This is a genomic window from Saccharothrix sp. ALI-22-I (assembly GCF_001984175.1).
Classification (GTDB): domain Bacteria; phylum Actinomycetota; class Actinomycetes; order Mycobacteriales; family Pseudonocardiaceae; genus Actinosynnema.
This window is the reverse complement of the sequence record NZ_MTQP01000034.1, coordinates 1-57,671: the sequence shown is the minus strand read 5'-3', so window position 1 is coordinate 57,671 and position 57,671 is coordinate 1. Positions and strand designations below refer to the sequence as shown.

The 57,671-nt window shown below is 71.5% G+C and carries 36 protein-coding genes and 4 pseudogenes (1 of these 40 running past the window's edge); 17 read left to right on the top strand and 23 right to left on the bottom strand.

Annotated features, from left to right (window positions below; all coding sequences use genetic code 11):
* Together ALI22I_RS48550 and ALI22I_RS03410 are read left to right on the top strand one after the other, a co-directional pair.
* On the top strand, positions 1-40 hold the end of the coding sequence (locus ALI22I_RS48550) for a hypothetical protein (protein ID WP_179118079.1). 104 nt of this gene lie to the left of the window's left edge; 40 of the gene's 144 nt are visible here — the last part of the coding sequence; its start codon lies beyond the left edge, outside the window; its stop codon occupies positions 38-40.
* Positions 41-257: 217 nt separating this feature from the next.
* Positions 258-1,985, top strand: a complete 1,728-nt coding sequence (locus ALI22I_RS03410; RefSeq protein WP_238598063.1) for a S8 family serine peptidase — start codon at positions 258-260, stop codon at positions 1,983-1,985.
* Positions 1,986-2,056: 71 nt separating this feature from the next.
* Here the strand turns inward: ALI22I_RS03410 and ALI22I_RS03405 are convergent, their stop codons facing one another.
* On the bottom strand, positions 2,057-4,942 hold the full coding sequence (locus ALI22I_RS03405; protein ID WP_143531934.1) for an ATP-binding protein: 2,886 nt from the start codon (positions 4,940-4,942) through the stop codon (positions 2,057-2,059).
* 78 nt (positions 4,943-5,020) lie between these two features.
* Complete coding sequence (locus tag ALI22I_RS55010; protein ID WP_338013460.1) at positions 5,021-5,491, bottom strand: enolase C-terminal domain-like protein; 471 nt, start codon at positions 5,489-5,491, stop codon at positions 5,021-5,023.
* 126 nt (positions 5,492-5,617) lie between these two features.
* Between ALI22I_RS55010 and ALI22I_RS03395 the strand changes: the two are divergent.
* Positions 5,618-5,830, top strand: a pseudogene (locus ALI22I_RS03395) (2Fe-2S iron-sulfur cluster-binding protein); the annotation flags it as partial.
* Between the two features lie 254 nt (positions 5,831-6,084).
* Here ALI22I_RS03395 and ALI22I_RS52935 read toward each other — a convergent pair.
* The 3 genes and pseudogenes from ALI22I_RS52935 to ALI22I_RS03385 all read right to left on the bottom strand — a co-directional run bounded on the left by ALI22I_RS52935 (position 6,085) and on the right by ALI22I_RS03385 (position 7,372).
* Positions 6,085-6,303 (bottom strand): hypothetical protein, encoded by a 219-nt coding sequence (locus tag ALI22I_RS52935; RefSeq protein ID WP_238598060.1) that lies wholly within the window; start codon positions 6,301-6,303, stop codon positions 6,085-6,087.
* A gap of 65 nt (positions 6,304-6,368) precedes the next feature.
* A pseudogene (locus ALI22I_RS52930) lies at positions 6,369-6,737 on the bottom strand (hypothetical protein); the annotation flags it as partial.
* 167 nt (positions 6,738-6,904) lie between these two features.
* A complete protein-coding gene (locus ALI22I_RS03385; RefSeq protein ID WP_077004081.1) occupies positions 6,905-7,372 on the bottom strand; it encodes a winged helix-turn-helix transcriptional regulator in 468 nt (155 codons plus the stop codon).
* A gap of 145 nt (positions 7,373-7,517) precedes the next feature.
* On the opposite strand from ALI22I_RS03385, the gene ALI22I_RS03380 reads away from it, so the two are divergent.
* On the top strand, positions 7,518-7,976 hold the full coding sequence (locus tag ALI22I_RS03380; RefSeq protein ID WP_238598059.1) for a PaaI family thioesterase: 459 nt from the start codon (positions 7,518-7,520) through the stop codon (positions 7,974-7,976).
* 206 nt (positions 7,977-8,182) lie between these two features.
* Complete coding sequence (locus tag ALI22I_RS03375) at positions 8,183-9,376, top strand: thiolase family protein (RefSeq protein WP_077004079.1); 1,194 nt, start codon at positions 8,183-8,185, stop codon at positions 9,374-9,376.
* A gap of 106 nt (positions 9,377-9,482) precedes the next feature.
* Here ALI22I_RS03375 and ALI22I_RS03370 read toward each other — a convergent pair whose 3' ends face one another.
* The 3 genes from ALI22I_RS03370 to ALI22I_RS03360 form a co-directional block, all read right to left on the bottom strand.
* Entirely contained in the window at positions 9,483-10,412 is a 930-nt protein-coding gene (locus tag ALI22I_RS03370; protein ID WP_077004078.1) for a hydroxymethylglutaryl-CoA lyase, read from the bottom strand.
* A 1-nt stretch (position 10,413) separates the two neighbouring features.
* Entirely contained in the window at positions 10,414-12,090 is a 1,677-nt protein-coding gene (locus tag ALI22I_RS03365; protein WP_077004077.1) for an AMP-binding protein, read from the bottom strand.
* Between the two features lie 66 nt (positions 12,091-12,156).
* Entirely contained in the window at positions 12,157-13,854 is a 1,698-nt protein-coding gene (locus tag ALI22I_RS03360) for a CocE/NonD family hydrolase (RefSeq protein ID WP_238598058.1), read from the bottom strand.
* Between the two features lie 107 nt (positions 13,855-13,961).
* On the opposite strand from ALI22I_RS03360, the gene ALI22I_RS03355 reads away from it, so the two are divergent.
* Positions 13,962-14,561, top strand: a complete 600-nt coding sequence (locus ALI22I_RS03355) for a helix-turn-helix domain-containing protein (RefSeq protein WP_083751392.1) — start codon at positions 13,962-13,964, stop codon at positions 14,559-14,561.
* A 151-nt stretch (positions 14,562-14,712) separates the two neighbouring features.
* Here ALI22I_RS03355 and ALI22I_RS03350 read toward each other — a convergent pair whose 3' ends face one another.
* Complete coding sequence (locus ALI22I_RS03350; RefSeq protein WP_077004075.1) at positions 14,713-15,474, bottom strand: MmyB family transcriptional regulator; 762 nt, start codon at positions 15,472-15,474, stop codon at positions 14,713-14,715.
* A complete protein-coding gene (locus ALI22I_RS03345; RefSeq protein ID WP_143531933.1) occupies positions 15,471-16,397 on the bottom strand; it encodes a nuclear transport factor 2 family protein in 927 nt (308 codons plus the stop codon). Before ALI22I_RS03345 ends, ALI22I_RS03350 begins: the two co-directional genes overlap by 4 nt.
* 535 nt (positions 16,398-16,932) lie before the next feature.
* Between ALI22I_RS03345 and ALI22I_RS52925 the strand changes: the two genes are divergently transcribed.
* A complete protein-coding gene (locus ALI22I_RS52925) occupies positions 16,933-17,832 on the top strand; it encodes a hypothetical protein (protein ID WP_238598064.1) in 900 nt (299 codons plus the stop codon).
* Positions 17,833-17,968: 136 nt separating this feature from the next.
* Here the strand turns inward: ALI22I_RS52925 and ALI22I_RS52920 are convergent.
* Positions 17,969-18,211, bottom strand: a pseudogene (locus ALI22I_RS52920) (transposase); the annotation flags it as partial.
* A 291-nt stretch (positions 18,212-18,502) separates the two neighbouring features.
* On the opposite strand from ALI22I_RS52920, the gene ALI22I_RS03335 reads away from it, so the two are divergent.
* Positions 18,503-19,936: an MFS transporter gene (locus ALI22I_RS03335; protein ID WP_077004073.1), complete on the top strand. Its 1,434-nt coding sequence runs from the start codon at positions 18,503-18,505 to the stop codon at positions 19,934-19,936.
* Positions 19,937-20,007: 71 nt separating this feature from the next.
* The gene (locus tag ALI22I_RS03330; protein ID WP_077004072.1) at positions 20,008-20,475 is read left to right on the top strand and encodes a peroxiredoxin; all 468 of its coding nucleotides are present in this window, start codon (positions 20,008-20,010) and stop codon (positions 20,473-20,475) included.
* 54 nt (positions 20,476-20,529) lie between these two features.
* On the opposite strand, the gene ALI22I_RS03325 is transcribed toward ALI22I_RS03330, so the two are convergent.
* From ALI22I_RS03325 to ALI22I_RS03305, 5 genes are all read right to left on the bottom strand, one after another.
* Positions 20,530-21,603, bottom strand: coding sequence for an MDR family NADP-dependent oxidoreductase (locus ALI22I_RS03325; protein ID WP_077004071.1), 1,074 nt, complete (start codon positions 21,601-21,603; stop codon positions 20,530-20,532).
* The gene (locus ALI22I_RS03320; RefSeq protein ID WP_202970637.1) at positions 21,600-23,315 is read right to left on the bottom strand and encodes a phytoene desaturase family protein; all 1,716 of its coding nucleotides are present in this window, start codon (positions 23,313-23,315) and stop codon (positions 21,600-21,602) included. Before ALI22I_RS03320 ends, ALI22I_RS03325 begins: the two co-directional genes overlap by 4 nt.
* The gene (locus ALI22I_RS03315) at positions 23,312-25,015 is read right to left on the bottom strand and encodes a phytoene desaturase family protein (protein WP_077004070.1); all 1,704 of its coding nucleotides are present in this window, start codon (positions 25,013-25,015) and stop codon (positions 23,312-23,314) included. Before ALI22I_RS03315 ends, ALI22I_RS03320 begins: the two co-directional genes overlap by 4 nt.
* Positions 25,005-34,319: a non-ribosomal peptide synthetase/type I polyketide synthase gene (locus ALI22I_RS03310; RefSeq protein ID WP_238598057.1), complete on the bottom strand. Its 9,315-nt coding sequence runs from the start codon at positions 34,317-34,319 to the stop codon at positions 25,005-25,007. Before ALI22I_RS03310 ends, ALI22I_RS03315 begins: the two co-directional genes overlap by 11 nt.
* A gap of 130 nt (positions 34,320-34,449) precedes the next feature.
* Positions 34,450-35,325: a sterol desaturase family protein gene (locus tag ALI22I_RS03305; RefSeq protein WP_202970627.1), complete on the bottom strand. Its 876-nt coding sequence runs from the start codon at positions 35,323-35,325 to the stop codon at positions 34,450-34,452.
* An 843-nt stretch (positions 35,326-36,168) separates the two neighbouring features.
* On the opposite strand from ALI22I_RS03305, the gene ALI22I_RS03300 reads away from it, so the two are divergent.
* Positions 36,169-36,765 carry a cadmium resistance transporter gene (locus ALI22I_RS03300; protein ID WP_077004067.1) on the top strand — a complete coding sequence of 199 codons (597 nt, stop codon included), beginning with the start codon at positions 36,169-36,171 and terminating at the stop codon, positions 36,763-36,765.
* A gap of 379 nt (positions 36,766-37,144) precedes the next feature.
* Positions 37,145-37,300: pseudogene (locus ALI22I_RS03295) on the top strand (Rho termination factor N-terminal domain-containing protein); the annotation flags it as partial.
* An 85-nt stretch (positions 37,301-37,385) separates the two neighbouring features.
* Here ALI22I_RS03295 and ALI22I_RS03290 read toward each other — a convergent pair.
* The 3 genes from ALI22I_RS03290 to ALI22I_RS03280 form a co-directional block, all read right to left on the bottom strand.
* Positions 37,386-38,726 carry a sensor histidine kinase gene (locus ALI22I_RS03290; protein WP_077004066.1) on the bottom strand — a complete coding sequence of 447 codons (1,341 nt, stop codon included), beginning with the start codon at positions 38,724-38,726 and terminating at the stop codon, positions 37,386-37,388.
* The gene (locus tag ALI22I_RS03285) at positions 38,723-39,394 is read right to left on the bottom strand and encodes a response regulator transcription factor (protein ID WP_077004087.1); all 672 of its coding nucleotides are present in this window, start codon (positions 39,392-39,394) and stop codon (positions 38,723-38,725) included. Before ALI22I_RS03285 ends, ALI22I_RS03290 begins: the two co-directional genes overlap by 4 nt.
* Positions 39,395-39,483: 89 nt before the next feature.
* The gene (locus ALI22I_RS03280; RefSeq protein WP_143531931.1) at positions 39,484-39,999 is read right to left on the bottom strand and encodes a hypothetical protein; all 516 of its coding nucleotides are present in this window, start codon (positions 39,997-39,999) and stop codon (positions 39,484-39,486) included.
* A 125-nt stretch (positions 40,000-40,124) separates the two neighbouring features.
* Between ALI22I_RS03280 and ALI22I_RS03275 the strand changes: the two genes are divergently transcribed.
* On the top strand, positions 40,125-40,610 hold the full coding sequence (locus ALI22I_RS03275) for a DUF1772 domain-containing protein (RefSeq protein WP_077004064.1): 486 nt from the start codon (positions 40,125-40,127) through the stop codon (positions 40,608-40,610).
* Between the two features lie 118 nt (positions 40,611-40,728).
* On the opposite strand, the gene ALI22I_RS03270 is transcribed toward ALI22I_RS03275, so the two are convergent.
* On the bottom strand, positions 40,729-43,983 hold the full coding sequence (locus ALI22I_RS03270; protein WP_077004063.1) for a BTAD domain-containing putative transcriptional regulator: 3,255 nt from the start codon (positions 43,981-43,983) through the stop codon (positions 40,729-40,731).
* A 171-nt stretch (positions 43,984-44,154) separates the two neighbouring features.
* Between ALI22I_RS03270 and ALI22I_RS03265 the strand changes: the two genes are divergently transcribed.
* The 5 genes from ALI22I_RS03265 to ALI22I_RS03245 all read left to right on the top strand — a co-directional run bounded on the left by ALI22I_RS03265 (position 44,155) and on the right by ALI22I_RS03245 (position 51,569).
* Positions 44,155-44,712 carry an NADPH-dependent FMN reductase gene (locus ALI22I_RS03265; protein WP_077004062.1) on the top strand — a complete coding sequence of 186 codons (558 nt, stop codon included), beginning with the start codon at positions 44,155-44,157 and terminating at the stop codon, positions 44,710-44,712.
* 35 nt (positions 44,713-44,747) lie between these two features.
* A complete protein-coding gene (locus ALI22I_RS03260; protein WP_077004061.1) occupies positions 44,748-46,370 on the top strand; it encodes an MFS transporter in 1,623 nt (540 codons plus the stop codon).
* A gap of 216 nt (positions 46,371-46,586) precedes the next feature.
* A complete protein-coding gene (locus tag ALI22I_RS03255; RefSeq protein ID WP_077004060.1) occupies positions 46,587-48,779 on the top strand; it encodes a BTAD domain-containing putative transcriptional regulator in 2,193 nt (730 codons plus the stop codon).
* A gap of 95 nt (positions 48,780-48,874) precedes the next feature.
* On the top strand, positions 48,875-49,711 hold the full coding sequence (locus ALI22I_RS03250; RefSeq protein WP_077004059.1) for an NAD(P)H-binding protein: 837 nt from the start codon (positions 48,875-48,877) through the stop codon (positions 49,709-49,711).
* A gap of 244 nt (positions 49,712-49,955) precedes the next feature.
* Complete coding sequence (locus tag ALI22I_RS03245) at positions 49,956-51,569, top strand: FAD-binding oxidoreductase (RefSeq protein WP_077004058.1); 1,614 nt, start codon at positions 49,956-49,958, stop codon at positions 51,567-51,569.
* Between the two features lie 74 nt (positions 51,570-51,643).
* Here ALI22I_RS03245 and ALI22I_RS03240 read toward each other — a convergent pair whose 3' ends face one another.
* Genes ALI22I_RS03240 through ALI22I_RS03230 form a run of 3 tightly spaced genes read right to left on the bottom strand, consistent with a single transcriptional unit; the run spans position 51,644 to position 57,659 of the window.
* Positions 51,644-51,832, bottom strand: coding sequence for an acyl-CoA carboxylase subunit epsilon (locus tag ALI22I_RS03240; RefSeq protein WP_077004057.1), 189 nt, complete (start codon positions 51,830-51,832; stop codon positions 51,644-51,646).
* The gene (locus tag ALI22I_RS03235) at positions 51,829-53,418 is read right to left on the bottom strand and encodes an acyl-CoA carboxylase subunit beta (RefSeq protein ID WP_077004056.1); all 1,590 of its coding nucleotides are present in this window, start codon (positions 53,416-53,418) and stop codon (positions 51,829-51,831) included. Before ALI22I_RS03235 ends, ALI22I_RS03240 begins: the two co-directional genes overlap by 4 nt.
* Positions 53,415-57,659 carry a thioester reductase domain-containing protein gene (locus tag ALI22I_RS03230; protein WP_238598056.1) on the bottom strand — a complete coding sequence of 1,415 codons (4,245 nt, stop codon included), beginning with the start codon at positions 57,657-57,659 and terminating at the stop codon, positions 53,415-53,417. The genes ALI22I_RS03235 and ALI22I_RS03230 overlap by 4 nt, the downstream gene beginning before the upstream one ends.
* Positions 57,660-57,671: the final 12 nt, after the last annotated feature.

Sequence of the window (57,671 nt, the reverse complement as noted above, 5' to 3'; positions counted from 1 at the left end):
ACTGGGCGGCACCATCAACGAGTACCACCACGCCGCCTGACCTGCACGGACGACATTCGGCAAGCACAACTCCTCGGTCCGGCATCTCGCCCCGGAAAGAGCCGATAAATACGTATACGCAAGAACTCCTGCACCGATTGCCCGCTTCGCGTTCGCTGTCGACGCTTGGTCCGTCGACCTGAAGTCCCGAGTCGTTCCCTGCCAACGCTGAAGGAGTCTGGTTACGCATGTCCGCTTCACACCCAAGAGGCAAGCGAATGACCGGTCTGTGTGCCGGCGTCGCCTCGATCATGGCGCTGAGCGTCGTCGGCGTCGCGCAGGCGGCCGAGGGCCAGATCCTGGGCGCAGGCGCCCGAGGTGCCGTCGACGGCAGTTACATCGTGGTCCTGGACGGTGTGCCGTCGATGGCTGCGAGCGCCCAGGCCGCGGTCTCGGCGCAGGCTACCGACCTGGCCGGCGAGTACGGTGGCGAGGTCTCGCACGTCTACTCCGCCGCGTTACGCGGCTTCTCGGTGCGGATGAGCGAGCGGCAGGCCAAGCGGCTCGCGGCCGACCCCGCGGTGAGCTTCGTGGAGCAGAACGGGATCGCGCACGCGACCGAGACGTGGGGCCTGGACCGCGTTGACCAGCGGGACCTGCCGCTGGACGACGCCTTCGGCGCGCCGAACGACGGCTCCGGCGTCACGGCCTACGTCCTCGACACCGGCATGGACTTCCGCCACCCCGACCTGGAGGGCCGGGCGCACAGCGGTTACGACTTCATCGACAACGACAGCGACGCGAGCGACTGCCACGGTCACGGCACCCACGTCGGCGGCACGATCGGCAGCAAGACCTACGGCGTCGCCAAGAACGTCGACCTGGTCGCGGTCCGGGTGCTGGACTGCAACTCGAGCGGACCGTGGGACAAGATCATCGCGGGCATCGACTGGGTGACCGACAACGCACCGCAAGCCGCCGTGGGCAACATGAGCCTCGGCGGCAGCCGGGCCACCGCCGTGGACCAGGCCGTGACCAACTCGGTCAAGGCCGGCGTCGCGTGGGCCATCGCGGCCGGCAACAACGGGCAGAACGCCTGCAACTTCAGCCCGGCCGCCGCTGAGGGCGTGCTCACGGTCGCCGCGACGGACAGCGGAGATCGCCGCAGTGTGTGGAGCAGCTCATCGTCGTCCAACTACGGCAGCTGCGTCGAGCTGTTCGCGCCGGGCAGCAGCATCACCTCCACAACCAAGGGCGGCGGCACCGCCGCGTGGAACGGCACGTCGATGGCCACCCCGCACGTGGCCGGCGCTCTGGCGCTGGTGACGAGCGCCAACCCGGGCATCTCGGTGGCCGACGCCAACGCCCGGGTCCTCGACACGGCGACCACCAACAAGGTCTCCGACCCGAAGGACTCGCCGAACCGGCTGCTGTACGTCAAGGACCTCGGTGCCCGTGACCCCGGTGCGCCGACGGCCTCCTTCACCGCGAACTGCTCGTCGACGACCCCCTCCTGCACGTTCGACGCGTCGGCGTCTTCGGACCCCGACGGCACGATCTCCTCGTACGCCTGGGACTTCGGCGACGGCAAGACCGGCAGTGGCATCAAGCCGTCGCACGCCTACAGCCCGGCGGGCGCCTACACGGTGAAGCTCACGGTCACCGACAACAGCGGCAAGACCGCCACCACGTCGCGCAGGGCCGCCGCCGGCCCGCAGCCGCCGACGGCGTCGTTCACCGTGTTCTGCCAGCAGACCGTCTGCTCCTTCGACGGCACCGCGTCCAGCGACCCCGACAGCGACATCGCCTCGCACACGTGGAACTTCGGTGACGGGCAGACCGGCAGCGGGGTCAAGATCAGTCACACCTACCCGAGCCGGACTGCTGCCTACACCCCTGAGCTCACCGTAACCGACCGTGCCGGCAATAGGAACACCACCGTCGGCAAGCGGATCCAGTGCAACACCTACGGCACCTTGACGTTCTGCCAACCGCTGTACTACTGACAGCACATCGCACAGGTGTCGAGCGGCGCTCCCGGACGGCTCCGGGAGCGCCGCTCGCTCCCGAGGGGAGCTCAGCCGAGGCGGTCGGCGCGCAAGTGGGCGCGCGAGTTGATCCCCAGCTTGCGGAACAGCCGAGCCACGTGCTGCTCGACCGTCCGGGACGACAGGAACAGCTCCTCGGCGATCTCGCGGTTGGTCTGCCCGGCTGCGACCATGCGTGCGATCTCGGCCTCGCGGGGGGAGAGGTCGTTGCCGTACCCCCGGCGGCCCCGCCGAGCCGGTTTCGCCCGGTCGAGCGTGTGCAGGGTGCGGCGGCAGCGGGCGGCGTCCTTCGACGCGCCGAGCCCGTCGAAGGTCTGCACCAGGTCTGTGAGCAGCTCGGCGGCCTTCTCCGGATCGGACGGTGCCAAGACCGTCGCCTCGCGTTCGCCGGCGATGGCGGCGAAGTACGGCGCGGGCATCGCCTCGTAACGCGCCACGGCCTCTCTGAAATGCTCGATGGCGGCAGAGGGTTCGCCTCGGGCCTCGGCCAGTGCGCCCCGGCACTGCGCGAGCGCGGCGAGGACGGCGGGCGCGTCGCGGTCGGCGATGCCTTCGGTGACCTCGTCCACCAGGCGTTCGGCTTCCGCGATCCGGCCAGCGGCCGCATAGGCGACGACGGCGACCGGGGCCAGCAAGCCGACCCAGGGCCAGCCTCCCGTCCGCCGCACGGCGGCCAGCCCTCGATCGACCTCCGTCGCCGCGTCGACTACCGCTTTCCGTCGCAGCAGGATCGAGGCGATGCCCGCGGTCCCGCTGATCGCCACCGGAGCGATGGCGTCGCGCGGGTCGTGCGCGCCGGTCCTCCCGAAGTGCTCACCCGCCACCGCCCAGTCCCCACGCGCCGCGGCGAGCCAGCCGAGCACCAGCTCCAGCTCGCCGGTCATGGCGGTCACGTCGCGGTACTCCTCGATCAACCCGCTCGCCCGCTCGGCCAGACCGTCCCACCGGCCGGTGATCCAGTCCAGCCGCGCCTCGGTGGTGCGGCCGGTGCTGATCACGAACGGCGCGCCGCTCTCTGTCGCGAGCCGCAGCCCGTCACGCAGGAAACGGGCCCCCAGGTCGAGGTGGCCGAGCCACACGCAGGCGTCGGCGACGTTGCACCGCAGCCGCGCCAGGTGCTGCTGCCCGCCGAGGGTGTCCGCGCGCTCGGGCACCTCGTCCAGCCCCGTGAGGTACCCGCGGTGCAAGCGGAACCCCAACTCGTTGGCCAGCAGGGAGACGCGCAACTCGCCCGTCGCTGTCGCCAAGTGGGTCGCAGCACGCCGTCGCCACCTCTCCAGGTCCTCCGGCGCAGCCGTGCCGAGATACGGCATGGAGAGCACGGCGGCGGCGCGGGCGACGAGGTGGGGCCTGTCCGCGAACTCGTCGATCGCGCGTTCGAGCTCCGCCCGCCCCTCCCGGATGCGGCCGATCTGGCGGACCAGCAGCAAGGCGCGGTACAGGCGCACCTCGCCGCGCACCGATGCCGTCGGCCGCGGGTCGGCCAGCAGGCGCTCCAGCGTCTCCGTCGGGTCGCGCTGGTCCAGCCCGGTGTTAGCGATGCGCCCGAGCTTGATCGCCAGCCGGTCGACCGCGTCGGCGGGCAAGACCGGCACGGCGAGCAACCGCTGCAACAACGTGGTCGCGGTGGTCGCGTCACCGGAGTCGATGGCCCGGTCCGCCGCCGCCTCCCCGTAGGTCAACCAGTCCGCCGTCCGGCCCGCCCGCTCGCTGTGCCCGGCCAACTGGACCAGCGGCCTCGGTTCGACGTGCTCCAGCGCGTCGACGGCACGGTCGTGCAGGCCGGCGCGCTCCGGGGCGCTGATCGTGTCGTACACCGCCTGACGGGCCAGCATGTGCCGGAACCCGTACCTCAACCCGTCCACCTCGTGCAGGACGTGCCCGTCCACGGCGTGTGCGAGCGCCGACCTCACCCGGTCCTCCGAAACGCCGCCCACCTCGGCGAGCAGTTCGGCGGGCGCGGGCGTGCCGAGCACCGCGGCCGCCTCGACCAGGCGGACCGTGCCGGCGGGCAGGGTGGCCAGGCGATCGGCCATCGCATCGCGCAGCAGCACGGGGACCCTCAGGGCGTCGAGCAGCCGTTCGGCCCGCGCGCCGCCCGCGTGCACCGCTCCCGCCGTGTCACGAAGGGCGCTCAACATCTCCTCGACGACGAACGGGATGCCCGCGGTCCGCTCGTGCAGCCGTGCCGCGAACTCGACCGAAACCCCCTCCGCGCCGAGGATCGCCTTGGTCAACCCGCGCACACCGTCGACGTCCAGCGGCTCGATCTCCAGCACCGCGACCAGGCCGCCGGCGGCGGACCGGAACTCCGCGCCCAGCGGGCTGCCGCCGGGCAGGTCCTCCCGCCGGTAGGTGAGGACCATGCTGAGGTTGGCCGGCGGACCACCCGCCAGGAAGCGCAGCAGTTGACGCGTGCCGTCATCGGCCCAGTGCAGGTCTTCGACCACGAGCAGCACCGGGCCGAGCGTGCCGAGGAGTTCCCGCACCGCCCGGAACAGCCGGTGCCGCTCGGCCCGCGGGTCACCGATCGGCGGCAACGGGGCGGGCAGCTCGGCGGCGATCTCCGGCAGCAGTGGAGCCAGCGCGCCGATCAACGGGTTCAAGTCCCACCGCCGAGCCAGTCTCGGCCCCGCGTCCCGCAGCGCCTCCAACAGCGCACCGTAGGAGAACGGCTCGCCGACCTGCCGGCAGTAACCGACCAGCGGCAGCACGGCACCCAGGTCCCCGGCGAGCAGCTCGGACACCAACCTGCTCTTGCCCACCCCCGCCTCGCCTTCGAGCAGGGCGACCGCCGGGTGGTGCGCGGCAACCTCCCGCAGCGCGGCCAAGTGCTCGCCGCGCCCGATGAGGATGGGTGAGCTGGTCCGGAACCAACCACCGCGGCCCGTCCCCGAACCGCCATCCCGTCGCATCACCACACCTCCGAGGCGCACCGACCGACGTCACCGGGTGCCGAGCTTAAACGAGCGCCGGCACGGTGACGCTCCGGTCTACGGGCCGGGCTGGGGCGTTTGGGGTCGGACTGCCGGCTTGGGACCAGTCGGCGCATGGCGGTGGCGTCGTCCCTGGCACCGAGTCCGTGTTCCAGGTACAGCTCGTGTGCGGCGGCGAGGGCGTCCCGGTCGAGTTCGACGCCGAGGCCGGGCGTGGTCGGGACGCTGATGCCGCCGTCGCGGATCTGCAGCGGCGTCCGGGTCAGCGCCTGCCTCGTCCTGCCGGATCCAGTGGGTGTCCAGGGCGGTGATCGGTCCCGGTGCGGCCGCGCCGACGTGGGTGAACATCGCCAGTGAGATGTCGAAGTGGTTGTTGGAGTGCGAGCCCCGGGTGAGGCCGAAGTCGGCGCACAGCCGGGCGACGCGGACCGAGCCGCGCATGGTCCAGAAGTACGGGTCGGCCAGGGGGATGTCGACCGCAGCGGTGCGGACGGCGTGCGCCGGCTGGCGCCAGTCGGTGGCGACCATGTAAGGACATCTGACCACCTCGGGGAGCGTTGTGACTTCACCGACCCCAGAAGCCTCGCTGTTACCTATCGGTCACCTTCCGCGACACGCCGGCTGTTCCAAGATCCCCGACAGAGTCAAGCTGAGGACATGTCCATTCTTGAGGCCGTCGGGAATGCCGGTGTGTCGGTGATGACGTCGTGCGAGGAAGGAATCTGCGGGACCTGCGAGACGACCGTGTTGTCCGGGGAGATCGACCACCGCGACTCGGTCCTGAACGACCAGGAGCGCGCCGCAGGCAGCACCATGATGATCTGCGTCTCCCGAGCCCAAGGCGACCGTCTGGTCCTCGACCTCTGATCCACTGTGGAACCATTCCGGATGCTGCGTCAGCCGCCCCGGTCCGATCGTTGCAGACCGCTACGCCAGGGCGTCAGGCCCCTCGGGTGGCTGTCGCCACAGGAGGGCAGGAACGGGCGTGAGCTCGGTCCCCGTGGACTGATCCGCCGTGTCGAGCAGGCACTGATCGACGCACTGGACACCCTCGGCTTCCCGGCGGTCCGCCGCGAAACACAGCCGCGGTCGGAGAGCCCGGTGGGCGTGTGGACCCCCGATCATCGCAACTCGCCCCAATCGGCATGCGCATCAGCCAGAGGCGGCGCAGACAACACGCCTGGACTTGACACAGAGTCCATCTGGAACACGCCCACGGTGGCTGCGGCGCAGAGCATGTCGTAGACGGCGGGGTCGACGAGGTCGAGGCGGGCCGGGTCGACGTGCACGCCCTCGTGTTCGGCGACCAGGTCGCGGGCGTAGCGAATCGCCGAGAGCATCCGAGGCCGAGCAGGTCGAACTTGACCAGCCCGGCGGTGGCGCAGTCGTCCTTGTCCCACTGCAGTACCGTCCTGCCGGGCATCCGGGCACGCTCTACGGGCACGACCTCGGCCACGGGCCGGTCGCAGATGACCATGCCGTCGGAGTGGATGCCCAGGTGCCGCAGCGCGCCCCTCCAGCTCGGCGGCCAGCAGCAGCACGTCACGCGGGATCGGCCCGACCTGCCCGCCGCCTGTCGGCGATGACCGGTCGTGCCCGCGGTCGGCGGCGCGCCGCCGGTCCCCTCCGCGCGGCCGGCGGTGTTGCCGGCGGCGGCGGCGCGCACGGTGCCCCAGCCGTCGACCCGCTTGCTCCGGGCGTCCTGACTGCCCGGCGGGTGGCCCAGGGCGTGCGCCGCGTCGCGGATCGCCGACTGCGGTTCCTGCGGGCCCACGCCGCGACAGTATGAGCATGCCGTTCGCCAGGTGTGGATCGGGGCCCTGCTGGGCGATCCTTGAGCGGAACTGTTGACCTTCCTGCACGGTATCGGGTGACGACTCGTCCGCGTCGTGCGGTCCCAGGCGCTCCGTGTGGTGAGCGTGCGGTCTCGGCGCGTGGAGGTCACGCCTGGGGTCGGGCCGCCGGACCGGGCCGGGCGGTGACCTCGGAAGGCGGCAGGGCCACGTGACCGGCGGTGCACTCGACCACGACGCGCACCGGGGCTCCGCACTCGTCATGGCGGATGTCCATGACCGGCCCCTCCGGCTCGCCGGCGTACGTCTCGCCCCATTGTCTCAACGCCGTCACCACGGGCCACAGGTCCCAACCCTTGCGGGTCAGGCGGTATTCGTTGCGGGAGCGGCTGCCCGGTTCCCGGTACGGGACGGTCCGCATGATGCCCGCCGCGGTCAACTTCCGGAGCCGGTCACTGAGCACCGCCTCCGACAGGCCGATGTGGCGGCGGAAGTCGTCGAAGCGACGAACGCCGTTGACGGCGTCACGCAGGATCAACAGCGTCCACTTCTCCCCCACCACGTCGAGTGTGCGCTGGACCGGGCAGTTCTCCATGCTCATCTCAAGCCACTCCACCCCTCGATCCTACGTCTGACTCCGCATTTGACAGCCAGCTAGGCTGAGGCTAGCTTCACCAAACGAAGCCAGACGGAGGGGCACCGACCCAATGGGACACACACGCACGTACGAGTGGGGGGATCCAGCCGTCACGGCAGCCGCCGTGGGGCGCACTTCCGGCCTGGACTTCCTGCACGACATGCTCGCGGGTCACCTACCCGCGCCGCCCGTCCTGTCCGCCTTGGACCTCGTCCTCGAAGAAGCGGAAGAGGGGCGCGTGGTGTTCTCACTGGTACCCGGCGAGGAGCACTACAACCCCATCGGCAGCGTGCACGGCGGCGTCTACGCCACCCTGCTCGACTCGGCGACCGGCTGCGCCGTCCAGTCGACGCTGCCGCCGGGCGTCGGATACACCTCGCTCGACCTCAACGTCAAGTTCCTGCGGCGCATCACGGTCGACACGGGCAAGATCCGCGCCATCGGAACGATCATCAGCAGCGGCCGACAGACCGCACTCGCGCAGGCCCGGTTGGTCGACGGCACGGACCGCCTGCTCGCCCACGCCACCAGCAGCTGCATGCTGTTCCCGCTGCCGCCGGCGGACTCTGACGCCCAGGCCTGACGCCCCGTCACTTCACGTGCCGTGCCTGCCCGACCTCGCCACAGGACAGGCAGGACGAAGCCGAGCCCATCCGGCCGCGCCGCCACCGCGGCCGGCTCGCCGACCCCGGCCGTCGTGATCACATGCCCGGCGTCGATCACCACGAACTCAGTCGCGGAATGCACGTACCCGGTAGCGATACCGGTGAATCGAGGAGGTAACGGGTCATGCGAGACGCGGTCATCGTCGATGCGGTGCGCACACCAATCGGCAAGGGCAAGCCGGGCGGTGCGCTGTCGGGCGTGCACCCGGTCGACCTGCACGCCCACGCCATCAGGTCGCTCGTCGAGCGAACCGGAATCGATCCGTCCCTTGTGGACGACGTGATCAGCGGCGCGGTCGGGCAGATCGGCGAACAGAGCTCCAACACCGCGCGCTGGGCGGCCCTCGCGGCCGGGCTTCCGGAATCGGTGCCAGGCGTGACCGTCGACCGGCAGTGCGGCAGCAGCCAGCAGGCCATCCACTTCGCCGCCCAGGGCGTCATCGCCGGAGCCTACGACGTGGTGATCGCCTCGGGGGTCGAGTCGATGAGCCGGGTGCCGATCGGCAGCCAGACGGCCGGCAAGGACTTCCTCGGCCCCGGCGTCGCGACCCGCTACCCCGAAGGGCTCGTACCGCAGGGCATCAGCGCCGAACTCATCGCGCGGCGCTGGAACCTCTCGCGTGCCCAGTTGGACACCTTCGCCGCGGAAAGCCACCGTCGCGCCGCGACGGCGTGGGAGGAGGGGCGGTTCACCGGCGAGGTCGCCCCGGTGAAGGCCACGGCCGCCGACGGTGTGCCGGTCCACGTCGGCCGCGACGAGTCGCTCCGGTCTGCGACGTCGGTCGACGTCCTGGCCAGCCTGAAGCCCGCCTTCCGGTCCGACACCTGGGAGCAGCGGTTCCCGCAACTGGACTGGAAGGTCACCGCGGGCAACTCCTCCCCCGTCAACGACGGGGCCGCCGCGTTGCTGATCACCAGCAGCGAGACCGCGGCACGGCTGGGCCTGCGGCCCCGCGCCCGCCTGCACAGCTTCGCCGTCGCCGGCGACGACCCCCTGTACATGCTGACCGGCATCATGCCCGCGACCCGGAAAGTCCTCGACCGGGCCGGACTGGCCCTCGCGGACATCGACGCGTTCGAGGTGAACGAGGCGTTCGCCGCCGTGGTGCTGGCATGGCAGGCCGAGACCGGCGCGGACCTCGCCAAGGTCAACGTCCACGGCGGCGCCACCGCGATCGGCCACCCGCTCGGCGCGAGCGGAGCACGCCTCATGACAACCCTGCTGTCCGTCCTCGAACAGCACGGCGGCCGGTTCGGCTTGCAGACCATGTGCGAGGCCGGCGGACTGGCCAACGCCACGATCATCGAGCGCCTCTGACCGCCACCCCGCAACAAGCAGAAAAGAACGAGTACCGGGACAAGCGGGCAGCCGGGACACCCCGGAGTCATCGGGAAGCCCCGGCGGCGGGTCGCGCGGGCTGTCGTCAACCGGCGAGGGCGGTAACGGTGCGGGACGGGCTGGGACGACCGAGCTTCTCGGCGAGCCAGACACTGGTGTCGACCATCTTCCGCAGGTCGACGCCGGTGTCGATGCCGAGGCCGTGCAACTGCCAGAGCAGGTCCTCGGTGGCGAGGTTCCCCGTGGCACTGCCCGCGTAGGGGCAGCCGCCCAAGCCGCCGGCGCTGGCGTCGATCGTGGTGACGCCGCGGCAGAGCGCGGCGAAGGTGTTGGCCAGGGCCTGGCCATAGGTGTCGTGGAAGTGCACGGCGATCGAGTCGACCGGGATTCCCGCGGCGATCAGGGCGTCGAGCACGGCGACGACCTGGCCCGGTGTCGCGACCCCGATGGTGTCGCCCAGGCTGAGTTCGGTGCAGCCCAGCGCCATCATCCGGGTGGCGACGTCGAGCACCCGCGGGACGGGAACGTCGCCTTCCCAAGGATCGCCGAAGCACATCGACAGATAGCCGCGCACCCGCAGGTCCGCCTCGCGGGCACGGGCCACCACCGGCGTGAACATCTCCAGCGACTCGTCCACCGTGCGGTTGAGGTTCCGCTTGGCGAAGGTCTCGGTAATGCTGCCGAACACCGCGATGTCGCGCACGCCCAGACCAAGAGCACGATCCAGGCCCCGCTCGTTGGGCACCAGTACCGGATACCGCACCCCCGGTGCCTGGGTGATCGCGGCGAGCAGGTCTTCGGCGTCGGCCAGCTGCGGCACCCACTCCGGGTGCACGAAGCCGGTCGTCTCGACCACGGTGTGCCCGGCGTCGACCAGCCGAGCGACGAACTCGGCCTTGACCTCGACCGGGAGCACGCCCGACTCGTTCTGCAACCCGTCGCGCGGTCCGACCTCGCAGATCGTCACCCGGGAGGGCAGCGGGAGCCCGCCGAGCGGAGTGATACCGAAGTCCATGTCAGGCGTTCCTGATCGCGGCGGCCTCGCCCAGGTCGAGGATCTGGACGGATTTGGCACGCATCTCGACCTTGCGGACCTTGCCGGTGACTGTCATCGGGAACTCGTCGACGACCAGGACGTAGCGCGGGATCTTGTAGTGCGCGAGCTTCCCGGCGGCGAAGGCCTTGAGGCTCCCGGCCGTCATCTCGCCGGCCCCGTCGCGCAGCTTGACCCAGGCGCAGAGCTCCTCGCCGTACTTGACGTCCGGGACGCCGACGACCTGGGCGTCAAGGATGTCGGGGTGGGTGTAGAGGAACTCCTCGATCTCCCGTGGGTAGATGTTCTCCCCGCCCCGGATGACCATGTCCTTGATCCGGCCGGTGATGTTGACGTACCCGTCGTCGTCCATCACCGCCAGGTCGCCGGTGTGCATCCACCGCGCGGCGTCGATCGCCTCGGCGGTCTTCTCCGGCTCGTTCCAGTACCCGAGCATCACCGAGTACCCGCGGGTGCACAGCTCCCCCGGCGTGCCGCGCGGCACGGTCAGCCCCGTGTCCGGGTCGACCAGCTTGATCTCCAGGTGTGGGTGCACCCGCCCGACGGTCGAGACGCGCAGTTCGAGGGAGTCGTCGGCGCGCGTCTGGGTGGAGACGGGGCTGGTCTCGGTCATGCCGTAGCAGATCGTGACCTCCTCCATACCCATCCGGGACACGACCTGCTTCATCACCTCGACCGGGCACGGCGACCCGGCCATGATCCCCGTCCGCAGGCTCGACAGGTCGTAGGACTCGAAGTCCGGGTGGTTGAGCTCGGCGATGAACATCGTCGGCACCCCGTACAGCGAGGTGCACCGCTCTTGCGCCACCGCCTCCAGGGTCGACTTCGGGTCGAAGCCCTCCGCCGGGATGACCATGGTGCAGCCGTGGGAGGTGCAGGCCAGGTTGCCCATCACCATGCCGAAGCAGTGGTAGAACGGCACCGTGATGCACACCCGGTCCTCCGGTGTGTAACCGCAGATGGCGCCGACGAAGTAGCCGTTGTTGAGGATGTTGTGGTGCGACAGGGTCGCACCTTTCGGGAAGCCCGTCGTCCCGGAGGTGTACTGGATGTTGATCGGGTCGTCCGGCGACAGCGCGGCCTGCGCCTGCGCCAGCCGCGCCGCGTCCCCGCCCCGACCGGCCTCCAGCAGCCCGTCCCACTCACCCGACCCGATCAGCACCACCGAGCGCAGCCGCGAGCAGTTCCCGCGGACCTCCTCGATCATCGCGGCGTAGTCCGACGTCTTGAACTCCCGTGCCGACACCAGCAGCGAGATCGCGGCCTGCTTGAGCACGTACTCCAGCTCGTGCGTCCGGTAGCTCGGGTTGATGTTGACCAGGATCGCGCCGATCTTCGCCGTCGCGTACTGCAACAGTGTCCACTCGGCCACGTTCGGCGCCCAGATACCGACCCGGTCGCCCTTGTCCACGCCGGCGTCGAGCAGACCCAGGGCGAGGATGTCGACGTCGGCGCGCAACTGCGCGTAGGTCCACCGCCGGCCCGTCGCGACTTCCACCAGGGCTTCACGTTCCGGGTCCGCGGCGACCGTGCGGTCGAAGTCGTCCCCTATGGTGTCTCCGAGCAACGGCACGTCGGAAGGGCCGGAGGCGTAGGACGGCCTCGCCGGCGCTGCAAGGGTGCGGTGGCTACTCGTCACGTCAGCTCCTCATCGCATCGGTGCCATTAAACGGTTGCAGACGGGCCGGGAGTGGTGCCACTCACGCTATTGGCCGCTCGTGAGGGCCGGGATCACCGGAAGCACGATGCGGGAGGGCCGGGTCGCGTCGTGGGCGATCTCCTGCCGGGCCGGCCGCGAGCGCGTTCCCTGGTCGATGGGCTCGCCGGTGTTCAAGTTCCGGTCCCATCGCGGGAAGTTGCTGGACGTGACGTGCACCCGGATGCGGTGACCGGCAAGGAACACGTAGCTGGTGGACCACAGATCGACGACCTGCTCGGTGAACTCCCCCGGCGCAGCCGTCGCACGCACGATCCCGTCGACGACGTTCCGCGAAACGCCCCGGGTGTCGACGTCACAGAGGCGGACGACCCAGTCGGTCGTCGGCGCGTCGGTCGCCGCGTGGATGAAGGCCTGGACGCGCCCGGTGACCTCCAGCTCCTCGACGAGTGGGTCGGTCGTGTAGACCAGCACGTCCGGTCGTGCTTCGACCGCTGCTTGGTTGAGCGGGCCGGGCGGGAACTCGTTCGACATCAGCAAGGCTCCGCCGGTAGTCGGCACCGGGTCGGCGGGGTCGTAGGTGTAGGTGTCGGTTCCTTCTTCGGACTCCGGGGCCTGGAAGGCGAGCCGGTCACCTGCGCGCAGGAACAGGTCCGTGTCGACGGCACGGGCGAGAGGCCACTCTTGCTCCTCTCGCCATTGGTTGACACCCATGACGAACAGCAGGACCGGCGGCAACCCCGACCGCGGTGCATCCGCGACGGCGGTGTCCTCGGCGTCCGGCGTGAGCCACCGGCTGAACCAGCCGAGTTCGAGGTCGGCGAGCCTGCCGCGAAAGCCCAGCAGCTCCGCGCTCGCGGCCATCCCGAAGTTGACCTCGCCGAGGTATCCCATTTGGCCGGTGTGGGACCACGGTCCCATGACCAGCGTCGCCGGGCGGCCGGCCGCCCGCATCGCGGTGAAGTTGTCGAGCGTGCCCTGGCAGAAGATGTCGTACCAGCCCCCGGTGTGCAAGCTCGGCAGATCAACCTCCGATTGCCGCCCGGCGACCCGGCAGGACGCGCTCCACTCCGGCTCGCGTCGCGACCGCTCGAAACCCAGCTCCCGGATGCCGTGCCGCTCGAAGACAGGGTGGCGACCGGCGGGCAGCTCCCAGTACGTGGTGTCCGCGACCGCGTCGAGGTCACCGACCAGCGCCATGAGCGACTGCCCCAGGGCCATCGGATCGCCGGCGTGCCGGCGCAGCAGGGTGTCGGCTCCCTGCATGAGCGACCACGGCACCGTGATGCCCAGCTCGCTCGCCCCACCGCGGGCGAAGAGCCCGTCGTCCGGCTCCGACCAGGTGACCATCGGCGCGATCGCCTTCAACTCCGGCGGCTTCGCGAGCGCGGCCATCCACTGGGTGTTGCCGAAGTAGCTGGCCCCGAACATCCCGACGGACCCGTTCGCCCCCGGGAGCGCGGCGGCCCAGCGGACCGTGTCGTAGCCGTCGTCCATCTCGAACGTCCACGGCTCCCACTCGCCGTCCGAGGCGAACCGGCCCCTCGTGTCCTGGACGATGACGATGAACCCGCGCCGTGCCTTGCCGACCGGATCCATCAGGCCGGCGAGCATCGGCATGTTCTTGCCGTAGGGAGGCCGGGCCAGCAGCACGGGCCACGGACCGCCCGTCGTGGGCCGGTACACATCCGCCCGCAGCACGACGCCGTCACGCATCGTGGCTGGCGCGTCGTGTTCGATCGTCACGTCAAGCACTGGTGGCCTCGTTCCTCACACCGATGGGAGCGACCGGACCCTGGCAGACCGGCGACACCCCGCGGCACACCCGAACGGGTGTACCGGCGCAAGCGCAGATGCGCTGTCGTCAGCCGCGACGACGAGGAGGTACCGGTGGACGACGTGGTTTCACCCGGAGGCGTCATGCGCCACGCGGCGGAGCGACCCTCGCCACCCTGTCGGAGACCACCGGCATCCCGATCAGCACGCTGTCGCGGTTGGAGTCCGGTCACCGCAAACCGGGCCTGGAGCTGCTGCTGCCATTGGCCAGGGCCTACCAAGTGCCGCTCGACCAACTCGTGGGCGCCCCAGCGAGTGGTGACCCGCGCGTGTACCCACGTCCGTTCGGCCACAACGGCATGACCGTCATCCCGTTGACCCGCAACCCGGGCGGGCTGCAGGTGCACAAGCAGATCCTCCCGGCCGGTTTGACCGACCACATGGAACCGGAGCCCCGCTCACACGAGGGTTACCACTGGCTGTACGTCCTCAATGGACGACTGCGAATAATCCTCGGCGAAGAGGACTTCGTGCTCACCGCCGGCGAGGTCGCCGAATTCGACACCCATCTCCCACACTGGTTCGGCAACGCCGACGCGCACTCCGTGGAGTTCCTGAGCATCCTCGGCCCCCAGGGCGAACGCTTCCACATCAAGGCCCACTACCGACGCGACTGACACACCGCCACACTCGAACAACGGTCGAGCGCACGGCGAACCGCCGGCCGATGCCCGCCCGCATCGCTCAGTTCGGGCAACGGTCGTCGCCCCGGCTCTGCCGCGTCTGCTCGTGGCTGCATCAAATCCAACATCCGAGTCCGAGAAGGACTCACCTCCGCAGAAGGGCATCGGCCGTCCGCGGGTCAGCCGGGTAGAACGCCTCGATAGTCAGCTCTGCCAGGACGACGTCCAGGGCGGTGCCGAACGTCGTGATGGTGCTGAGGAAGTTGAGCACCTGCTCGCCGTCGCGGATGCGGATGGGTAGGGCGATCTCGTGAACCGGGTCCGGCGACGTGCGGGTGGGACCGTACCCGGACAGTTCCTCGTGCAAGGCCGCCAGTTCGGGATCTCCCGTGAAGGCTGCCTCCCTTGCCAGGCGGTGGAGCAGGTGGTCGCGCACCTCGTCCAGGTTGGCCAGCCTTCTGGCCAGTCCGTCGGGGTGCAGGGTCAGGCGCAGGACGTTGATCGGCGGTTCGATCAGCTCCGGTGCGGCGCCTTCCAGGAACAGACCTGCCGCCTGGTTGGCCAGCAACAGGTTCCACTGTCGGTCCACGACCAGCGCCGGGTTCGGCTCGTGGCCGGCGAGAAACGCGTCCAGCACCGCTCGGGCCGGGCTCATCTGTGGATCGTCCAGTGAGCGCTCCGGGTGGACCGGGGCGTAACCCGCCGCCAGCAGCAGGTGGTTGCGTTCACGTAGTGGGACATCCAGGCGGTCGGCCAAGAGCAGGGTCATGGCGCGGCTCGGTTGGGCGCGGCCCGTCTCCAGGAAGCTCAGGTGCCGTGCCGAGATCTCCGCGTCGATGGCCAAGTCCAGCTGGCTCAACCGCCGCCGCTGCCGCCACTGGCGCAGCAGGTCCCCGAACGAGTTCACAGCATTCCGTACAGCTCCGCCACCTTGGCGGGGCCGGCTATCAGCGGCAACGTGTCGAACGACAGTGTCCAGCCGTTTCGGCGGTCGAACCGTTCGATGATGCCGAAGGTCGTCGGGGTTGGGCGCTCCGACGTCGTCACCGTGCCGTACCACTCCTGGTAGGTGGCCTCTCTGGTGCGAACGGTCTGGCCCGGTTTCATCTGCATGCTCTCGATCTTGCCGAACAGCCGTCGCAGGTACTCGGCCTTGCCGCCTGGGGTGCGCAGTTGGCCGTCGCCCAGGCCGGTGCCGGTCAGTGGGCCGGTGGAGGCGGCCAGCGCCGCGACGTCCCTGGTGTTCCAGGCCGCGGTCCTGGCCGCCAGGTCCCCCGGCCGGGGGACCTGGCCGGGGATCTGTTCGGCCGTGTCCCGTACTCCGGAGAACAAGTTCGGCAGCGTCGGGTCCAGTGGGCTGAACCAGGTGTGACGATCGTAGTAACGCCGGCCCTGGATCACCCGGCCGTCGTCGCCCAGCACCACTCGGTAGATCGCCGGGTAGCTGATGGTGGTGCCGCGGATCTCCACCTCGTTGTGCGCGCCGTACAGGACCACGTTGCCGTCCACCGAGATCCGCGTCGGGCGCATGCGGAACGACGGCAGCTTGGTCAGCGACGCCGCGATCGCGGTGCGGATTGCCTCCCTGCCCTGGATCACCGTGCCCGCGGCCTCCCAGAGGGTGGCGTGCTCGTCGAAGATCTCCTCCGCGTAGAAGTCGATCCGCTCCTGGCTGGTCGGCATCGTGCCGAACCTGGTCTGCCGGTCGATGAACGCCTGGGCGTTCGGCGAGTCGGCGCCCTCGACCACGGGTTCGGTCGGGGTGCCGGCGCCCAGCATCGCGGTGGCGCCGGCCAGCACACCCAGCACTGTCATAATTCGTTTCCGCACGCTTGCCACTCCTCGTCGGGGTCGGATGACGTGATCACCTTTCCCGGCTGGAGTAGTGCTGTCGATTACCTCTCAGGTAAGAGGTCACGCGGATCGGGGTGTTTGATCACCCGAGACGGAGCGCATGCACGGGCTTGGCGATCATGAAGTTGCCGAGGCTTCGCGATCACCAGGAGTACCCGTGCCTGCCCCTGCCACCATGGCTGACCAACTCCTTGTGGAACTGATTCGCCGCGTTGTCGCCCATGACGAACGGCGTTCTGGTCGTGCGTGCAGGACGACATCAAACCTGCTCTCGGGACACCCGAGCCTCCGGCGGGGGGCTCTGCCGGCCGACCTCGTGCACATGCTGATCTCCCGTGGCGGCCTCGACGAATCCGAGATAGCCGGGATGAGTACCCGTAGCCATCCAACGGGAACCCACGGCACCGTCACGGCTGTCGCCTGGTGTCGAGGAGGCCACAACCGTCCCGCATCACCCGATCGGGAACCCACGGCGATGGGAACAGCGCCGCGACCGGGTGGTGTCGAGCAGATGCTCGAACCGGTGGACCTGGAGGTGCGGGCCAGGCCCGACGCACCGGACGCGCTCGTCGCCTTCGGCCGCGCCTACTGGAACCTTGACGGCACGATGTTGTTCGGCGGTCCGCACTGGGCGGAGCAGGCCAAGGTTATCGCCGCCCGGTGCCGTGAGCGCCGCATCACCTCGCCGGCGCCGGCGTCGAGACCACGGCTCCCGCCCGGTACCGGTGCACCGCCTGCGACGGGCCGCTGGTGCTTGCCCCCGCAGCGCCCTGGCCGACGCGCTGGCCGGGCGGGCGGTGCGCTGCCGCATCTGCACTCTCGCGTTCGAACTCTCGGCCCGCCTGGTACTCGAAGCGGCCCGCACGGAGGGCGTCGCGCCACCCTGCTGCGGTGGTTCCCGATCAAGTGCACACCGCAGGACCCCGTTCCGGCCGCCGGCATCCGGCAGGAACTGCTCGTGCTGGGCATTCTGCGGCACGGTGCGAGTGACCGCGGCAGGCTGCTGCCGCTGGGACGCCAACCCGTCCCGGCGGCGCCGACGGGCCTGCTGCCCTCGTGGCTGTCACTGGCGCGGGAGAGCGGGCTGCTGCACGTGCACTCCGCAAGCACCCCCGACGCGTTCACCTGGCCATCCCATCGGACCGGGGTAGCCGGGCACTCCGCCGACGACCGGGGTCGTCCGCAGGTCGTCGACCCGCTGCTCATCGAGCATTACCTGCCCTATGGCCAGGACCCCGAACACGGCGCCGCGGTGGTGGAGCAGCACCTGACCCGCCGACTTTGCGACGCAGCCGCCGACGTGGACACCGGCTCCGACGACGAGCACCACCGCCGCGCCGGCGAGCTGCGCGCCGCCACGGTTCGACTGCTCGCCCACGAAAGGCCGCGAAAAGTTCCGGCGAACCCGTAGGGTCGCCGCCCCGCGCCGACCTACGAGGAGTCGTGTCCTGTTCGTTGCGGACGTGCATGCTGTCCACCGACGCACGCGACCAGTCGATCGCCCCGGCCGAAACGAGCAGATCCAGCAGCGTCCGGTGCAACCGGATGACGACGTCCGCTTGGACCCACTCGGTGAACCGGCGGTGCGCGGTCGGAGCGCTGACCCCGAACGACGTGGGCAGTGCAGACCAGGCGCACCCGGTCTGCAGCACGTACAGGATCGATGCCAGTACCGCGCGGTCGTCCAGGCGACGCCGGCCTCCGCCCTGGTGGCGTTGCGGCGCGTCGGGCAGCAACGGACGTACCAGCAGCCACAACGGCTCCGGGCACCACTTCTCCACATCGCTCATCGTTGATCAACGATATCGCCCGCCCGAGAACACCCAAATGAGATGCGGTCTTAGGAGCGGCAGACGGTCGACCGGGCACCGCGACGGGTGCGGTGGTGCCGAAGCGGTGCGGGGTGATGGTGTTGTCGTACTCGCCGGCACCGGCAACGATCGGAGGGTCGACCACCGCCCTCATCGCACCCTGAACCCCTAGCGGCACAACGGCTCTCCAGGTGTCGACGGGGCGGGACCAATCCGGATCGGGCGACCTTATGGACCGGCTGCCCTCCCAGGCCCCACGGAGACCTCCGCATGCCCAGCGCCCTGCGCGCCACCGGCCCGTCCACACCTCCCACCCCGGGTGCCGTCGTCGCGGTGCTCGCGCTGGGCGGCATCGTGGTCGCGCTGACGCAGACGATCGCGATTCCCCTGATTCCCCAACTGCCCCGACTGCTGCACGCCTCGCCATCGGATGCCACCTGGGTGGTCACCGCGACACTGCTCGCCGCCGCGGTCGCCACGCCTACGGTCGGGCGGCTCGGGGACATGTACGGCAAGCGCCGGATGCTGCTCGCCAGTCTGGTGCTGCTGGCGGCCGGGTCGGTGGTCGCCGCGCTCAGCGACAGCCTGGCCCCGATGGTGGTGGGAAGGGTGTTGCAGGGCTTGGCGGCGGGCGTCGTCCCGCTCGGGATCAGCATCATGCGGGACGTGCTGCCGGCCGAACGCCTCGGCCCGGCCATCGCCATGATGAGCGCGTCGCTGGGGGTGGGCGGCGCGCTGGGACTGCCCGCGGCGACCGTGCTGGCCGACCGCGCGGACTGGCGGCTGGTGTTCTGGATCTCCGGCGGTCTGGCCGTGCTCACGGTGGTGCTCGTGGTCTCGCTGGTGCCTGCGTCCGGCACCAGCGGCGGCGGGTTCTTCGACGTGGTCGGCGCGATCGGGCTGTCCACCGCGCTGGTCTGCCTGCTGTTGGCGGTGTCCGAAGGAGCCGAGTGGGGGTGGACGAGCGGCCTCACCACCGGCCTGTCCGGCGTCGCCGTCGTGATCCTCGTGGCATGGGGTTGGTGGGAGCTGCGCGTCGCGCGGCCGTTGGTCGACCTGCGCGTCGCGGCACGCCGCCAGGTCCTGCTGACCAACCTGGCCTCGGCCGTGCTGGGCTTCTCGATGTTCGCGATATCGCTGGCACTGCCCCAATTGCTGCAACTGCCCACCTCCACCGGCTACGGCCTGGGGCAGTCGATGACGGTCGTCGGCCTCGTCCTCGCACCGGCCGGGCTGCTCATGATGGCCGTGGCCCCGCTGTCCGCCCGCGTCTCGGCCGCCAAAGGCCCCGCGACGACCCTGGTGCTGGGTTCAGTCGTGGTCGCCGCCGGCTACCTCCTCGGCACGGTCCTGATGTCGGCCGTCTGGCACCTGTTGCTGGCCTCCAGCGTCATCGGCGCCGGTGTCGGACTGGCCTACGGCGCGATGCCCTCGCTGGTCATGGCCGCCGTGCCGCTGTCCGAGACGGCCGCCGGGAACAGCCTCAACTCGCTCGTGCGAGCCATCGGGACGTCCCTGTCCAGCGCGGTGACCGGCGTCGTTCTGTCGCGGATGAGCACGGTGTCCGGTTCGGTGGAACTCCTGTCGCAGGCCGGTTTCCGCGCGGTCATGGTGATGGGCGCGTGCGCCGCCCTGGCCGCCGCGGGCATCGCCTTGTTCCTGCGGACCTCGGCCCCGGTCCGCACTGGGTCAACGTCACGCTGAGTCCACTCAGGACTCTCGATGTCACTGCAATGGCGGGACTCGTTCCGTTTGCAGCGCAATAAGATCGAACCATGGACAAGGGTGATCTGGTTCCCGATTTCACGTTGCTGGACCACAAGGGGCAGGAGCGGTCGCTGGCGGAGTTCACCGCCACCGGCCCCGTGGTGGTCTTCTTCTACCCCGCCGCCATGACACCGGGCTGCACGATGGAGAGCTGCCACTTCCGCGACCTCGCGGCGGAGTTCGCCGAGCTGGGCGCCCAGCGGGTCGGCATCAGCGCCGACGCGGTCGACCGGCAGCGGGAGTTCGCCGAGGCCAACGGGTTCGACTACCCGCTGCTGTCCGATCCGGACGGTGTCGTGGCCGCGGTGTTCGGTGTGCGGCGGAAGGTGCCGCTGCCGGGCCCGCTCTCGGCCCTGCGGACCCGGCGCTGGACGTTCGTCATCGGCGCGGACCGGCGGGTGCTGGAGGTCGTCAAGAGCGAGACCCGGATGGAGGTGCACGCCGATCTGGCCCTGGAGGCGCTGCGCTCCGCATGAGCCGAGGTGCCCGGTGGCGTCGGCCACCGGGCACCTCGCCCGACCTCGGGTCCGCTACAGCTCGACCAGCACCTTGCCCCGCTTCGCCGTGCGGTTGACGAACAGGCTGCGATAGGCGTCCGGGATCGTGTCGATCCCGTGGTGGACGGTGTGGTCGTAGACCACCTCACCCGACGCCACCAGCGCGCCGAACCGGTGCTCCAGATCCTTCACGCAGGCCGGGTCCTCCAGCCACTCCAACGAGAAAATGCCGCGGACGGTGGCCCTGGGCCGCATGAGCATCGGCAGCAGCCGCGGCCCCTCCTGCGGGCCGCCCGCTTGGCTCTCGAACTGGGCGCACACCGCGATCTCGCAGCCCACCGCCAGCAGGCCGAACACCTCGTCGGTGAGGACGCCGCCCAGGGTGTCGAGGTAGCGGTCCACGCCGTTCGGGAACGCCTCGGACAGCCGGGCGCGCACCTTCTCGGCCGGGTCACCGGGCCGATACACGATCACCTCGTCGAAACCGAGGTCCCGCAGATGGTCCGCCTTCTCCGGGTAGCCGGTAGTGCCGACCACCCGGCCGCCCGCGCGCCGCGCCAACTGCCCGGCCACCGAGCCGATCGCCCCGCTCGCACCGCTGATCAGCACGTTGTCACCGGGCCGCACGTGCAGCACCTTGGTCATCGCGCCCCACGCGGTCATACCCGGACCGCCGAGCGCGCTGATCGCGGTGTACAGCGGCAGGGTGTTGCCGTACAGCTCCGGGTCGAGCGCGCGGAATCCCGGGAACACCAGCGGCGCCGCGCTGCCGACGTGCCAGGTGGACGCCCACGGCTGCGGGCCGCCCGAGCTGACCACGTGGCTGCGCCACCCGCCGAACCCCTGCACGAGGTCGCCGGGGCGGTGCGCGGCGTCGGGACCGGCTTCCAGCACCCGCATCACCGAGTCGGCGCCCATGTGCTCGCCGAGGGGCGTGTCCAGCGCCAGCCCCTGCTGGTACGGGTCGACCGACACGTACAGGGTCTCCAGCAGCATCTCGTCCGGCGCGAGGCGGACATCGACGTCCTCGACGACCTTCTCGTAGATGCGGTCCACGTCGGGCAGGCCCGGCAGGTGTTCCCGGACAACCCACTTCTCGATCTTCATACCCGGCTCCCCGACTGCGGTTCCAGTGTTCGACTCGCCACCCCGGCCGGCGACGGACCCACCGGGATGACGACGTGGGTCGGCGGCGGTGCGGTCTCGTCGACGTGCGCGGTGAACGGGATGCCGTCGTCCCGGCAGACGAACTGCATGACCTGGCGGCCCGCCGCGGCGGCGCGGATGAGGCCGCCGGTAGTCGCCCACACGCCCGACTGGTAGAAGTCGCGCAGCCCCGGCAGACCGGGCCCGTACTTCTTCACCAGCACCTCCAACGTCTCGCCGCTGTCGACGAACGGCTGCCACCCCAGCACCGTGCCGTCGTAGTTGCCGGTGTACCTGACCTGGGTGAGCGGGGTCGACAGGTCCCGCGCCACCACCGAGTCCGTGATGCCGGGGTAGCGCTTCTCCAGGTAGCGCATCAGGGCCAGCCTGGTCTTGCGCTTGGTCGCGTAGTAGTCGCGGCCGTGCCGGACCGGCAGCGTGTGCAACACCTCGCCGCCCCGCCTGCGGGTCACCTGCTCGGGGAAGTCGTCCACCGCGCGCCACGGTGCGATGTCGGCGAAGTAGGTCATGTAGACCACGGTGGTGCCCTCGGGCGACAGCTCGGGGTAGTGCCTGCTGCGGAACTGGATGTTGATGCTGGCGTCGCGGATGCCGACGAGGTCGGCCTTCTCCTCGTCCGTCAGCAGGTGCGTCGTGCACGGGTCACCTTCGGGCACCGGCCGGTTCAGACCGAGGAACAGGCACACGTAGCCGGGGAACACCATGCCCGGCTTCTCGATGGTCTCGGTGTAGAGCTGCCGGTACTCGTCGGTGAGGTATTCACCCTTCAGGAACTTCATCATCGTGGTGTGACCGTCGGCCGCCGACACCACGATGTCGGCGCGGAACTCCTGGCCGTCGTCCAGCCGCACGCCCGCCGCCCGGCCGTCCTCGACGATGATCTCCTCGACCTTGGCGTTGTAGCTGACCTTCCCGCCCAACCTCAGATAGCGCTGCTCGATGGACTTGGCCAACCCGAGCGACCCGCCCTCCGGGACGCCGGCGGACTGGTTGGCGTGCGAGGCGAGCTGGAAGTAGAACGGCAGCACCGGGAACGCGGAGTGCTTCTCGTACAGCACGTAGTTGAACGCCTCGCGCAGCAGCGGGTCGCGGAACCGCGCCGAGTAGTCCGTCATCAGGGTGCTGATCGACTTGCGGACGACGTTGAAGTACGGGATGAAGGAGGCGAGCATCTTCATCCGCTCCACGGTGCCCATCAGGCCCACCGGCTTGAGGAACGGGTACACCGCGAGGGCGCGGCGGAACTTGCGCAGTCCGCCGCAGAAGTCGCGGATCAGCTTGGCGTCGGCCGGCGAGATGTCGAGCAGGTGCGCTTCGAGCCGGTCGGGATCGGAGTAGAAGTACACCGAGCGCCCGTCCCTGCCGCGCACGATGTTGAACACGTCGAAGTGGCGCATCTGCTTGCCCTGCAACGCGCCCAGCTCCAGCCAGATCTGGTGCATCTCGTTGCCGGGGCCGTTGCCGAGCAGCCAGCTGACGCAGCAGTCGAAGGTGAACTCGCCGCGGTCCCAGGCGGTGCAGCACCCGCCGGGGATCTCGTGCATCTCGAAGATCCGGCTCTCGTACCCGTTCATCTGGGCGTAGCACCCGGCGGAGAGCCCGCCGAGGCCGGCACCGATGACGATCATCGCCTTGCGTCGCTCGCCGGTCATGTCCGTGACGTCCTCGCTGTCGGTCGGGCGGCCCGGGGGCGCTCGGTCCAGTTGTCCAGTTGGGGCATTTCGCCGAGCTTTCCGGCGTGCCACGGCTCGGTCCCGCCGCTCTCCTGCGCGCGGAACGGCACGCCGAGCTCGCGGCACAGGTACTGCACGGCGAACCGGCCCGACGCCGCCGCCTTGATCAGGCTGCCGCCGCCGACCCAGTGCCCGGCCAGGTGGAAGCCCGCCAGACCGGGCAGCGCCAACCGGTCCTTGGCGATCAGGTCGTCGAGCAGGTCGTCCGCCTTGGGCGACTTCCAGGCCAGGATCGCGCCCCGGTGGTTGCCGGTGTAGCGCTCGGTGGTCGCCGGCGTGGCCACCTGGACCAGCTCGATCCGCTCGTCGATGCCGGGGAAGCGGCGTTCCAGGAACTCCCTGATGAACGCGACCGGCTCCCGCTTGAGGTCCCAGTAGGCCCTCCGGTCGGCCTTGCGCAGCCCCTTCCAGGTGTCGAAGTCGCTGAAGTAGTTGCAGTGGATCAGCGACCGGCCCTCGGGCGCGAGCCCCGCCATCACCCGCGACCGCAGGTGCACCACCAGGCTCTTCTGGAGGGCGCCGGGCAGCCGCGCGGCGTCCTCGTCGGACAGCAGGTAGGTGGTGCTGGCCGGTTCGTCCGCGCCGACGTCGCCGCGGAAGCCGACGAACACCGACACCAGCGCCGGGTACAGCTGCTCCGGGTCCGGCAGCACCTCGTTGAGCAGGGTGTCCAGCCTCGGGTTGGTGTACTCGCCGCCCAGCAGCTTGGACACGGTGGTCAACCCGTCGCAGGCGGCCACCACGTGGTCGGCGTAGTGCCGTTCGCCGTTGCGCAGCTCCACGCCGACCGCGCGCCCGTCCTCGACGAGCACGCGGGCGACCTTGGCCCGGAAGTCGATGCGCCCGCCCAGGCCCGCGTAGCGCTCCTCGATCGAGCGGGCCAGTCCGAGCGACCCGCCCTGCGGCACACCCACGTTGCCCTTGTGCGCCTGGGACATCGTGTAGTGGTACGGCAGCATGGCGAAGTTCTTCGGGTCCTGGAAGAACATGTTGCGGAACGCCGTGGCCAGGAACGGGTCGCTCAGGCTGTCGGCGAAGTCGGCCATCTGGGTGCCGCCGGTGCGCCAGAAAAGCCGGAACGCGGGCAGCACCTTGCCGAGCATCCTCAGCTTGTCCCGCCACGGCATCAGCGGCGGCGGGGTGAGGAACGGGTGGATGTCCACCCGGCCGAAGCGGCGCAGGTCCGCGCAGAACGCCCGGATCTTCGCCGAGTCGGCGGGCGAGCACGCCTCCAGTTCCGCCTGCAACAGGTCGGGATCGGTGTGGAAGGTGACCGAGCGGCCGTCCTCGGCGACGACCCGGTTGAACTCGGTGAACGTGGTGACCGTCTTGCCGTCCAGCGCGCCGAGTTCCCGCCAGACCTGGTTGGCCTCGTTGTCGGGCGCGGTGCCGTTGAGCCAGTCGATGCAGTAGTCGAGCAGGTAGCCCTCGCGGGCCCACGCCGTGCAGCAACCGCCGGGCAGCACGTGCGACTCGAAGATCCGCGTCTCCAGGCCGCTCATCTGGCCGTAGCAGCCGACCGCCATGCCGGCCACGCCGGCGCCGATCACGATGACCCTGGGTTTGACGTCGGGTGTGCGGGTGCGCCGCTCCCAGACGACCCTGGCGTTACGCGACATCGCGGACGCCTCCCGCCTGGAGGACCGCGCGCAGCAGGTCGGCGTTGCGGGTCAGGTGCTCCCCGTCCAGCATCTCCGCGTGCGCGCCGGATCCGGCCAGCACGGTGGTGCCCGCACCGGAGGCGCCGTGCCACGTGCCGTGCGCGGACGCGGCGTAGAACTCGGCCTTGTGCTCGTCGGAGATCACCGTGACCGGCCCGGACACCGTGCCCAGGTTCGGGGTGGCGCTGGAGTAGTGCAAGTACTCGCGGGCCTGCCGCATGGTCTCCTCGGCCACGGTGGCCGAGCCGGTGTGCCGGCCCAGGTGCTCGGCCAGTTCGTGCTCGAACTCCGCCACGTGCTCCTCGGCCAAGGTGAACCGCTCCGGAATCCGGTACGAGTCCATGATCACCACGTGCGCCGCGACGTGCCCGCGCCGTTCCAGCTCCTTGGCCACCTCGAAGGCGAGGTTGCCGCCGAGCGAGTAGCCGAACAGGCGGTACGGGCCCTGCGGTTGCAACGACTCCACGAGGTCGGCGTACTCGGCCACCTTGCCGTCGCCGGAGACGTAGTTGAACGCGGCGAGGCGGTACTCGGTCAGGTGCGCGGCCAGCAGCCGGTAGACCAGGCCGTGCCCGCCCGCCGGCGGGAAGCAGAACAGCGTCGGCTCCCGGTCGGGGTTGAACACCAGGTACGGCTTGGCCCCGGCGATCTGCCCGGTGACGATGTGCTCGACCGTCTTGGCCATGCCGCGCAGGGTGGTCACCCGGAACAGCAGGCTCACCGGGATGGTGATGGCGAACTCGGTCTGGAGGTGGTGGATCAGCTCGATCAGCGTGATCGAGCTGCCGCCGGACTCGAAGAAGTCCTGTTCCAGGCCGACCCGGTCCACCGCCAGCAGGGACTGCCAGTGCTTCGCGGTACGCACCTCGTACAGCGTGACCGGGGGCTCGTACCCGATGTCGTCCACCGCGGTGGGCAGCGGCAGCGCGTCCACGTCGACCTTGCCGTTGGGGGTCAGCGGCAGTTCCGGCACCGCGACGAGGTGGGCCGGGATCATGAACGTGGGCAGGTACTCGCCCAGGTGGGCGCGCAACGCCCGGCCGTCGAAATCGGCGCCCGCGGTCGGGACGCAGTAGGCGAACAGTGTGTCCTCGCCGCGCGCGTCGGGGCGCACCAGCACCACCGCCTGCGCCACGCCGGGCCACCGGGTCAGCTGTGTCTCCACCTCGCCGACCTCGACGCGGTGGCCGCGCACCTTCACCTGGCCGTCCGCCCGGCCCAGCAGTTCGACCACGCCGTTCGCGGTCCAGCGGGCGAGGTCGCCGGTCCGGTACAGCCGGACCTCCCTGCCGTCCAGGTCACGGGTGGCGAAGCGGTGCGCCGTCTGCTCGGGGTCACCGATGTAGCCACTGGCGACGCCGTCGCCGCCGATCCAGAGTTCGCCGACGACGCCCTGCGGCACCGGCTCGCCCCGCTCGTCGAGCAGGTACAGCGCGGAGTTGGGCAACGGCCGCCCGATCGGCACCACCCGGCCGGGTTCCAGGTCGTCGACCGGTCCTTCGAAGTAGGCGCTGTCGATGGTGGCCTCGGTGAGGCCGTAGGAGTTGACCACCCTGGTGTCCGGGCCGCACAGGCCCTTGAGCCGCCGGTACTCCTCGACCTTCCACACGTCGGAGCCGACGACCAGCAGCCGCATGAAGTCGAGCCTCGCCCCGGTGCGCTCGCAGTGGCTCATCAGGCCGCGCACGATCGCGGGGACGAACTCGGCGCTGTCGACGCCCTCGGCCACCATCGTGTCGTACAGGCGTGCGGTGTTGAACAGGAGGTCGCGCGTCACCAGCACGAGCGTGCCGCCCGAGCACAGCGCCCGGACCAGGTCGCCGGTGAACACGTCGAAGGCGAAGCCCGCCATCTGGAGGTGCACCCGCGCGTCGGTGTCGAGCCGGTACTCCTGCCGCCAGGCGGCGAAGGCGGACGCGAGGTTGCGGTGCCCGACGCGGACGGCCTTCGGCGTGCCGGTGGAACCGGAGGTGTAGATGACGTAGGCGGGGCTGTCCGGGTCGACAGGCCCCAGGTCCTCGTCACCTACGGTCGCGTCGGACGCCAGGTCGGCCACGTCGGTGACCGGCGCGGAGAGCCCGGCCAGCCGGTCGCGGGTGCGCGCGTCGGCCACCAGGAGGGTGGTGCCCGCCGTGCGGACCATGTGCTCCAGGCGCTCGGTCGGGTAGTCGGGGTCCAAGGGCAGGTAGGCGCCGCCCGCCTTGAGCACGGCGAGGAGGGTGACCACCAGTTCGGCCGACTTCTCCAGGCACAACGCCACCACGGCGCCGTCCCGCACGCCACGCGCACGCAGCACGTGGGCCATGATCGTGGCACGCCGCTCCAGGTCGGCGTAGGTGAGCCGGTCGGCGCCCGAGTCCGCGGGCGTGACGACGGCGACGGCGTCCGGGGTGGCCTCCGCAGCCGAGGCGATCAGGGTCGTCACCGGCACGTCGGCGGGTGCGGTGCGCGCCGCGCCGCTCCACTCGTCCAGGATCTCGGCGCGCTCGGCCGGCCGGAGCAGGGCAAGCCCGCCGGTGGACGTGTCGGCGGACGCGCTGGTGAGGCTGTCGAGCAAGGTCACGTAGTGGCCGGCCATCCGGCTCACCGTCTCGGCGAAGAACAGGTCGGTGTTGTACTTGAACGCGCAGTGGAAGCGCTGGTCCGCCTCGTCCTCGTAGACCGAGAGCGTCAGGTCGAACTGGCCCTCCTCCTCGGGCAGCTCGATGTACTCCAGGCGGTAGCCGTACTTCTCGGTGGACACCTTGTGCGCCAGCAGGATGAACATCGCCTGGAACACCGCCGACCGGCTCGGGTCGTGGCGCAGCCCCAGTTCCTCCACCAGCAGGACGAACGGGTACTCCTGGTTGTCCAGTCCGTTGAGGACGGTCGAGCGGACCTGGGCGAGCAGGCTGCCGATGTCGGGCGCACCGGACAGGTCGGCCCGCAGCGGCAGCGGGTTGACGAAGTAGCCGTAGACCGAGCCGAAGTCCTTCTCGGTGCGGCCGGTCACCGGGCTGCCGACGATGATGTCGTCCTGCCCGGAGTAGCGGTTGAGCAGCAGGTAGTACGCGGCCAGCAGCACCACGAACACGGTGACGTCGTGCTCGCGGGCCAGCTGGTGCACCCGTGCGCTGAGGTGGGTGTCCAGGACGAAGAACTCCGACGCGCCGTTGTCGGTCTGCACGACCGGCCGCGGCTTGTCGGTCGGCAGGTTCAGCACCGGGGTGTGCTCGGGCAGGTGCCCGCGCCAGTACTCCAGCATCCGGCCGGCATCGGGACTGGCCAGGAACCTGTTCTGCCAGTTGAGGAAGTCCAGGTACTGCGCGGTCGGCTCGGGCAGCTCCACCGCCTCACCGCGGCGCAGGCCCTCGTAGACCGACAGCAGCTCCTCGATGAAGGTGAACGTGGAGATGGCGTCGGAGACGATGTGGTGCACCGCCTTCATGATCACCCAGCGGTCGGGTCCCCGGCGGAAGAGCCGGAAGCGCACCAGCGGGTCGTGTTCCAGGTCGTACGGCTTGCGGTACTCGGCGATGATCATCCGGTAGATCTCGTCCCAGTCGCGGTCCGCCACGTCGAACAGGGCGACGTCGGCCTCCACCGACGCCGAGATCTGCTGGACCGCCTGCCCCTTCTCCATGGTGAAGTTCGCGCGCAGCAACGGGTGGCGGGCGATGAGCGTGCGCACCGCGTCGAACATCAGCTCGGGGTCCAGCTCGGCGGCCACCTCGACCGCGCCGCCGATGTTGTAGGCGAAGCCGTCGGGGTTGAGCTGCTTGAGGAACCACAGGGCCTTCTGGTTCTGCGTCAACGGGAACCGGTGCGCGTCGGTGAACACCTCCACCGCGGTCTCCTCGCGGTCGCCGGTGGCGGCGTGCGCGATCAGACCGGCGTGCACCTGGTCGACGAGTTCGGCCACCGGCGTGCCGCTGAGCAGGGCGACCACCGGCAGGCTGACCCGCAGTTCGGTGGTGATCCTGGCCCGCAGCTCCATCGCCAGCAGGGAGTCCAGGCCGGCCGCGGTCAGCCCGGAGGACGGCTCGACCTGCTCGGCGGGCACCCTCAGGACGCCGGCCACGATGCCGGTGAACCGCTCGGCCACCAGTGCCCGCCGGGTCGCGGCGTCGGCGGCGCGGAACGTGTCCAGGAAACTGCCCGACTCGGCCGGAGCGGCATCCGCTGCGGCTGTGGCGAGCGCGCTGACCAGCGGCGGCGTTGTGCCGTACCAGGAGAGGAAGACCGACCAGTCGGCGACCGTCGCCACCAGCAGCTGGGCATCGTCCTGGCCGATCACCCGCTCCAGCGCGGCCATCCCCGCTTCCGGTGACAGCGAGCTCATCCCCCGGCTGACCCGGTAGTGCTCCACCAGGCCCAGCTCCTCGATCATGCCGGTGGCCCACGGCCCCCAGTCGACGCTGAGCGCGGGCAACCCCCGTGCCCGACGGTGGTGCGCCAGCGCGTCCAGGAACGCGTTGCCGGCGGCGTAGTTGGTCTGCCCGGCGGTGGTCAGCAGCGACGCGATCGAGGCGAACAGCACGAAGTGGTCGAGGGGTTCGTCGCGCAGGTGGTGGTGCAGCAGGTAGGCGCCGACGACCTTGGGGTCGTGCACGGCGTCGAAGCCCGCGCGGTCCATCGCCGGGACGAGGGTGTCCCGGACGTGGCCGGCGAGGTGGAACACGCCGCGGATCGGCTGGGCGTGGTCGCGGCGGTAGTCCGCCAACCACGTGACGAGCGACCGTTCGTCGGTGATGTCCACTGGCGCGAGGATCACCTGCGCGCCCAGGGCCTCCAGGTCCCGGACGAACCGCACCGCCTGGCCGACCGGGGTGTCCCGGTCGATCATGCTCCACCAGGCCCGTTCGGGCAGCCTGGTGCGGCCGACCAGGATCAGCCTGCGCGCCCCTCGCGCGGCCAGCGTCCGGCAGAGCAGCCGGCCGAGCGCGCCGAACGCGCCGGTGACCAGGTAGCTGCCGTCCGGGCGCAGGCGCAGCGGCAGCGGCTGGGTCAGCTCGGGTGAGGCCGGGACCAGCCTGCTGGTGTGCCGGTCGGCGCCGCGCAGGGCGATCTCGTCGACCACGCCGACGCCCTCGACCTCCGCGTCGAACGGCGCCAGCACCTCGCGCAGCAACGCGTCGACCTCGGCGCGGCGGGCGTCGGGTCCGACCGGGCCGGTGGGGTCCAGGTCGATCAGCTTGCCTCGGTGCGCGGTCAGCTCCTGGTGCCACAGCACCCGGCCGATCCCCCACGCCCGTGCGCCCAACGGTCGCACCGGGTCGTTCTCGGCCACCGCCTGCGCGCCCCGGGTGACCACGTGCATCCGGCCGGTCAGCTCACCGGCGAGCAGCGCCTGCGCGAGGACGACCAGCGAGTACGCGCCCTGGCCGGTGCCGCGGTCGAGGTCGGCGCGGGACAGGCCGTCCAGGTCCGGCAGGTCCAGGTTCCACAGGTGCACCACGCCCTCGAACTGCGTGCCGTGCTCGTCGGCGAGGTCCGCGGCCAGTCTGGAGAGGTCCCCGGACTCCCCCGCCGTCACCGTGGACTCCCACCGGCCGCGCCGGTAACCGAGTCCGGGGCGCACCAGGTAGCAGTGCCTGCCGGTGGCGCGCAACGCCGCCGCGAGTTCGTCCGCGACACCGCCGGAGTCGGCCAGCAGCAGCCAGCGGCCCTCGGCCCGCGCGGGTTCGGGTGCGGGCGGGCACACCGGCCAGGTGACCTTGGCCAGCCAGCTGTCGATGGTGGCCCGGCCGACCGCCGTGGCGGCCTTCTCCACGTCGGCGGCGCGGAATCCGCGCACGTAACCGAGCGGGACTCCGTCGGCCGTGTAAACCCGGATGTCGCCGACCAGGTCACCGCCGTCGCGATCGGTGATCACGGCGTGCGCCCACAGTTCCTGGTCGCCCACCGGGTCGAGCCGGATCTCCTCGATCGACAGCGGCAACCGGATACCCGCGCCCGGTGCCGGTGGCGCGGCCAGCAACGGGGTGAGCAGGGTCTGGAAGCAGGAGTCGAGCAGCACCGGGTGCACGTGGTGCCCGGACGCGTCGATGCCCGCAGTGGGTCGGATGCGGGCCAGCGCCTCGCCCTCGGACACCCACACCTCGGCGATGCCCTGGAACGCCGGGCCGTAGTGGTAACCCAGCCCGGCCAGCTCGGTGTAGCAGTCGGGGCCCACGACGAGGCGTTCGGCCCTGCCGCGGATGGCGTCGACGTCCAGCGGGGCCACCGGTCCCCCGCGCTGCCCGGCGCGCACCACGCCCGCCGCGTGCACCACACGTTCCTGCGCGCCTTCGGTTACCGACGCGATGGTGAACCCGGCGTTCTCGCCGGAGAACGACAGCCGCACCAGCCTGGACTCGGTGTCGGACACGAACAGCGCCTTGCGTAGTTCGAGGTCGGCGATGGCGGCCGACGCACCGCCGGTCAGCACGCGCACGGCCTGGGCGGCCATCTCCACGTACCCGGCAGCGGGGAACAGCGCGTTGCCCTCGATGCGGTGGTCGTCCAGGTACGGCAGGTCCTCGACGTCGAGCCGGGCCTCCCAGGTGGGCTCGGTGCCCTCGACGCGCCGGCCCAGCAGCGGGTGGTCGCGGTGGCCGAGGCGGATCTGCTCGACCGGCGCGGGCTCCACCCAGTACCGGTCGCGCCGCCACGGGTAGCGCGGCAACGGCACCGGGGACCCGGCGGGCTGGAGCACCGCCCAGTCCAGCGGGACACCGAGGGTGTGCAGCTCCGCCAGGGAGCGGTTCAGCCGGGCGGGCTCGTCCTCCAGCCGGCGGATCGACGGCACGGCACGGCCCTCGACGCCGTGCGCGGCCAGGCACTCGGCGATGGAGTGCGCGAGCACCGGGTGCGGGCCGATCTCCAGGAACAGCCGGTGGCCGTCGGCGGCGATGGCGTCCACGGCGGCCCGGAAGCGCACGCGGTCGCGCACGTTGTCCCACCAGTACCCGCCGTCCAGTTCCGGCCCGCGGGCGCGGCCCTCCCGTCCGGTGAGGTACAGCGGCACCGCGACCGGCTGGGGACGCAGCCCGGACAGGGCGGTGACCAGCTCGTCCTTGATCGCCTCCATCCGGGCGCTGTGGTACGGCACCCGGACGGTGAGGAACTTGGCGAACACGCCGGCCGCGGTCAACGCGTCGCGCACCTCGCCGAGGGCGTCCTCGTCGCCGGCCAGCGTCACCGAGGTCGGGGAGTTGACGGCGGCGACGGACACGCGGTCGCCGTAGGGCAGCACGCGGGCGCTCGCCTCGTCCTCGGTCAGGCCGACGGCGAGCATCGTGCCGGTGCCGACCAGCTTCTGCTGGAGGCGGCTGCGTTGCAGGACCACGTCGACCGCATCGGCCAGCGAGTACACGCCTGCCTCGTAGAACGCGGCGATCTCGCCGGTGCTGTGGCCGACGATGGCGGCCGGGCGCACGCCCCGCGCGCGCCACACCGCCGCCAGGGCGATCTGCACCGCGAAGTTGGCGGGCTGGGCGAGCCAGGTCTCCCCCATCGCGGAATCGGCCTCGTCGGCGGCCATCAGCTCGATCAGCGACCAACCGGCCTGCTTGCGGATCTCCGCGTCGACCCGTTCGACCACCTCGCGATACGCCGGCTCGGCCATCATGCCGCGCCCCATCCCCCACCACTGCGGCCCCATGCCGGTGAACACCCACACCGGGTTGCGCGGTTCGGCGGGCGCCTGGTTCTCGATCACGTCGGGGTGCGCGTCACCCTGCTCGCGGGCGGCCAGCGCCGCGTCCAGGTCCTCGGCGGTGGAGTAGGCGATCGCCAACCGGTGCTCGTGGTGCTGGCGGCGGTGCGCCAGGGTGTGCGCGACGTCGGCGACCGAGGCGCCCGCGGCCAGCTCGCGGCGGATGCCGACGGCCAACTCGCCCAGCGCGCCAGGGTCGCGGGCGGACAGCGGCAGCACGGTCCGCGCCGGGATCACGACCGGCTCGGACTCGGATCGCGACGCGCGCGGCGGCGCCTCTTCGAGCAGGACGTGTGCGTTGGTGCCGCCGAAGCCGAAGGAGTTCACGCCCGCGCGGGCCGGCCTCTCGTGCTCGGGCCACGGCACGACCTCGGTGGGGATCTCGTAGGGCAGCGCGTCCAGGTCGATCTCGGGGTTGACCCGGTCGAGGTTGATGTGCGGCGGGATGACCCGGTGCTTGAGCGCCAGCGTCGTCTTGATCAGGCCCGCGATGCCCGCGGCGGACTCGGTGTGGCCGATGTTGGTCTTGACCGAGCCCACGTAGCAGCGGGCGCCGGGGGCACGTCCCTCGGCCAGTGCCCGGCCGAGAGCGTTGGCCTCGATCGGGTCGCCGACCGGGGTGGACGTGCCGTGCGCCTCCACGTACTGGAGGTCGCCGGGGGTGATGCCCGCCTCCGCGCAGACCCGCTTGATCAGCCGGACCTGGGCGTCGGCGCTGGGCACGGTGATGCCGTTGGTGCGGCCGTCCTGGTTGACGCCGGTGCCGATGATCACTGCGTGGATCGGGTCGCCGTCGCGCTCGGCGTCGGCGAGGCGCTTGATGGCGACCATGCCCACGCCCTCGGCGCGCACGTACCCGTTGGCGGCGGCGTCGAAGGTCCGCGAGCGCCCCTCCGGGGACAGGAACCCGCCCTTGGTCTCGGCGATCGTGTACTGCGGGGTGAGGTGCAGCAGCGTGCCGCCCGCCAGTGCGAGACCGGTCTCGCCGCGCAGCAGGCTCTGGCACGCCAGGTGCACCGCCACCAGCGACGAGCTGCACGCCGTGTCGATGGAGACGCTGGGGCCGCGCAGGTCGAAGCAGTACGAGATCCGGTTCGACACCATCGTCATCATCGTGCCGGTGGCGGTGTGCGCGGCCAGGGTCTGGAAGCCCAGGTCGGCGAACTGGAGGATCTTGTAGTCGAGGGTGAACGCGCCGACGAACACCCCGACGTCCGTGCCCGCCAGCTCACCCGGCCGCTGTCCGCCGTCCTCCAGCGCCTCCCACGCGACCTCCAGGAGTTTGCGCTGCTGGGGGTCCATGTACTCGGCCTCGCGCGGGCTGATGCCGAAGAACGCGGGGTCGAACTCGTCGAAGCCGTCGATGTAGCCCCCGCGACCGCCGACCAGCCTGCCGGGCTTGGCCTTGTCACGGCTGCCGAGGGTGCCCACGTCGTAGCGGTCCGCCGGCGTTTCGGTGATGCAGTCCTTGCCGTCGATGAGGTTCTGCCAGAACGTGCGGTAGTCGGACGCGCCACCGGGCAGCCGGCAGCCGATGCCGACTATCGCCAGCCGGTTGTCCTGAGGTGACATGCTTGCGGACATGCTTTTGGGCATGGATTCGAAATCCTTCGCGAGAGCAGCGCGACCCGTTGTCGCCACATGCAGCGAGGGGTCGCTGGAGAAATCCGGCGTGCAGCCGGCTCAGGGGTGGTGCCGCGAAATCGGGTCGGGGTCAGGGTCGGGGCCCACCGCCGCGGTTCTCGACGCGCCGCCTCGGGCGGATCGGGTGGAGAAGACTCGCGACGAAGGACTCCGTGCGCGGGAACGACATCGGGTCGAACAGGCCGATCGCCCGGGGAGTCCGTCCCGGTACCCAGGTGTAGCTGCGGAAGAGGTGGTCCCAGATGGCCAGGTCCGAGCCGTAGTGACCTGATTCCTCGGGGTTGTTGCTGTGGTGCAGCCGATGCTGTTCGGGACTGGCCAGGACGTGGTTGAACCGGCCGATCCGCACGTCCACGTTCGCGTGCGTGAAGTATCCCTGGGCGGTCACGAACATACCCACGACGAGGACCGAGTCGGCGGAGAAACCGGCCAGGGCGAGCGAGAGTTGGACGACGCCTTGGGCCATGACGATGTCGAAGATGTGGTTGACCCCGTTGTTGCCGACGTTCACCTTGTCCGGCACGTGGTGCACACCGTGGAACCGCCAGAGGAAGCGGTTCGTGTGCCCCAGCCGGTGCATGATGTAACTGCCGAGGGAGCCGAGCAGCAGGGCGGCGGGGATTTCCGCCCACACGGGCCACGACGGGTCGAGCGGCGCGACCACCCCCACCACGAGGGTGACCACGAATTGGGCGACGCCCGCCCCCATCGCGGTGAGGATGAAGTAGGCCCCGTACCAGCCCCATTCATGCGCATTCGGGTGCCAATCGGGGTTGAACGGGATGACGCGCTCCAACACGGTGAAGTAGCCGACCACGCCGAGCAGGAACAACGGGCTGACCACCGAGGGCGGCCACCCCAGCAGTACCACCGCGGTGCCGGTGCCCACCACCAGCAACAACAGGACCGGGTACGCCACCCGGCGCAGCACCCCACGTGGCGTCACCAGTCCGTACGCGTCCGATGGCGAATCGACGCTCTTCCCGCGCAACAATTTCGCCCGCCTTTCCGGGAGCACAGCGGATCGACACGGCTATTCCGTGCCGAATGATTGCCGCCCAGTCGACGTTGACCGCGCGCAAGAGACCGTGGGCGACTTGTGGACAACAGCAGAGGACGATGCGGCTCATCCCCATCGCGAATTACGAGCCCACCATACGAGCGTGATCACGACGCGCTCAATCGACCGACCGGATGAGCACCCGATTCGACGGTGTATGGAATTTCCAGGCGGCCTGGCACAGAAACGCTCACGAAAAGGAGAGCGACCAAGTGGCCCAGACAGTCCTCATGGGATCGACTCGAACTGCCGCGATCCACTGGCGGTCGATGAGTATTCCAAGTCGAATTCCCCAGGCACATCGCCGTCTCCGCACATCTACGGCCACCCCGTATCGCCACAAAAGACCATTGGAGTGTGATGAACACCACGAGTATTCACTCTTATGTGCCGCTACGAGCACCCATAGACACGGTGAGGGGCACCCACCCGGTCCCGACCCCGTACCCACGACCTTCGGTATTCCGCGACGGCGAGCACCCAATCCGCCCTCTGACCGCGCCGTGGTCGCACGACCGAAGCCCACAGTGACGGGTTCCCGCGTGAGGCGGATTGACGAACGATTTCCGAGGACCTTGGATTCGATCACACCACCGCGGTCCGCAACCGCGTGCTCGCCAAGGTCGCCGCACGGATTCTGCCGTTCCTGACAGGCCGGTCCGTACCGGGTGATCCTGCCTCGCTCCGTACGGTGTGCGATGACGGAACGCGATGTCGAGAGGACTCGGGTTGGAGCTGGGGCTGGTCGGTCAGGCCATCGGAATGTTCGCGGTCACCAACGTCGACGACATCGTGATCCTGGCGGTCTTCTTCGGTCAGTCCGCCGGGCAGCGCGGCGGCGCGGCACGGGTGGTGGCCGGGCAGTACCTGGGATTCGCCGCGATCCTGGCCGCCTCGGTCGTCGGCGCGCTCGGCGCGGGCCTGCTTCCGGACACCATGATTCCTTATCTGGGGCTGCTGCCTCTTCTGCTTGGTCTTCGGGCGGCCTGGCGAGCCTGGCACGAACGCCACGACGCCGACGACGGGACCCTCGCCGCGCGTAACGGACCGACGGTGTCGGTCGTCGCGGCGGTCACCTTCGCCAATGGTGGCGACAACGTCGGTGTCTACGTGCCGGTCTTCACCACCGCCGGAACCGACGGCCTGGTCGTGTTCGTCGTGGCTTTTCTCGCCTTGGTGGCGGTCTGGTGCGCGGTCGGCCGGTTCTTCGCCACCCGGCCGGTGATCGCCCGTGCCTTGGCGCGCTGGGGCCACATCGTGCTCCCGATCGTGCTGATCGGCATAGGCCTGCTGATCCTCGTAGAAGGCGGCGCGTTCGGACTCTGATCGGCTCCACCAGCCAGCTCGCCGTCGCGCCGGCGCCGATGTCGAGAACCTGCCGAATCCCCGCAGTGGTCAGGACACGGACCACACGGCCCAGGAAGGCTCCAGCGCGAACGTCGACCCGAAGCCGACCCGTCCACCATCCGCGGAGTCATCGACACAAGCTGGACGTCCAAGTGCTCCCAGGAAAACTGCGAGATCCGGCCGAGGACGAGAAGCCCCAACGAGCCGTCCACACCCGCTGACCGCCGAACCGATTCGACGAAGCTGCGGCACCCAAACCGACACAAGCTCTGTTCAAGATGGACAGAACCACAAAGGAATGCGTTCCACGGGGTCAGCGCGACCACCACGCCGCGCGGCTCGGGCACCGTGAGGTCCGTCGGGTGGCGTGGACGCCAACGCCAGCAAGCAGCACCTGTACGACCTGGCCAAGGAACTGGGCGTGACCGGCCGGTCCAGCATGACCAAGCAGGAGCTGGTGAAGGCGATCGACAAGGCCAACAAGCGCAAGACCGCCAAGGCCCGGTCCAAGTAACGCGGTCCGAGCAGGACGGTCCAGGCGGACACGGTCGCGGCGGTCCGGGTACGGCGGTCCGGGCGCGGCGCTCCGGATGCAGCGGTCAGTCCCGGACCACCGGCAGGCGCAGGCGCAACCGGGTGCCGCGGGCGAGGGGTTCGGCGGCCACCTCGCCGCCGTGCGTCTCCACCACCCGGCGCACGATGGCCAGGCCGAGCCCGGAACCGGGCATCGACCGCGCCTGCGCCGACCGGTAGAAGCGGTCGAACACGAACGGCACGTCGGCGGGCGGGATGCCGGGCCCCTCGTCGTCGATCGTGAACTCCCCGTCCGCCACGGTCACCAGCACCCGGCCACCGGGCGGGCTCCACTTCACCGCGTTGTCCACCAGGTTGGCGACGGCCCGCTCGATCGCGTCGGGGTCGACGTGCACCAGGCAGGGCGACAGGTCCCGCTCGAACCGCGGCGCCGCAGCCCTCGTCGAGGCCTTGGCGACCACCCGTTCGGCGACCAGGTCCAGCCGGGTGTCCTCGGCCCGCGCGGTGCCCTCCCCGTAGCGGGCCAGGTCGATCAGGTCGTTGACCAGCGACCGCAGCTCCCCCACCTGCGTGATTGCCGCCCGCACCAGCGCCGGCGCCTCGGGGTCGCGCAACCCGTCGTCCTCGGCCAGCAGTTCGAGGTTCGTGGTCAGGCTGGTCAACGGGGTGCGCAGCTCGTGCGAGGCGTCGGCGACCAACCGGCGCTGGGCGTGCACGGAGGTGTCCAGCGCGGTCATCATGGCGGCGAACGACCGGCCCAGGCGGCCGATCTCGTCACGTCCGGTCAGGTCGACGCGCGCACTCAGGTCCCGGGTCGCGGTGACGTGCTCGACCGCGTCGGTCAGCACGCGCACCGGCCGCAGCACCCGGCTCGCCGCCAGCCGGGCGCCCAGCGCCGCCACCAGCCCGCCGACCGCCGTCAGCGCGATCAGCAGCGCGGCCAGCGCGGTCAGCACGCCGGTCACGTCGTCCAGTGGCCGGGCGGTCCGGACCAGCGTGTCCCGCGAACCCGGCACCTGCGCGGTGTAGACCCGGTAGGCGACGCCGCCGTGGGTGGCGTCCTGGAAGTAGGCGGGTTCGAGCCCGCGGGCGACGTCCAAGTCCCGCTCGGTCACGTCGATGAACGTCCGGTTGGATCCCAAGTCCAGCGGCGGGGTCACGAACTGGAGCAGCGTGCTGCCCAGGTCGACCGGGGTGTCGATGGGCGCGGGGCGTCTGGAGGCCTCGTTCTTCTGCTTGAGCTGGCGGGCGACGACCGGGCTCTGCTCGACGGCCTGCACCAGCGAGTCGTCCAACTGCCGGCGCAGGTTCGGCCCCACCGTCGAGTAGATGATCACCGAGGCGATGGCGAGGGCCACCAGCACCACCGCACCGCCCGCGAGCCCGACTCTGGTGCGCAGCGTCACGGCCGTTCCCGCAGCACGTACCCCAGTCCGCGCACGGTCTGGATCAGCCGGGGTTCACCGGCCGACTCCAGCTTCCCGCGCAGGTAGCTGATGTAGACCCACAGCGCGTTGGACGCGGGCCCGAAGTCGTAGCCCCAGACGGACTCGAAGATCAGCACGCGGCTCAGCACCCGCTCCGGGTTGCGCAGGAACAGCTCCAGCAGGGCGTACTCGGTGCGGGTCAGCTCGACCAGCCGGCCGCCGCGGTGCACGCGGCAGGTGGTCGTGTCCATCTCCACGTCGGCGAACCGCAGCACCTCCTGGGTGACGCCGGTGCGCCGCAGCAGGGCACGCAGCCGGGCGCGCAGCTCGTCCAGCGCGAACGGCTTGACCAGGTAGTCGTCGGCGCCCGCGTCGAGCCCGGCGACCCGGTCCTCGACCAGGTCGCGGGCGGTGAGCATGAGGATCGGCGTGTGGTCGCCCCGGCGGCGCAGCCTGCGGCAGATCTCCAGGCCGTTCGGCTCGGGCAGCAGCACGTCGAGCACGACCACCTCGGGCCGGTTCCGGCCGAGCTCGTCCAGTGCCTGCGTGCCGTCCGCAGCGACCGATACCTGGTAGCCGTCGCGACGCAGCGCATGGGCAACGGAGAGCCGGACCGCTTCGTCGTCATCGACCACCAGCACCCGCACGCCACCAGTATGGGTGATGGCGTCGGCGCCACTCGCGGGTCGCGACCCGGACCGGGTGGTCACCGGTCCGGGTCGCGTGGCGGAACCGGTCACTTCGTGGGCGAACCGCTCGCGGTGCGCTCGTCCGGGTTCGTTCCCGCCGCCGGGTCCGGCTTCGGCTTCTGGATCCCGCCGACCGCCTCCTTGACCTCGCGCAGCACGGTCAGCAGCTCCTCGGGCGTGAGGCCGAGCCCTTCGGCGATGGCCACGAACGCCGGGTCGGCCGTGATCGCATCACCGCGCGCCTCGACCCGCCGCAGGTCGCGGAACACCTGGCGGGACCGCTCGACCGAGATGCCCAGCTCGACGGCCAACGCCTTGACCGCCTCCTCCGGCACGTCCCGCCCCTCGCCGGGCTTCTGCTTGCCCGGCTCCCCCGGCTTCTGCTTGGCCGGCTCCCCCGGCTTCTGCTCGCCCGGGTCGCCCGGCTTCACCTTGACCGGCTTGACCGTGTCCTCGGCCGCCGCCGTGGTGGGGCTCGCCAGCGCGGGCGCCGTGCTCCCCGCGACCACCGCGGTCAACGTGCCCGCCACCAGGACGGCGGCGATGAACCTGGTCCGGATCATCCGCATTCGCATCCCTCTCAGTCCGGGCGCCGGTCCGACCGGCGCCTGAGACCAGCAGACCAAGCGGGGCTCAGCAGGACCTTCAGCGAACCTTGGAATCACCTCAGCGTCCGTAGGATCGGCGCATGGCATCCCGGTTCCCCTGGGCGGCGCTGGCCCGGATCGGCCAAGCGCACTGGTTCTTCGGCAATGTCTACGAGGCGGCGGTGGACATGCCCCGGCTCCTCGTGGACGCGCGGCCGAACCGGTCGCCGGGTCTGCTTGGCCCCGGCAGCCCGCTGCGCTACTACGCGCCGGCGGCTCCCGTGACGCTCGCGTCCACCGTGATGGCCCTGCGGGACAGCGTGCGGTCAGGCGGCGACCGGTGTGCCGTCACCACGTCGGCGGTCGGCACGCTGGTGGCCACGGCGCTCACCGCGTACCTGGTCAAGACCGTCAACCTGCGGCTTCTGCGGGACGACGACGTGCTGAGCGACGAAGAACGCCACCGGTTGACCACGACCTGGCACCGCGCCAACCTGGCCCGGCTGCTCGTGCTCGCCGTGACGGTGGCCGCGACGCGCCAGGCCACGCGCGCCCGCGGAGCCCACCAGGGCTCCAGCTCGGTCTGACCGCACCGGGCGGTCTGCACGGCTTCCACTGGGTGGGCGACCGGGGACGCCTGGACGCCGACGGCTACCTCTACCTCACCGGCCGCGAACTCCCCGCCGGCTGACCGCGGGCCCGGACTCACGGTTCCGGACGGGCCCGCGCCTCGTCATCCGGCCGGTCCAGCTCGCGGCCCCGGGAGAACTTCTCGTCGAAGCCGTCATCGCCCAGTGCCGCGCGCACGGCCCCGGCGATCCGGTCCACGTCACCGCGCTCGGCGGGCGGCAGCGGCGCGCCGGCCGACTCGCGCGCCGCCGTCGCGGCGCCCAACAACCGCGCCGCCTGGTGATGCAGGCCGTCCAGCGCCTGCACACCCGCCAGACCCTCCAGCGCCAGCGCAACCGCCCGCTGGTCACCGGTCGCGCGGGCCGCCGTGAGACCGTCGAGGTGCAGCGACCTGGCGCGCTCCGCGTCGCCGCGCGACTCCGCGATGAAACCCAACTCGGCCAGCACCAGCGCCAGGCCGTTGTCCGACTTCAGCTCCCGCAGCCAGTCCAGCCACCGGGTGAGGTGCGCCTCGGCGTCGTCGAGCCTGCCCTGCTGGCGCGCGCTGAGCGCCAACCCGACCTCGGCGAACTCCTCCCCCAGCTTGTTGGACTGCTCCGCGGCCAGCCGCATGGACCGCGCGTGCAGCGCGTCGGCCGTGGCGAAGTCCCGCTTCAGCAGCGCGATCCGGCCGAGCATGGCGAGCTTGTGCGTGGTCTCGGTCCACAGCCCCAGGTCCTCGGCGATCTGCAACCCCTCGGCGTGCAGCCGTTCGGCCCGTTCGTAGTCGCCCTCGATCTCGGCCAGCACGCCCAGCGTCTCGGTCGCCTTGAGCCGGCCCCACCGGTCGCCCAGCTCGCGGAACAGCGCGGCGCTCTCCTCGCCGCTGCTCCGCAATGTCGCGAGGTCGCCGCGCGCGGTGCCCAGGGCGGCACGGGTGCTCAGCGCCGCCGCCACCCCCCAGCGGTCGCGCAGCGAGCGGAACGTGGTCAGCACCTGGTCGATCCGCTTCCCACTGGCCGTCAACGCGCCCACGTACCACTGCGCGAACCCGAAGAACCACTCCGCGCGCGCCAGCCGGCCGACGTCGGCGACGCTCTCGACGCCGGTGGCCTGTCGGCTCCGCTCCATCGGGGCGCGTTCGCCGACCAGCAGGGCCATGCCCGCGTGCCAGGCGTGCGCGGCGGCCCAGTCCACGCCCCGCGTGTCGGCCGACCGCTCCGCGCCGTCCACGACCTCCAGGGCGGTGCACAGCTCGCGGTGGCCTTCGGTGAGCCTGCCGCGCAGGAACCAGTACCACGACATCGCGTTGACCAGGCGCAGCACGGGGCCGGCCGCGCCGCGGGCGACGGCGGCACCGATGGCCCGCCGGACGTTGGCCGCCTCCAGGTCCAGCCTCTCCAGCCACTGCCGCTGGTCGGGGCCGCGCAGCTTCGGCTCGGCGCGCTCGACGAGATCCACGTAGTAGCGGAGGTGCCGCAGCCGCAGAGCGTCCAGGTCGCCCGCCTCGGCGAGCCGGCCCAGGCAGTACTCGGCCACCGACTCCAGCAGCCGGTACCGCGGCCCGTAGGCGCCCTCGGCCATCACCACCAGCGACCGGTCGACCAGCCGCGCCACCAACTCCAGGACGTCCGCCGCGGCCACGCCCCCACCCGCGCACACCGCCTCGGCCGCCTCCAGCGTGCAGCCTTCAGCGTGCACGGCCAGCCGGCACAGCACGACCCGTTCGGCGTCGCCGAGGAGCTCCCAGCTCCAGTCGATCATCGCGCGCAGCGTCTGCTGCCGGGGCGGGGCGCCGCGGTAGCCGCCGGCGAGCAACCGGAACCGGTCGTCCAACCGGGCCAGCAGCTGGTGCACGCCCAGCACCCGCACCTTGGTCGCGGCCAGCTCCAGGGCGAGCGGGATGCCGTCGAGACGGCGGCAGATCGCGGCGACCGCCCGGCTGTTGCCCTCGTCCAGCGCGAAGCCGGGAACGCGGGCCAGGAACAGCCGCACCGCGCTGGACCGGCGCAGCGCCTCCGGGCGCGCGTCCTCGGGGTCCGGCAGGTCCAGCGGCGGCACGGCCCACGACGTGTCGCCGTCCACCCCGATCGGCCCCTGACCGGTGGCCAGCACGCGCAGCCCCGGCGAGGCCGCCAGCAGCGTCTCGACCAGCACCGCCACCGAGTCCACCACGTGCTCGCAGTTGTCGAGCACCAGCAGCGCCTGCTGACCGCGCACCGCGTCCGTGAGCCGGTCCAGCGGGGTGACCGGTGAGGTCGCCCGACCGGAGAGCAGCGCGCCCGACGCGGCGGCGTCCTCGCGGATGCCCAGCACCGCGACCACCACCTCCGCCAGGGCGTCCACGGTGCTGCCGGGACCGAGGGCGGCCAGCTCGACCAGCCACACGCCGTCCCGGAACGTCTCGACGACCTGATGGGCGGTGGCCAGCGCCAGCCGGGTCTTGCCCACGCCGCCCGAACCGGTCAGCGTCACCAGCCGCGAGGTCTCCAGCAGCCGCCGCACCGTCCCGACGGCCTCCTCGCGCCCGATCAGGGTGGTCATCGCGGCGGGCAGGTTGGTCCGCGGCCAGGTCGCCACCGTGGCGGGCGGCAGGGTGGCGGCCAGCCCCGGGTCCTGGTTCAGGATCGCCCGTTGCAGCACGACCAGCTGCGGGCTCGGGTCGACGCCCAGCGACTCGGCGAGCGTGGTGCGCAGCTCGGTGAAGCTGTCCAGCGCCTCGTTGGTGCGCCCCGCCAGGTACAGCGCGCGCAACTGGATGGCGCGCAGCCGCTCCCGCAGCGGGTACCGGGCCACCAGCTCGTTGAGCTTGCCGATCAGCAGGCTGTGCTCGCCGAGCTCCAGCCGGTTCTCGGCCACCTCCTCCTGCGCCACGAGCCATTCCTCCTGCAGGCGTGCGCGCACGTCGCGGGCGAACGGCTCGTCGGCGAAATCCGCGAACGCGGGGCCGCGCCACAGCGCGAGCGCGTCGCCCAGCAACGCGCCCCGTGACCGCGGGTCGTCCGTCGCCCGCGCCCGCCCGACGAGTTCCGCGAACCGCTCGGCGTCCACGCCGCCGGGCTCCGCGCGCACCAGGTAACCGGCCGGGGTGGACAGCACGCAGTCGCGGCCGCCCGGTTCGGCGGTCTCCAACGCGCGGCGCAATTGCGAGACCTTCGTGTGCAGCGATCCGGCGGGGTTCGCCGGCAGCTTGGCGCCCCAGAGGTCGCCGATCAGCCGGTCGGCGGAGACCGGCCTGCCCTCGTTGGCGAGCAGGTCGGCCAGCAACGCTCGGACCTTCACCTCGGGTACCCACACCGGCCGGCCGGCCGACGTCCACACCTCCAGGGAGCCGAGCACCCCGAAACGCATGGTCCCACCCTAGTGCGCCGGTCAGAGCGGGGTCGGCCGTTCACCGCAGAAGGCCGGAAGGCAATCCGAAGGGTTCCGGAAGGTCGCACGCGCAGGATCGACCAGGGTGCCGGAACGCCGGCGCCCGCCCGTCGGTCGGACAGCGGCCGAGTGCTCGTCTGAGGAGACACCGTGCCCGCCAGCGACGACCGTCTGCGTGTGGCGATCATCGTCCCGTCGGAGGGGTCCGCGGCCGACCGGTCCGCGGTCGAGTGGCTGGAGGGTCGCGCCCGCCTGCGGTCCGACGTCGAGGTCGACGTCATCACCCTGACCGGGGAGTGGCTGCCCGTCACGCAGCCGGCCGACGGCGGTCCGACGCCGTACGCCGTCCAGGACCTCGCGCCCTGGCTGGCGGACGCCGACGCCTTCGTCGTGGTGGCCGAGGAGGCCAGCGGGATGCCCGCCTCCCTGCGGGCCGCGGTCAGCTGGCACCGGGACAAGTGGCGGGCCAAGCCGGTCGCGATCGTCGCCATCGGCGCCCGCGACTGCGGCGGCCAGGTCGTCGACCACCTGCGCGAGACGTTCGTCGGGCTGTGCGCGACGACGATCGACGGGGCGATCCGCTGGGAGGGCGACGCCGCCGACCGCGACCAGGCGACCGACGCGATGCTCGACCGGCTCACGTGGTGGGCGCGGACGCTCCGGGACGGCCGCCAGGCCGTCGGCCCCGGTGTCCCCACCGCCGAATGAACACCGGCGCAACGCACCACCGAGAGAGGTAAACCATGTCATCCATCGCCCCACCACCGGCGAAGGCCACGCCACGGCAGTGGTTCGGGCTGGCCGTGCTGCTGCTACCCGTCACGCTGATGACCGCGGACCTGGGCGTCCTGTGGCTGGCCACGCCCTACCTGGCGGCCGACCTGCACCCGTCGAGCAGCCAGATCCTCTGGATCACCGACCTGTACGGCTTCATGACCTGCGGCTTCCTGGTCGTCATGGGCACGCTGGGCGACCGGATCGGCCGCCGCAAACTGCTCATGCTCGGCTCGGTCGGCGTGATCGTCGCCTCCCTGCTGGCCGCGTACTCCACGAGCGCCGAGACGCTGATCGTCGCCCGCGCCCTCCTGGGCGTCGCCGGCGCGGCCGTGCTGCCGTCCACCCTCTCGCTGATCATCCACATGTTCACCGACGTCGCCCAGCGGACCCGGGCGATCGCCATGTGGGTCACCTCGCTGTCGGTCGGCCTCGCGATCGGCCCGATCGTCGGCGGCGTGCTGCTCCAGTCGTTCTGGTGGGGCTCGGTGTTCCTGATTGGCGTGCCGATCATGTTGCTGCCCCTCATCCTCGGGCCGGTGATCCTGCCCGAGTACCGGGACCCGAACGCGGGTCGGATCGACCTCCTCAGCGTGCTGCTGTTCCTGCTGGGCATCCTGCCGATCATCTACGCCGTCAAGCACCTGGCCGAGGACGGCGCGGGGCTGGTCGCCCTCCTCTCGGCGGTGGTGGGCATCGCGTTCTCGGTGGCGTTCGTGCGGCTGCAGCTCAGGCTGCCCAACCCCCTGCTGGACATGAAGCTGTTCGCCAACCGGTCGTTCACCGCCGCGCTGCTGACGCTGCTGTTCGGCATGATGGCGCTCAACGGCGTCGAGTACCTGGTGCCGCAGTTCATGCAGATGGTGAGCGGCCTGTCGCCGTTGGCCGCGGGCCTGTGGCTGGTGCCCGGCGCGGTGGGCCTGATCGCGGGTTCGCAGCTGACCCCGGTGCTGACCCGCACCGTTCGGCCCGCGCACGTCATCACGGGTGGTCTGGCCGTCGCGCTGGTCGGCTTCGCGCTGATCTACCTCTCGGGGGCGGGCACGCAGGGCGTCTGGCTCTCCGCGCTCGGCCTGACCGTGGTCATGTTCGGGGTCGCGCCGATCAGCGTGCTCGGCACGACCCTGGCGGGCGCGTCCGCTCCGCCGGAGAAGGCCGGTTCGGCCTCGGCGACCGGGCAGACCGCCTACGACCTGGGCCTGGCGCTCGGTATCGCGATCACCGGCAGCGTCGCCGTCGCGGTGTACCGCAGCGAGGTGGCCGAAGCGGTGCCGGTGGGCACTCCCGCCGACGCCGCCGAGGCCACCCGGGACTCGATCGGCAGCGCGGTCGACGCGGCGGCGCAACTCCCCGCCGCGGCCGGCGAGCAACTGCTGGCGACCGCGCGGGAGGCGTTCACCGACGCCTTCCACAGCACGGCCCTGGTGTCGGCCGGCATCGCCGTCCTGACGGCGGTGATCGTGCTGACGCTGCTCAAGCACGTCCCGCCCACCGGCGCCACGCCGGAAGCGGAGCCGGACCCGGAACCGGTGCCCGCCGAGCCGGTCACGGCATCGATCACCGGCGCCGACGGGAAGTCCGCATCGGAGTGAAGCACGACCGGCGTGATCGCCGTTGAACGAAGGGCGGGGCAAGCGGCGGTAGGATCCGGTCGGGACGACCGCGCCGCCGTTTGCCGCGCCGACCGTCCTCGTCTTGTCGACGAACCGTGCACTCGATCCCCGCAACCGGAGAAGCGCACGTTCTCGACAGATCAGAGCAGGTACATTCGCGTTCGACTACTCCTAGGTGGAGTAATGCTATTCCGAATGCTCGGACCATTAGAGGCCGAAAACGAACTACAACGCCTGCCGCTCGGCGGCATCAAGCAGAGGGCGACGCTGGGTCTCCTGCTGCTCCAGCCGAACCGGGTGGCCGCCACCAGCCAGCTGGTGCGGGCCCTGTGGCCGATCAACGCCGCGCCGCGCTCGGCGCGGAAGATCCTGCACAACGCGGTCTGGGGACTGCGCCGCGCCCTCGGCACGCCCGGCGGTGAGCACGACGCGGGCGAGGTGACCCTGGTCAGCCAGTCGCCCGGCTACCTGCTGCGGGTCGATCCGGAACGCATCGACCTCTACCGGTTCCAGGCGCTGACCAGGGAGGGCCGGGCCGCGGTGGCCGCGGGCTCCCCGGAGAAGGGCGCAGCACTGCTGCGCGACGGCCTGTCGTTGTGGCGCGGCCCGGCCCTGGCCGACCTGGTCGAGGCGGGCATCTCCTGGCCCGAGCTGGCCGCCGTCCAGGGCACGCGACTGGACGCCGCCGAGGACTACTTCGACGCGGAGCTGTTCCTGGGCAACCACTTGGCGGTGCTCGGCGAGCTGGAGACGATGGCCGAGACACAGGTGCTGCGCGAGCGGTCGTGCGGCCAGCTGATGTTGGCGCTGTACCGCTCCGGACGGCAGGCGGACGCGCTCGACGCCTACCGGCGGTGGCGGACCGCCCTGGTGGACAAGCTGGGCCTGGAGCCCGGCCGGGAACTCCAGCGGCTCCAGCACGAGATCCTCACGCAGGCCCCGGCCCTGGCACTGTCGGGCCCGACGCAGGTCGACCGGCCGCGTGAGCAGATCCGCGTGGAGCAATCCGTTCAGGGGCAGCCCGCGCCGCGGCACCTGGCGGCCGTACCGGCGCCGGCGACGCGCGACGAGTCCGCGGAAAGCCCGCCGGTGGTCGCCGAACGCGCGCAGGTCACCGTGCTGATCATCCGGGCCGACCACGACGCGGACCGGGATCGGCTGGACGACGCGCACGAACGGGTCGCCGAGGCGCTCCTGGCCACGGTGGCCGGACACGGCGGCGAGGTCGTCGCCTCGATCGGCTCGATGAGCCTCACGCTGTTCAGCGGGTCCACCGCCGGCGCGGGCCACGCGGAACGCGCCGTGCGCGCGGCGAGGGCCGCCCGGGACGTCCTGGACGCGGGCGGACCGGAGTTCCGCGCCGCGGTGGCGACCGGCGAGGCGCTGGTGCGCCGCAGGCCGGGCAGCGCCGTGCCGGAGGTCGTTGGGGGCGCCCTGCTCGACCGGTGCGAGTCCCTGCTCCGGCTGGCCCCCGCCGGGCACGTCCACGTGTCCGGCGAGACGAGGTCGGCTACCGAGTCGGTGTTCCACTACTCGGCCGCGGACGGCGTCGGCAGGCGGTGGCAGCTGGAGACCCGGCGCTCCGCCGAGGACGACTTCGTCGCGGGCCGGCAGTGGGACCTCCAGCTGCTCGTCGGACTGATGCAGCGGACGCGGCACCGCGAGATGCCGCACCTGGTCACGCTCCTGGGCGAGCCCGACGCGGGCAAGACGCGGTTCGTGCAGGAGTTCGCCCGCCGCCTCGACGCCGAGCCGGAGCCCACCCTCGTGCTGAGCGGCACCGTGCACGCGTGCGACGACGAGGACCACCTCGCCGTGCACCGCGAGATGGTGGCGTCGTACTGCGGCATCACCCTGTACGACGCCGCGAGCGCCGCACGGGAGAAGCTCGACGCGGCGGTGCGCGTGCTGGTGCCGGCACGGCTGCGGGCCGAGGGGCTGGTGTCCGCGCTGCTCCCGCTGATCAGCCGGGAGCGGGTGCCGGTCGACCTGCCCCGCGCGCTGACCGCGTGGCGGCAGTTCCTGGCGGAGATCGCCGCCCGGTGCCCGCTGGCCGTAGTGGTGGACCAGATCCACCTGGCCGACGAGGCCACGTTGGACTTCGTCCAGGACCTGACCGACGAGCTGCGGTCGTCGCCGCTGCTGGTGGTCGCCGTGGCGCGGCCGTCGTTGTTGCGGCGGCGGCCCGGTTGGGCCGGCGGCAAGCTGCACGCCACCACCATCATGCTGGAGGACCGGAAACCCCGCCCGGCGGCCCTAAGCATGTCCGCGGTGCCGCTGGAACGCGGTCTGTCGCTGGAGATGGTGATGAACGGGCTGTTGTCGCCGGTGGGCGCCGGCCCGGCCTTCCCTCCCGGGCTCCTGACCGTCAACGAAGCCGGTTGGTAGCCGACGCCCCTGGGGGCACCAAACAGCCGTTGCCCATCACGGTAAACCCTTATGTGGAAACAATTTCTTCCGGCAATACCTGCTAGAGTCCATAGATGACAACGAAAACATTCTTGGTGATCGGCGGCACGGGCAAGACCGGCCGTCGGGTCGTGTCGCAGCTCCGGGCGCGCGGCGAGTCGGTCCGGGCGGCGTCGCGGCACGGCGAGCAGCGGTTCGACTGGTCCGACGAGAGCACGTGGGACGCCGCGCTCGACGGTGTCCACGGCGTGTACGTGACCCCGCTCGACGGCTCGACTGCGGCGCCCCGGTTCTTCGAGCGCGCCGCGACCGCCGGCGTGGAGCGCGTGGTGCTGCTGTCCGCCCGCGGTGTCGACGTGCCGGGCTACTACGGTGACGGCGACGTCGAGTCGATGCTGGCCAATGAGACCGCGCTGCGCGCTTCCGGTCCGCAGTGGACCATCCTGCGGCCGGGCTGGTTCGCCCAGAACTTCAGCGAGGGCATCTTCCGCGCCGGCATCCTGGCGGGCGAGTTGCGGCAGGCCGCCGGCGAGGGCGCGGCGTCGTTCGTGGACACCGGGGACATCGCCGCGGTGGGCGTCGCGGCGGTGACCGAGGACGGGCACGCGGGCGAGGTCTACGAGCTGTCCGGCCCGCGCGCGGTGACCTTCGAGGAGGCCACGGCCGAGATCGGAGCGGCCACCGGCAAGCCGGTGAAGTACGTCGCGCTGCCGCCGGCGGAGTTCGTCGAGGAGTTGGCCGGTCAGGGCTGGTCCGAGGCCGACGCCGGAATGTGGACCGCCGGGCTCAGCCCGATCGCACGCGGTCTGGAGGCGAAGATCTCCGACGGAGTCCGCCGGGCCCTGGGGCGGGACGCCACCGACTTCTCGGTCTTCGTCAAGAACGCCGAGGCGGAGAACGCCTGGGGATGACCCCCGACCGATTCGCGACGAAGTGCGGCGCCCTCGCCGGGTCCGGCACGGCCGGCGCCCGACCCGGCACGCGAGTCCCTCGACCGAGAATGGTCACCCGCGCCGTCGAACGCAGGTGACCCCACAATGAGGAACCGCAGTTACCGGGCGCGTTATTCTCGCGTCGAACTGCATTTCACCGCACCGTCGTTCCACTCTTCTCGAATTCCGGTCCTGGATCACCACAGTGTGGAGGAACGCGGTCATGACAGAGCTGTCCCGCCGAGAGTTCGTGAGCCGCACCGCGGCGACCGGCACCGCGGTCGTGGGTGTCGCGGCCCTGGGCGCCGGGAGCGCCCCGGCCAAGGGCGTCCCCGTCGCGAGCGGTCTGCCACCGATGCTCACCGTCCGTCCCGCGGATCCCCAGTACGCGGGCCTCACCACCGGCTCCAACACCCGCTGGGTGGGCACGCCGGACTACATCCGCATCGTCAGCTCCGCCGACGACGTCGTCCGGGCCGTGCAGAAGGCGGTGGACAGCGGGTCGAAGGTCGTCGTCCGCAGCGGCGGGCACTGCGACGAGGACTTCGTGCACAACGCCGAGGTGCGGGTCATCATCGACATGGCGGGCCTGGACCACGTCGGCTACGACGCCCGCCGGCGCGCGTTCTCGGTGGGGCCCGGCGCGACGCTGGGCCGCACCTACCAGACCCTCTACAAGGGCTGGGGCGTCGCGGTGCCCGGCGGCACGTGCCCCACGGTCGGCGTGGGCGGCCACATCGTGGGCGGCGGCTACGGCGCCCTGTCCCGCTCGCACGGGCTGACGGTGGACCACCTCTACGCCGTCGAGGTCGTCGTGGTCGGCGCCGACGGCAGGGCCCACAAGGTCGTGGCGACCCGCGAGGCCGACGACCCCCACCGCGACCTGTGGTGGGCCCACACCGGAGGTGGCGGCGGCAACTTCGGCATCATCACCAACTACTGGCTGCGCTCCCCCGACGCGCGCGGCGACGACCCGTCCGACCTGCTGCCCAGGCCGCCGACCGAGCTGCTGGTGTCCGACGTCGCGTGGTCGTGGGACTCGCTGACCGAGCACGGCTTCAAGCGGTTGGTGCGCAACTTCGGCGGGTGGCACGAGCGCAACTCCGCGCCGGACTCGCCGCACCTGAGCCTGTTCAGCCAGCTCAAGACGCAGCACAAGGCCGCGGGCGGGTTCCGGATGAGCACGCAGATCGACGCGAACGTGCCGGACGCCGAGGCCCGGCTGGACGCGTTCCTCGCGGCGGTCAACGACGGCACCGGCGCGGACTACAGCGTCAACGACCGCAGCCGGGTGCCGTGGTTCTACGCGGTGAAGGAGTGGTTCGGCTTCGTCGAGGCTGCCATCGCCCGCTGGAAGGTCAAGTCCTCGTACCTGCGCAAGGGTATGCCGCCGGACCAGGTCGACGCGTTGTACCGCCAGTTGACGCGCGACGACTACGCGAATCCCTTCGCGATGGTGGCGCTGGTCGGCTTCGGCGGCAGGATCAACGCGACGCCGACCGACGCCACCGCGGTGGTGCAGCGCGACTCGGTGCTGAAGCTGCTCTACGTGACCCTGTGGACCGACCGGTCCGAGGACGCGGCCCACGTCCGGTGGATCCGCGAGGCGTACGCGGACGTCTACGCGGCCACCGGCGGCGTGCCGAGGAGCAACGACGTCACCGACGGCGCCTTCATCAACTACTGCGACGCCGACCTGGCCGACCCGGCGATCAACGTCAGCGGCACGCCGTGGCACGACCTGTACTACGGGGCGAACTACCCGCGCCTGCAACGGGTGAAGAGGAAGTACGACCCGAACGACATCTTCAGCCACTCGCTGTCGGTCAAGGCGTAGCACGGCACGGCCGAGGCGGCACGGCGGAGAACGGCACGGCGGGCGGGTACCGAGAGGTCCCGCCCGCCGTGCCGTCAGCGTCGCGTCGACCAGGAGGTCGGCGCGGTGTAGGTCTCCCCCATCCACCGCCACGGCGGCTGCCGCGACTCCCGGGCCCGCGGTCGCGGCGCGGCGCCACCGGTCAGGGTCAGCAAGGCCACCGTCGCCGCCGCGAGCTCCTCGTCGGTCGGCCCGCCCTTGAGCACCTTCAGGAACACGGTCATGCCGGCGGGTTCCCGTGCTTGCGGAACTGCACGGGCGCGTGCTTGCCCCGCAACGACTCCAGCCCGTCGATCAGCATGGCGCGGGTCTCGACCGGGTCGATCACGTCGTCCACCAGACCGCGCTCGGCCGCGTAGTACGGGTGCACCAACTGCCGCTGGTACTCCGCGATGCGCTGCGCCCGTGCCACCTCGGGGTGCGGCGCCGAGTTGATCTCGCGGCGGAACACGACGTTCGCCGCGCCCTCGGCCCCCATCACCGCGATCTCGTTGATCGGCCACGCGTAGGACAGGTCGCAGCCGATCGACCGGGAGTCCATCACGATGTACGCCCCGCCGTAGGCCTTGCGCACGATCACCTGGATGCGCGGCACCGTCGCGTTGCAGTACGCGTACAGCAGCTTCGCCCCGTGCCGGATGATGCCGCCGTGCTCCTGGTCGCTGCCCGGCAGGAAGCCCGGCACGTCGACCAGCGTCACCAGCGGGATGGAGAAGGCGTCGCAGCTCTGCACGAACCGGGCGGCCTTCTCCGAGGCGTGGATGTCCAGCACGCCCGCCAGCGACGCCGGCTGGTTGGCCACGACGCCCACCACGTGCCCGTCCAGCCGCGCCAACCCGCAGATGATGTTGGTGGCCCAGTCGGCGTGCACCTCGAACAGGTCGCCGTCGTCGACGATCTCCTCGATGACCGCCTTCATGTCGTAGACGCGGCTGGGGTCGCCGGGCACCAGGTCCAGCAGCCGCTCGTTGGCGCGGTCGCGCGGGTCGGCCGCCACGACCACCGGCGCCGACTCGCGGTTGTTGGACGGCAGCAGGGAGATCAGGTGCCGGACCTCCTCCAGGCACTCCTGCTCGGAGTCGTGGACGAACTGCGCCGCGCCCGAGACCGACCCGTGCACCTCCGCGCCGCCGAGCCGGTCGTGAGTGGTCTGCTCGCCCGTGACGGCCTGCACGACGTCCGGCCCGGTGATGTACATCTGCGAGATGTCGCGCACCATGAACACGAAGTCGGTCAGCGCCGGCGAGTAGGCCGCACCGCCGGCGCACGGCCCGAGCAGCACGCTGATCTGCGGGATCACCCCCGACGCCCGGACGTTGCGGCGGAAGATGCCGCCGTAGCCCGCCAGCGCCGTGACGCCCTCCTGGATGCGGGCGCCAGCGCCGTCCGACAGCGACACGATCGGCGCTCCCGCGGCCTCCGCGAGGTCCATCACCTTGTGGATCTTCTCGGCGTGCGCCTCGCCGAGCGACCCGCCGAAGACGCGGAAGTCGTGGGCGTAGACGTACACCGTGCGACCGTGCACCTTGCCCCAGCCGGTGACGACGCCGTCGGTGTGCGGCTTGCGGTCCTCCAGCCCGAAGCCGGTCGCCCGGTGCCGGCGCAGCTGCTCGACCTCCCGGAACGTGCCGGGGTCGAACAGCAGGTCCAGTCGCTCGCGCACGAGCAGCTTGCCGCGCGAGCGCTGCGCCTCGGTGGCCTTCGGCGACGAACCCAGCCGGACCCGCTCCTTGAGCGCCCGCAGCTCGGCCACCCGGCTCCGCAGGTCGGTGCGGCCGGTCGATACGGGTGTGTCGTTGGTGATCGTCATGCTCCCTCGTTCCTGGTGGGCGGTGGGAAGTGGCCTGCCCGGACGAAGAACTCCACGTACGCGCGGAACAGCTCCTCGGTCACCGGCGGGCAGTCGATCCCGCTCCCGGCGAGCGCGAGTGCGGTGTCGGCGACGTCGATGGGCGGGTAGAAGGACGAGCTGTCCGCGGTCATCATCCGGAAGGCGTCCAGCAGCGGGACCAGCGCGTTGTCCCGGTCGGCGGCGACCGCGGCGAACCACTCGTCGGGGTCGCGGTCCGCGACGGGGTAGCCGAGGGACCGCAGCCGGCGCACGAGTTCCGCCAGGTCGATGCGGTGGGCGTTGTAGAGGTGGAACGTGCGGCCGGTGGTCCGACGGGACAGCTCGACGATCGCCGAGCTGACGTAGTCCACCGGCACCAGGTGGAAGTGGCCGGACACGCCCGCCGGGGCGGACCGCGCCTGGATGATGCCCTTGAGGCTGAGCCAGACGAAGTCGCGCTTCTGGCAGGCGCCGTTGCGCTGGTCGCCGGAGATCACGTCGACCCGGTACACCGACACCGGCATGCCGCGCTCCCTCGCTAGTCCGACGACCTGTTCGGACACCCACTTGGTGCGCAGGTAGCCGCTGGGCAGCGCCTCGGCGGGCCCGGTCGGGTCGCCGGCCTTCAGCGGCGTGCCGTCCGGGGGCGCGCCCGCGAAGACGCCGACCGTGGAGACGTGGTGCACCGGCACGGTGCGGTGGCGTGCGGCCAGCCGCAGCACTTCGCGGGTGCCCCCGACGTTGGCCGCCTCCAGGTCGCCGTACGCCCGCAGCCAGTGCACGGTCGCGCCGGCGTGGTAGACGGCGTCGATCTGGCGCGCCAGCCGGTCGAACAGCTCCTCGCCCAGGCCCAGTCGCGGTTGCGCCAGGTCGCCGCGGTGGACGACCAGCCGGGCCGGGTCCACCTCCTGCCACACCCGGTAGTACTCCAGGTTCTCCCGGACCCGACGCAGCCCGTCCTTGTCGTCGGCGGCGCGCACCAGGCAGTGGATGGTCGCCCTCGTGGTGCGCAGCAGGTCGCGCAGCAGGAACGCGCCGAGGAAGCCCGTGGCGCCAGTGAGGAACACGTGCTCCGGGTCGTCGACCTCCGTCACCACCACGGCCGCGGCCCGGATGTCGTCGTCCAGCCCCACCTCGGCGGCGTAGTCGACCTCCTCGGCGCCGGCGCGGGACCGGACCAGCCGGCCGTGCAGGAACGCGGCCAACGAGTCGGGGGTGGGGTGGTCGAACACCAGGGTGGGCGGCAGCGGGGTGCCGCACCGGGTGGCGAGCCGGTTGCGCAGCTCGACCGACACCAGCGAGTCGAAGCCGAGGTCGCCGAACGCCCGGTCCGCGCCGACACCCCCCGGCGAGGTGTGGCCGAGCACCGTCGCGGTCTCGGCGAGCACGACGTCCAGCACGACCCGCCGCTGCTCGTCCTCGGCCAGGCCGTCGAGGAGGTCCGCCAGTGGGTCGTCGGCGTTCTCGTCGTTGCGGGCGGCGGTGCGGGTCGGGGTGCGGACCAGGCCGGACAACATCGGTGTCGTTGCCTGCCCGCGCAACGCGGCCAGGTCGAGCGGGGTGGCGACGACGGTCGGCAGGCCGGTGCCCAGCGCGAGGTCCAGCATGGTCGGGCCGACGTCCGGCGGGATCGGCAGGAACCCGCCGCGGGCGATGCGCCTGCGGTCGGCCTCGTCCAGGTTGCCGCCGATGCCGCCCTCCTGGTCCCACAGGCCCCACGCGATCGAGGCCGCGGGCAGGCCGAGGGCGGCGCGTCGTTCGGCGAGGGCGTCGAGGAACGCGTTGGCCGCCGCGTAGTTGGCCTGGCCCGGACCGCCGATGACGCCCGCGACCGAGGAGAACAGCACGAAGGCGGTCAGCGGGCGGTGCATCGTCAACTCGTGGAGGTGCCAGGCGGCGTCGACCTTGGGCCGCAGCACGGCCGACAGCCGTTCCGGCGTGAGCGCGGACAGCAGACCGTCGTCGGCGAGCCCTGCGGTGTGCACGACCGCCGTCACCGGGTGCTCGGCCAGCAGGGCGGCCAGCGCGGCGCGGTCGGCCACGTCGCACGCGGCGACGGTGACCTCCGCGCCCAGCCCGGTCAGCTCCTCGACGAGCCCGGCGGCGGTGGGGCTGTCCGGGCCCCTCCTGCTGGTGAGCAGCAGCCGGGTGACGCCGTGCCGGACGACCAGGTGCCGGGCGAACACGGCACCCAGCGCGCCGGTGCCACCGGTGATCAGCACGGTGCCCGCGGGATCCCACGCCGGGCCGGTCGCGGGCGCGGCCACCCGCTCCAGCCGCGCCGCGAACACCCGTCCGCCGCGCACGACCACCTGCGGCTCACCGGTGCCGACCACGCGCGCGAGCGCCTCGGTGGACCCCGGTTCGCCGTCGACGTCCACCAGCACGACGCGGCCGGGCGCTTCGGACTGGGCGGAGCGCACCAGGCCCCACACGGCGGCCGCGCCGAGGTCCGCCGACCCGGCGGTCGGCGCGATGGCGCCGCGGGTCAGCACGACCAACGGCACACCGGTGAGCCGGTCGTCGGCCAGCCAGGACTGCACCACGGCGAGTGCGCGCGTGGCCACCTCGTGCGCCGACGTGACGACGTCCGCGCCGGGCGTCGACGTGAACGGTGCCAGGACGGCGTCGACCGGCTGGTCCGCCTCGGCCGCGGCAGCCGGATCGGCGAACCGCCGGTGGTCCGGCGAGCCCGGGTCGAACGGGTCCGACCCCAGCACGCCCCAGCGCACCACGCGCGCCGGCGAGGCGAGCGGCTTCCAGTCCACCTGGAACAACGCCTCCCGACCACGCCGACGGGCCCGTGCCGGCGCGTCGGTCACCGGAGGTCGGGCGACCACGCCGCCGATCGCCGCGACCGGGCGTCCGGTGCGGTCGGACAGCAGCAGCGCCACCTCGCCGTCCGCGCCGGGGATCCGCCGCACCCGCAGCGCCGTCGCGCCCGTGGCGTACAGCCGCACGTCCCGCCAGCGAACCGGCTCGCCGTCCACGCAGGCCCTCAGCGCCGCCTCCAGCAGCACCGGGTGCAGCCCGTACGCGTCTGCCTCGCCGATCAGGTGCTCGGGCAGCTCCACCTCGGTCGTCCCGACCTCCGGGTCGACCGGCGCGGCGGCCGTGCCCAGGCTCACCCGGCCCGACGCGTGCAGCGTCCACGGGCCGTCGGAGTCACCGGGCCGCGAGTGCACGGACACGGGGTGCCCGCCGTCGACGTCGGCCGGACCCACCTTGACCTGGAGCTGCGCGCCCGCTCCGCCGTCCAGCGCCAACGGCGTGTGCGCGATCAGGTCCTCAATCGCCGAGCAGCCGACCTCGTCGCCCGCGCGGATCGCCAGTTCGACCAGCACCGCGCCGGGCACGACCTCATGGCCGGCCAGCCACGGCTGCGCCTCGGGCGAGATGCGGCCGGTCAGCAGCACGTCATCGGACCCCGCGACGGTCACCGCCGCGCCCAGCAGCGGGTGCTCGGCCGCGCGCAGGCCCAGCCGGCCCGCGTCGGCCGGCACCTCGGCCGCCACCCAGTAGCGGGACCGCTGGAACGCGTAGGTCGGCAGGTCGACCCGGCGCGCGCCGGTGCCCGAGAAGAACGCGGGCCAGTCGACCGCGATGCCGTGCGCGTGGAACCGGCCGATCGCGGTGACCAGCGACTCGACGTCGGGCACGTCGCGCCGCAGCAGCGGCACCGCCGTCGGCGCCGGGTCGCCGAGCGATTCGCCGACCAGGGCGGTCAGCACGGCGTCCGGGCCGACCTCGACGAAAGCGGACGCGCCCGCGTCGGCCAGGGCGCGCGTCGCGTCGGCGAACCGGACCGGCTCGCGGACGTGTCGGACCCAGTACTCGGCGTCGGTGTGCGCGTCGGTGAAACCCCCGGTGACGGCGGAGACCACGGGCAGCGTCGAGCGGTGGAAGGTCAGCCCTTCGACGACCTTGCGGAAGTCGGCCAGCATCGGGTCCATGTGAGCGGAGTGGAACGCGTGGCCGACGGCGAGCCGCTTGGTGCGACGGCCCTGCTGCTCGAACGTCGCCACGGCAGCGAGCACGGCGTCCTCGTCACCGGAGAGCACGACCGCTTCGGGGCCGTTGACCGCAGCGATGGAGACCCGGTCGCCCAGCAGCGGCCGGACTTCGTCCTCAGTGGCCCGCACGGCGACCATCGCGCCACCACCGGGCAGGTCCTGCATCAACCGACCACGCGCCGCCACCAACGTCGCCGCATCCTCCAACGACAACACCCC

Excerpts from the sequence above, each read along its gene's own strand:
- ALI22I_RS52925 (WP_238598064.1), top strand. The coding sequence starts at position 16,933 with ATGCTCGAACCGGTGGACCTGGAGGTGCGGGCCAGGCCCGACGCACCG.
- ALI22I_RS03310 (WP_238598057.1), bottom strand. The coding sequence starts at position 34,319 with ATGTCCGCAAGCATGTCACCTCAGGACAACCGGCTGGCGATAGTCGGC.
- ALI22I_RS55010 (WP_338013460.1), bottom strand. The coding sequence starts at position 5,491 with ATGGTCGCCACCGACTGGCGCCAGCCGGCGCACGCCGTCCGCACCGCT.
- ALI22I_RS03235 (WP_077004056.1), bottom strand. The coding sequence starts at position 53,418 with ATGACGATCACCAACGACACACCCGTATCGACCGGCCGCACCGACCTG.
- ALI22I_RS03250 (WP_077004059.1), top strand. The coding sequence starts at position 48,875 with ATGACAACGAAAACATTCTTGGTGATCGGCGGCACGGGCAAGACCGGC.
- ALI22I_RS52935 (WP_238598060.1), bottom strand. The coding sequence starts at position 6,303 with ATGCTCTCGGCGATTCGCTACGCCCGCGACCTGGTCGCCGAACACGAG.
- ALI22I_RS03410 (WP_238598063.1), top strand. The coding sequence starts at position 258 with ATGACCGGTCTGTGTGCCGGCGTCGCCTCGATCATGGCGCTGAGCGTC.
- ALI22I_RS03240 (WP_077004057.1), bottom strand. The coding sequence starts at position 51,832 with ATGACCGTGTTCCTGAAGGTGCTCAAGGGCGGGCCGACCGACGAGGAG.
- ALI22I_RS03245 (WP_077004058.1), top strand. The coding sequence starts at position 49,956 with ATGACAGAGCTGTCCCGCCGAGAGTTCGTGAGCCGCACCGCGGCGACC.
- ALI22I_RS03330 (WP_077004072.1), top strand. The coding sequence starts at position 20,008 with ATGGACAAGGGTGATCTGGTTCCCGATTTCACGTTGCTGGACCACAAG.
- ALI22I_RS03370 (WP_077004078.1), bottom strand. The coding sequence starts at position 10,412 with ATGGACTTCGGTATCACTCCGCTCGGCGGGCTCCCGCTGCCCTCCCGG.
- ALI22I_RS03355 (WP_083751392.1), top strand. The coding sequence starts at position 13,962 with ATGCGCTGTCGTCAGCCGCGACGACGAGGAGGTACCGGTGGACGACGT.
- ALI22I_RS03405 (WP_143531934.1), bottom strand. The coding sequence starts at position 4,942 with ATGCGACGGGATGGCGGTTCGGGGACGGGCCGCGGTGGTTGGTTCCGG.
- ALI22I_RS03375 (WP_077004079.1), top strand. The coding sequence starts at position 8,183 with ATGCGAGACGCGGTCATCGTCGATGCGGTGCGCACACCAATCGGCAAG.
- ALI22I_RS03275 (WP_077004064.1), top strand. The coding sequence starts at position 40,125 with ATGGCATCCCGGTTCCCCTGGGCGGCGCTGGCCCGGATCGGCCAAGCG.
- ALI22I_RS03335 (WP_077004073.1), top strand. The coding sequence starts at position 18,503 with ATGCCCAGCGCCCTGCGCGCCACCGGCCCGTCCACACCTCCCACCCCG.
- ALI22I_RS03320 (WP_202970637.1), bottom strand. The coding sequence starts at position 23,315 with ATGACCGGCGAGCGACGCAAGGCGATGATCGTCATCGGTGCCGGCCTC.
- ALI22I_RS03315 (WP_077004070.1), bottom strand. The coding sequence starts at position 25,015 with ATGTCGCGTAACGCCAGGGTCGTCTGGGAGCGGCGCACCCGCACACCC.
- ALI22I_RS03325 (WP_077004071.1), bottom strand. The coding sequence starts at position 21,603 with ATGAAGATCGAGAAGTGGGTTGTCCGGGAACACCTGCCGGGCCTGCCC.
- ALI22I_RS03255 (WP_077004060.1), top strand. The coding sequence starts at position 46,587 with ATGCTCGGACCATTAGAGGCCGAAAACGAACTACAACGCCTGCCGCTC.
- ALI22I_RS03280 (WP_143531931.1), bottom strand. The coding sequence starts at position 39,999 with ATGATCCGGACCAGGTTCATCGCCGCCGTCCTGGTGGCGGGCACGTTG.
- ALI22I_RS03270 (WP_077004063.1), bottom strand. The coding sequence starts at position 43,983 with ATGCGTTTCGGGGTGCTCGGCTCCCTGGAGGTGTGGACGTCGGCCGGC.
- ALI22I_RS03260 (WP_077004061.1), top strand. The coding sequence starts at position 44,748 with ATGTCATCCATCGCCCCACCACCGGCGAAGGCCACGCCACGGCAGTGG.